Here is a 56,808-nt window from a genome sequence, read left to right as displayed (position 1 = left end):
CGTGGCACAGCCCACCCATGCCCGCAGGCAGGCCGACTGGTGGCGCTCGGCCGTCATCTACCAGGTGTACGTGCGCAGCTTCGCCGACGGCGACGGCGACGGCACCGGAGACCTCGCCGGGGTCCGCGCCCGACTGCCCTACCTCGCCGAACTCGGCGTGGACGCCCTGTGGTTCAACCCCTGGTACCTCTCCCCGATGAAGGACGGCGGCTACGACGTCGCCGACTACCGCACGGTCGATCCCCGGTTCGGCACCCTCGCCGAGGCGGAGAAGCTCATCGCCGAGGCCCGTGAGCTGGGCATCCGCACGATCGTCGACATCGTGCCCAACCACGTCTCCGACCAGCACCCGTGGTTCAGGGCCGCGCTCGCCGCCGCGCCCGGCAGCCCCGAGCGCGACCTGTTCCACTTCCGCCCCGGCCGCGGCGAGCACGGCGAACTCCCGCCCAACGACTGGCCGTCGCAGTTCGTCGGCTCCACCGAGCCGGTGTGGACCAGGCTGCCGGACGGCGACTGGTACCTGCACCTGTTCACCCCCGAGCAGCCCGACCTCAACTGGGCCCACCCGGCCGTGCACCGCGAGCACGAGGACATCCTGCGCTTCTGGTTCGAGCGCGGTGTCGCGGGCGTCCGCATCGACTCCGCGGCCCTGCTCGCCAAGGACCCCGCCCTGCCCGACCTCGCCGGGGCCCCCGACCCGCACCCCTTCGTCGACCGCGACGAACTCCACGACGTCTACCGCTCCTGGCGGGCCGTCGCCGACGAGTACGACGGCGTGTTCGTCGGTGAGGTCTGGCTCCCCGACGCCGAGCGCTTCGCCCGCTACCTCCGCCCCGACGAACTGCACACCGCGTTCAACTTCGCCTTCCTGTCCTGCCCCTGGGACGCGGACCGGCTGCGCGCGGCCGTCGACTCCACGCTTGCCGAGCACGCGCCCGTCGGCGCCCCCGCCACCTGGGTGCTGTGCAACCACGACATCACCCGCACCGTCACCCGCTACGGCCGGACCGACACCGGCTTCGACTTCGCCGCCAAGGCGTTCGGCACCCCCACCGACCTCGTGCTCGGCACCCGCCGCGCCCGCGCCGCCGCCCTGCTCTCCCTCGCCCTGCCCGGCTCGGTCTACCTCTACCAGGGGGAGGAACTGGGCCTGCCCGAGGCGGACATCCCGGTGGACCGGATCGAGGACCCGATGCACCACCGCTCCGGCGGCACCGACCCCGGCCGCGACGGATGCCGGGTGCCGCTGCCCTGGACCGCCGACGCCCCGCACGCGGGCTTCGGCTCCCGCGAGGAGCCCTGGCTGCCGCAGCCGGCGGGCTGGGCCGCCTACGCGGCCGACCACCAGGAGCGCGACCCGGGCTCCATGCTCACCCTGTACCGCGAGGCGCTCGCCGTCCGTCCGGCGTTCGGCGAGGGCCCGCTGACCTGGCTCCCCGCCCCCGACGGCGTCCTCGCCTTCGCCCGCGCGGACGGCACCCGGTGCGTGGTCAACCTCGCCGCCACGGCCGCCGAACTGCCCGCCGGGTCCGAGATCCTCCTCGCCAGCGGCCCGCTGGACGACACGGGCCGGCTGCCGCAGGACACGGCGGTCTGGCTGCGCGCCTGACCGCACCCGCACCCCCCGCGCTCCCCGCTATCCCCGGCACCCCCACCACGAAGGGATCAGCACATGCCCAGCACCGCCAGACACCCCGGCCGGTCGACCGCCATCGGGGCGCTCGTCGCCGCCCTCGCCGCGGGCACGCTCGTCGCCGTCGCCCCGGCCGCGCACGCAGCCTCCGGCGCCACCCTCCCGTTCACCTCCGTCGAGGCCGAGTCCGCCACCACCACCGGCGGCAAGATCGGCCCCGACTACACCCAGGGCACTCTCGCCTCCGAGGCGTCCGGACGGCAGGCGGTCCGCCTCAACTCCGGGCAGCGCGTGGAGTTCACCGTGCCGCGCGCGGCCAACGCCGTGAACGTCGCCTACAGCGTCCCGGACGGCCAGTCCGGCTCGCTCGCCGTCTACGTCAACGGCACCCGGATCGCCAGGTCGCTCCCGGTGACCTCCAAGTACAGCTACGTCGACACCAGCTGGATCGCCGGGGCGAAGACCCACCACTTCTTCGACAACGCCCGGCTGCTGCTCGGCCAGAACGTCCAGGCCGGCGACAAGGTCGCCTTCGAGTCCACCGGCACCCAGGTCACGGTCGACGTCGCCGACTTCGAGCAGGTGGCCGCGGCCGCCACCCAGCCCTCCGGTTCGGTGTCCGTCGTCTCCAAGGGCGCCGACCCCAGCGGCGGCGGCGACTCCACCCAGGCGTTCCGCGACGCCATCGCCGCCGCGCAGGGCGGCACGGTGTGGATACCGCCCGGCGAGTACCGGATCACCTCCTCGCTCAGCGGCGTGCAGAACGTGACCCTGCGCGGCGCCGGGCACTGGTACTCGGTCGTGCGCGGCTCCCGGTTCATCGACCAGTCCAGCTCCTCCGGCAACGTCCACCTCAAGGACTTCGCGGTCATCGGCGAGGTCACCGAGCGCGTCGACTCCAGCCCGGACAACTTCGTCAACGGCTCGCTGGGCCCCGGCTCCTCGGTCTCCGGCATGTGGCTCCAGCACCTGAAGGTCGGCCTGTGGCTGACCGGCAACAACGACAACCTGGTCGTGGAGAACAACCGCGTCCTCGACACCACCGCCGACGGCCTCAACCTCAACGGCAACGCCCGCGGCGTGCGCGTCAGCAACAACTTCCTGCGCAACCAGGGCGACGACTCCCTCGCCATGTGGTCCCTGTACGCGCCCGACACCAACTCCAGCTTCGAGAACAACACCATCTCGCAGCCCAACCTGGCCAACGGCATCGCCATTTACGGCGGCACCGACATCTCGGTGAAGAACAACCTGGTCTCCGACACCAACGCCCTCGGCAGCGGCATCGCCATCTCCAACCAGAAGTTCCTCGACCCCTTCTCCCCGCTGGCGGGCACCATCACGGTCTCGGGCAACACCCTGGTCCGCGCGGGCGCCCTGAACCCCAACTGGAACCACCCGATGGGCGCGCTGCGCGTCGACTCCTACGACAGCGCCATCAACGCCACCGTCGACATCACCGACACCACGATCACCGACAGCCCGTATTCCGCCTTCGAGTTCGTGTCCGGCGGCGGTCAGGGCCACCCGGTCCGGGGCGTCAACGTGACCGGGGCGACGGTACGGAACACCGGGACCGTCGTCGTGCAGGCCGAGTCGCAGGGCGCCGCCACCTTCAAGAACGTGAGCGCCACCCAGGTCGGCTCGGCCGGGATCTACAACTGCCCGTACCCGGCGAACTCCGGGGCCTTCACGCTCACCGACGGCGGCGGCAACTCCGGCTGGAACAGCACCTGGTCGGACTGCTCGACCTGGCCCCAGCCCGGCCAGGGCAACCCCCAGCCGGACCCCGACCGCAATCTGGTGAAGGGCCGCCCGGCCACCGCGACCGGCTCCCAGGACGTCTACACCCCGGGCAAGGCGGCCGACGGGGACGCCAACACCTACTGGGAGTCGGCCAACAACGCCTTCCCGCAGTCCTGGACGGCCGACCTCGGCTCCGCCTACGCGGTCCGCCGCCTCGTCCTGAAGCTGCCGCCCTCCTCGGCCTGGGGCGCCCGTACCCAGACCGTCGCCGTGCAGGGCAGCACCGACGGCTCCTCGTACACCACCGTCTCCCCGGCGCAGGGCTACCGCTTCGACCCGGCGACCGGCAACAGCGTCACCGTCGCCCTGCCCAGCGGCACCAGCCTGCGCCATCTGCGGCTGACCGTCAGCGGCAACACCGGCTGGCCGGCCGGGCAGTTCAGCGAGGTGGAGGCGTACCTGAAGCCCTGACGGGAGCACCGCACCGGCCCGCTGCCCCAGCCGGGGGAGCGGGTTCCGGTGTGCCCGCCCGTGTCCGGAACCATGCCGATTGTCGTCCGAACGCCTATCGTCGTGCCGTGACCTACGCAGCATCACGGGACGCGGACCACGAGTCCAACTGGCCGCGCGGCAGTTACCTCGGCAGGCTCTCCGCGGCCGCGCTCGAGGACCTCCTGGCCCTCGGCCGGCCGCGCCGCTTCGCCCCCAGGGACCTCCTGGTCCGCCAGGGCGACACCGACCGGCACAGCCTGCTGCTGCTCACCGGGTTCACCAAGGTCACCGCGACCGCCCAGAACGGGCGCGAGTCCCTGCTCGCGATCCGGCTGGGCGGCGACATCATCGGGGAGATGGCGGCGGTCGCGGACATGCCCCGCACGGCGACGGTCACCGCGTGCGGACCGGTGACCGCGCGCGCCGTGCCCCACGAGACCCTGCGCGCCTTCCTGCTCCGCCGGCCGGACGCCGCCGTGGAGCTGACCGGCATCGTCTCCGAGCGGCTGCGCTGGGCCAACAACCGGCGCCTGGAGTTCCGGGGTTACAACGTGAAGGAACGGCTGGCCCGCATCCTGGTCGATCTCGCGGCCGGCCACGGACACCCCGGTCCGGACGGGGTGGAACTCGGCTTCACCCTCACCCAGCCCGAGCTGGCCGCTCTCACCGGAGCGGCCGAACCGACCGTGCACAAGGCGCTCAAGGAGCTGCGGGACGCCGAGCTGATCGTCACCGGTTACCGCACCACGACCGTCCTCGACCCGGACCGGCTGCGCGAGGAGGCCCGGCTGCTGCCCTCCGATCTCGACTGAAGTCGGCCTGTCCGGAGGGGACTTCAGCCCGAGAAGGCCCGCAGCAGCACGCACAGCCCGGCCGTGACCGCCATCGCGGCCGTGCACCCGACGGCCACGGCGGCATAGCGGCACTTCGTCACCGTGATCGCCGCCATGAACCGGCACGCCTCCCACAACTCCGCGCCCGCCGGCCCCGGCAGCGGGCCCGGCGCGGCGGCGACGGCCGACAGGGCGCGGACGCTGAAGCGGTTGAAGGACGCCGGCCGCCACAGCCGGGGCCGCAGCACCAGCGCCAGGCAGCCCACCCCGGTCACGAAGGCCACCGCGAACAGGACCACCAGCCCGTCCAGCAGCACCCCGCTCACCGCGTGGTGCGCCCAGGCCGAGCGTGCCGTACGGACCCAGGGCCCGAAGGAGACCACCAGCGCGGCCTGCACCCCGGCGAGCACCCCCGCCTTGCCGTCGGCGAGCTGATGGGTGGTCTGCAGCGATGTCAGCATCACGGCCGCGTCCTGCGGTCCGCCCTGCGTCTGGTGCGTCATGCCGTCTCCTCGGTAACGCGCGAGCCCCGAGCCGGGGTGCGACCAGTAACGCGCGCCGGGGCGCGGGCGACCACCTAATTCGACGGGTTCCGGGAAAGCGCCGCGCATCCCGTATTTCTACGGGGTTCGGCCGCGCGCCGACTGATACCACGTATTCCCGTGCTGTCGAAACAACAGCGGACCAGGGTTGTTTCTGTCTCGTTTTCGCAACAGGGGCATCCGTCGGCGGGCGGCACTGTAATGCTGCTTGTCCCATCCAGATCGACGCGTTCCGGCGCGCGGGATTCGATCACGATTCCGAAGGAATAGAACATGAATCGAATGAAGGGATTCGCGCGGCGCTCTCTGTTCTCCGTGGACGCGGAAGGATACGGGCGGAGCCATCCCCGGCGTCAGCACTGGATGCAGGACGCCATCGACCACGTGCTCACCCAGGCCGCCACCGAGGTCGGCTTCGAGCGGGAACGGTGGCAGACGCAGTTCGCGGGCGACTCCGCGTTCAGCGTGCTGGGCGCCGACGAGTCCGAGCCGCTCCTGGTGGACGACTTCGTCCGCCATCTCGACTCCGGGCTGCGCGAGGTCAACGACGGCCGCGAGGCCGCCGCCCGGCTCCGGCTGCGGGCCGCGATCCACCACGGTGTGGCCGTCCCGGCGCGCGGCGGCTTCTCCGACCACGGCGCGGTCGAGACCGCCCGCATCCTCGACTGCGGGCCGCTGCGGGAGGCGCTGCGGCTCAGCCCGTCGGCCGTGCTGGCCGTGGCCGTCTCCCGCGAGGTCTTCCACACCGTGATCGGCGGTGCGTACACGACGCTGCGGGCGGAGGAGTTCCGCGAGGCCAGGGTGCGGACGAAGGAGTTCGACGACGCGGTGTGGATCAGGGTGCCGGGCGGCGACGTCCACGCGATCGCGTCCCTGGAGGGCGACGGGCCCCCGGTGGCTCCCGCGCTGCCCGCCGCGCCCACCGTTCCGGAGCGGCCGGACACCCCCGCGCGGACGTCCGTTCGCGACCAGAAGGCAGAACTGGTTTTCGAAGCGCCGGTGCACGGTCCCGTCATCGGCATCGTGAATGAGTACCGCGCATGAACGGCGACACCCCGCTCCCCGGGAACCCGCCGCAAGACACCGGCCGGGAGGGCGAAGTGAACCGCCCCATACCGTCCGCGTCCGGAGCGTGGGAAAAACCGGTGACGGAGAATGTCCCCGACGCCGATAAAGGCCCGGAGCTGGCGGAAAAGGAATCCGCGAGCCCGGTACGCGGCCAAGGCCCGGACGCCGGGAATTCCGTCACCACCGGGACGCGGGAGACGGGCGGGACGCCGGGCGAGCCGGGAACCCCGGAGTCCGGCGAGCGGCCCGCCCGGTCCGGCACTCCCGAGGCACCCGGCGGTGAACCCATCCGCTCCCCGGAAGGCCCGCCGCCCGCCGGCCAGGAAGGCCGGCCCGCGTCCGCCAAGGCGGACGAGCAGGTGTCCGCGCTCCACAACACCTACAACACCACCGTCAACCAGAACATGTACGGCGGCACGGGCCCCGGCGGCGTGACCGGGATCGCGGGCTTCGCCCCGGCCCCCCGGGGCCGGGCGACCGGACCCATGCGGCAGGAGGAGGTCGCCCTCCTGCTCGAACGCTTCGCCGAGCCCGACGCGTTCGCGGAGGCGCTCGCCGCCCTCCGCGCCGACCACGTGGTGACGCTCATCGGCGAGTCCGGCACCGGGCGGCGTTCGGGCGCGGTGGCCCTGCTGAAGAAGGCCATGGACGGAGGCGGCCGGGTGATCGTGCTGTCCCCCGACATCACCCTCGACCAGCTCGCGGAACGCGAGTTCCACGCCGGAAAGGGCTATGTCGTCCTCGACCGCGTCCAGGACGGCTCCCTCAACGAGACCCAGGCGGACTTCGCCTGGCGCCGCGTGCAGGAGCGCGTGCACGCCAGCCGGGCCCACCTCGTCGTCACCACCCGGCCGCGCAGGGAACGCGTACTGCCCACCTCCGTCAGCCACGTGGCCTGGAGCGCGCCCTCGGCCGAACAGGTGCTGCGGCTCCGGCTCCGGCTCGGCGGGGTACCGGAGGAGACGATCGCCGAGGCGGTCAAGCTGATCCGGCCCAACTGCCCCGTGGCCAAGGCCGCGGAGGTGGCCGACGGCATCTGCGAGGGCGGCGCTCCGGAGGAGGTGTGGAACGACTACGACACCGGCACCTACGACACCGTGCAGCGCTGGTTCCTCGCGCCCGGGCGCACCATGCGGGAGGTCCTCCAGGTCACCACGGTGGCGTTCGCCGCGGGCAACGGCATCAGGTCCTGCGAGGAGCTGTTCGCCCTGCTCGACTCCCATGTGGGCCGGCAGTTCGCCCAGGGAACGGCGGGCGGGGGCAAGGCCAACGCCTTCTCCCACTCGCTCGCCTCGGGCGCCGCGCAGAAGGGCAACGACCTCGCCGCGAAGCGGGACGGCGGGGCGGAGTCCGCGCTGTTCGGCCGCCGGCGGGCCATGCTCGACATCGAACTGCTGGCGCTGCGCCAGGTGCCCATGGGCGCGGTCGTCCGCGAGGTCGTGGAGTTCGCCACCCCCTCGCACCGCCGCTGGGTGTTCATCGTGCTGTGCGGCCTCTTCGACCGCGACTTCTGGGAGGGGGTGCGGAAGTGGCTCGGCGCCGTGCTGAACGAGCCGGACGCCCCGTGCCGTCCCGGCACGCTCGCCGGTGACGAGTTCGAGGTGTCTCTGGCCGCCGGCCTGGCGATGCTCGCCACCAAGGACTTCGAGGAGGTGGTCGGCAAGTACCTGATGCCCTGGGCGCAGGGGCACGCCGGGCAGCGCGGGCAGTCCATGGCCGTCTACGTGCTCTGGTACATGTGCCAGAGCGACCTGGGCCTCGACACCGTGGCCCTCGACATCGCCCGCGACTGGGCCCGCTCCGCCTCGCCCGAGCTGCGCGGCACCGCGGCGCTGGCCTTCAGCGGCTGGCTCGGGGTGCGCTTCCCCTCGGACGCCGTGAAGTGGCTGTGGCACCTGATCGCCAACGAGAAGGGCCAGGGCCTGGCCGCCGCCGCGCTGGCGAACCACTTCGCCCTGCTCGTCCACCACGACGAGGACACGTCGCGGGTGCTGGGTCTGCTCACCTACCGGCTGGACCGGCTCCCGGCCAGGGCCGGCCGCTCGCCGATGAGGTCGCTGACCTACCAGGTCGTGGTGACGATCCTCGCCATCAGGGACGCGTCCGGCCGCCCCGTCGCCCTGCGCCGCTTCGTGCGGCACCCCGAGGGCGGGGGCGCGCTGCTGGACCTGTGGGCCAGGGCCTTTCGCTACTGGCCGCTGCGCGCCATGGCCCTGAAGGCGTTCGCCGACCACCTCGGCGCACTGCCGTCGCTCACCGAAGAGACCGTGGACATGGGCCGCGCCCTCGGCCGTGGACTGTACGAGCGGGTGACCGACCCGAAGGAACGGTGCGCACTCTGCGCGGACCTGAGAAGGCTCACCAGGAACAAGAAGCCGCAGGACGCGATCGGCGCCCTGCTGGACGAACTCCGCTGTGATGAAGGGTGTTGACATGAGCGAGGCCCCGCGCGCGCCGTATCCGGTCGTCTCGGCCCGGACCCTCGAACCACCCGCCGCCCGTGGCTGGCGCGGCATGGGCACCGCCCGGCGCGAGCGCTCGGAGCTGCCCCTGCTGGAACCGCACCAGATCGCCGTGTACCGGGTGGGGGAGAACTGGGTCCAGAACCACGGCGACGTCGACCCGCGCTCCGAGACCGCGGTACGGGCCACCTCGGTGACCGTCGTGGACCAGCGGCGCGACGTCCCGGTGGAGTCCATGGTCACGGTGCCCTCGGGCGACGGCGCCGACTGCGCCGTGCGGGTCCGCTTCCGCTGCACGGTCGAGGACGCCGAGGAGCTGATGCGCGAGGGCGGCCCGTCCGACGCCTCCGAAGCCCTCGTCTCCTACCTCCAGGGGTGTCCGGCGCTCGCCGACGAGTACGTGCCCCAGGGGGACGCGCAGCTCGCCGAGGCCGCCAAGCGGATCGGCGTCAACGTCACCGCCTTCGCCGTCGCCCAGCCGCCCCGCCTGCCGGGCATGGCCGTCGAACTGGTCAGCGTCGACCTGCTCACTCCGGGCCAGCTCAGCGAACTGCGGCAGCGACTCATGGAGTTGAGGCTCCAGCAGGAGCGGGACGCGGTGGAGCAGGCGGTCGCCCAGGAGCGTGCCAAGCGGGAACAGGAGTACCAGCAGCAGCTCGTGGCGCTGAAGCAGCAGCACGAGGAGCAGATGCGGCAGCGTGAGCAGGAGGCCGAGCTGAACCTCGCGGAGCAGCGGGCCGCCTACGAACGCGAGCAGGAGTCGCTCGACGCCGGCCAGGAGGAGCGGCTCGGTTCCCGCTTCGCCCTGTGGCGGGCCTACCGGCGCAAGGAACTCACGGCCGAGCAGCTCGCCGACCGGCTGGGCAGCGCCGAACGCGATGTACGGGAGGCCCAGGAGCGCCGGGACGAGACCCAGCGGGCGCTGCAGGAGAAGCTGGACACGTTCCTGCGCGAGGACCTGCGCATCGAGGCCGAGCGGGCCGATCGCCGCTGGGAGCTGGAGCACCAGGAGAAGCTGCGCGAGCTGGAGGCCGGCCGGGAGGAGCGCCGGCACCGCGACGGTCAGCGCCGGGAGGACGCACTGCGCAAGGAGCGCGACGACCGGCAACGGGCCGACCGGCGCCAGGAGATGAAGTTCGAGCTGTACAAGAGGCTCGTCCAGGAGGGCCACACCGCGACGATGCCCATCGACATGCAGCGCCTGCTGGAGGAGCTGCTCGGCGGCACCCTCGACAGCGGCCACGACGACATCCGCACGGAGGTCGAGGCGGGCGAGCCGACCTCCGGCGCCACCGGGGCCGCCGGCAGCGCGGACGCACCCCGTTCCGGCTCCGCGAGCACGGGCGCGCCGGCCTCCGGCGACGGCGAGCGGTACGAGGACGACGAGCAGAACCCGTACGACGTCGGTCCCGTGGGGAGGGAGGAATATGGCGACTGATCACCGCGCCCGCGCCCCCCGCCGCCGGGGCCGTCTCCTCCGCTCCGGCATAGGCGTGTACGAGCCGGTCCTTGACACCGTGCCGTCCGAGCGTCCCGTCTACACCCGCTACGGCGGCATCGTGCTGGCCACCGCCCTGCTGGGCGGGATCTCGGCGGCCGTCGCCCTGGACGCGCTGCTGCAAGGGGCCTCGGTGTGGGCCATGGTGGCGGCCGGAGCGGTGTGGACCGCCTTCGTCTACCTCGTGGACAGCTGGCTGGTCTCCAGCACGCACGGCAAGATCGGCCGGGCCCGCAACCGGGCGCTCCTGCCACGCCTGTTGCTGTCGGTGCTGATCGGACTGGCCCTGGCCGAGCCCCTGTTGTTCCAGGTGTTCGCCCCCGAGATGGACAAGTACCTGACCGAGGGCCGCAAGCAAGCGGTCCAGGCGTACTACGGCCGTCTGCTGGCGTGCAATCCGGTCGACGGCACGACCGCCGAGGACCGCTCCGGCTGCGAGGAGTTCCAGCTCGGAGTGCGCGGAGCCCCGGTGGCGCTCAGGAAGCAGACCGACGCCGTCAAGAGCCAGTTGAGCAAGCTCACCACGCACATCGACGAGGTCGACAAGCGGCAGGCCGAGCTCGGCTCCACCTCCAACGACCTGTGCGGGAGGAAGAACTACAAGCGGGTGGCCGGAGGCTGGGACGTCACCGAGCAGTGCGTGATCGCGCGCAGGCAGGCCGCCGCGTACTCCTCCGCCAACAAGATCCAGTCAGAACGCGACAAGGCGACGGCCCTGCGGAACCGGATCGGCACCCTCGACGACCGGATGAAGCAGTCCACCGAGGACTACAAGGACAAGGTGATGGCGGCCGCGCGGGCCGAACGCGCTGCCAAGGCGGCGGACCTGCGCGACACCGGTCTGCTCGACCGTGCCGAGGCCCTCTGGGCGGTGATGACGAGCGCGTTCTACCCGTGTTATTTCGCCATCGTGCTCCATCTGCTCCTGCTGGTCTTCGACTCCCTGCCGGTCCTGGTGAAGTTCATGGCCGGGGTCAGCGCCTACGACGTGGCACTGCACGACCACCTGGAGGGCGCCCGGCGCGAGCGGGAGGCCGACCGCCGGGCGGAGGAGGAGCGGGCGCGGGAGCTGCGGCGGGCCGAACTGGCCACGCTGCGGGCGCGGACCACCGACGAGCGGGAGGCCGCCGAGCACGAACTCGCCCAGTCCCGGGTGCGCCGCGAGAAGGAGCGCCGGGCCCTCATCGAGGAGCTGACCCAGGCCCTCCTGAAGGAGGAGCCCAACCGGAATATCGGATTCCCGGAACAGAATGGTCAGGTACGGATCAAGCCACGGTAAGGTGCCCCGGTGACCACGCAATCGAACATCCCCGCGGGCTCGTACCCCGACGCGAACGGTGCGGACCCGACGCCGGGCGGCACCCTGTTCACCGAGCCGGTCCTGGTGGTGAACCAGAAGGCCAAGCTGATCGAGCTGACCAACGAGTACAAGGTCATGGACCAGAACGGCCGTGACCTCGGTTCCGTGGTCCAGGTCGGGCAGGGCCTGCTGCGCAAGATCCTGCGCTTCGTCTCCAGCCTGGACCAGTACCTCACGCACCGGCTGGAGATCCGGGACGCCCAGGGGCAGCCGCAGCTGCTGCTCACCCGGCCCGCGAAGATCTTCAAGTCGCGGGTCCTGGTGGCCCGTCCGGACGGGTCCCAGGTCGGTGAGATCGTCCAGCAGAACATGATCGGCAAGATCAACTTCGCCATGAACGTGGACGGCCGGCAGGTCGGCGCGATCAAGGCGGAGAACTGGCGGGCCTGGAACTTCGCCATCGTGGACCACGAGGGCACCGAGATCGCCCGGATCACCAAGACCTGGGAAGGACTGGCCAAGACGCTGTTCACCACGGCGGACAACTACGTCCTGCAGATCCACCGCCCGCTGCCCGAGCCGCTGCTGAGCCTCGTCGTCGCCACGGCGCTCACCGTGGACACCGCGCTGAAGCAGGACGCGCGCGGCCTGGGCTGACCGGCACCCCGGCATCAGGCGCGGAAAAGGGCGGCGGGCGCGTGGAGCGCCGGCCGCCCTTCCGGGTGCCCGAGGAGTGCCTCTAGAGCCGCGTCAGCCGACGCGGCCTCGACCGCCTCCGCGTCAGCCTCGGCTCCGCGGTCGCCGTACCGGGCTCCAGCGCCAGCACCGCCGCCACGGGATGCTCGTCGTCGTCCGGCCCCGGAGCGGGCGGGGGTACGGGGGCCGCGGCCGGGGTGGCGCGGGTCAGCAGCACCACGCCCCGGGCCGCGAGGGCCGCTCCGGCCAGTGCCGGCAGGATGCCGACGGCGCCGCCGCCCAGGTCCTGTCCCAGCAGGGTCAGGCCGATGACCGAGGCGGCCAGCGGATTGGCCAGGGTGACCACCGCGAGCGGTGCGCCGAGCCCGCCCCGGTACGCGGTCTGCGACAGCAGCAGTCCGCCGGTGGCGAAGGCGGCCACCAGCACCGCGACCACGATCACCAGCGGGCTCAGGACCGGTCCGGAGTGGTCGGTGGCGGCCACGGTCGCGGTCTGGGTCAGCGCGGAGGCGACTCCCGAGGCGAACCCGGAAGCGGTCGCGTGCCTGAGCCCCGGCCGGACGCCGGGCCGGCTCAGGGTGCCGATCACGGCGGTCGTCGTGGCGGCGACCGCCAGGGCCGACGGCAGGCTCAGCGACCGCTCGGGCGCCGGCCCGGAGGCCGCCGTCAGCAGCGCGCCGAGGCCGAGCAGCGTCAGCGCCGTGCCACGCCACTCCAGCGCGGTCACCCGGCGCCCGGCCGCCCGCGCCCCGAGAGGCACCGCCGCGACCAGGGTGAGCGCGCCCAGCGGCTGGACCACGGTGAGCGGCCCGTACCGCAGGGCCACGACATGCAGCAGCGCGCCGGCCACGTTCAGGCCGACCGCCGACCACCAGGCGCCGCTGCGCAGCAGTCGCGGCAGGCCCGCGCCCAGGTCGCGGGAAGCGAGACCGGCCTGCGCCACGGCGGCCGAGGCGTAGGCGACGGCCGATATCAGGGACAGTCCGATGGCGACCAGCATCGCGCCGTTCATCGGGCCGCTCCCGCGAGCGTGGTGTCCCCGGCCAGGAGGCGGGGACCGGGAGCGGTGAAGCCCGCGTCCCGGGGGCCCGCGTCGCGGTGCGGGGAGTGGACGACGGCGAGTGCGGTCACCAGCAGGGCGGTCGCCACGATGGAGTCCAGCCAGTAGTGGTTCGCCGTGCCCACGATCACCGCCAGGGTGATCAGCGGGTGCAGCAGCCACAGCCAGCGCAGGCGCGACCCGGTCGCCGCGATCAGTCCGACGGCCACCATCAGCGCCCAGCCGAAGTGCAGCGAGGGCATCGCCGCGAACTGGTTGGAGAGGTGGTCCCGCGCGGGCGGCCCGTACACCGAGGGCCCGTAGATCCGGGCCGTGTCCAGCAGGCCGGTGCCGCTCAGCATCCTCGGCGGGGCCAGCGGGAAGACGAAGGCCAGCACCAGCGCCGCGCTCGTCACCAGTGCCAGCACCCGGCGCGCCCACACGTAGTGGGCCGGGCGGCGCAGGTACAGCCAGATCAGGAAGGCGACGGTGGCCGGGAAGTGGACGGTCGCGTAGTAGGTGTTCGCCAGGTGGACCAGGCCGTCCCCGCGCAGCAGCGCCGACTGCACGCCGGTCTCGGCGGGCAGGTGGAAGGCCCGCTCCAGGTGCCACACCCGCCGGGCGTCGTGGAAGGCGTCCGAGGTGTGGCCGTCGGCGAGCCGCCGCCCGGTCTTGTAGACCAGGAAGAGCCCCGCGACGAGCAGGAACTCCCGCAGGAGCGGTGGCCGGGGCGGTGTGTCCGGTCGCGCTTCGGCGGGCTCGGATCGGGCGTTCATGCCCCGGCCCCCTTTGTTCATGGTGGTGCGTGCCGGGCCCGGACGGCTTCCGAACCCAGCGATACGTCTCCGTACCGATACGCCAGTGTACCGATACGGTCGAGTACCGGTACACTTCCGTATCGGTACAGTGCGACACACTGGGATCGGACGGCCCGCGCAGGCGGGTGAGCCCGATGAGTGAGGGGAAGTCAAGGATGACGTCGCAGGCCGCGGACGGACCGGAGACGGTCGCCGCCTCGCGCCGCTCCAAGCTCACGCCGGAGCGTGAGCAGGAGTTCTTCGACGCCGTGCTCGACCAGATCCGCCGGTGCGGGTACGAGTCCGTCACCATGGAGGGCGTCGCCGCCAGCACCCGGTGCAGCAAGTCCACGCTCTACCGGCAGTGGAAGACCAAACCCCAGTTCGTCGCCGCCGCGCTGCGCGCCAGCCGCCGCGTCCGGTTCGCCGGGATCGACACCGGCTCCCTCACGGATGATCTGCGGCAGGCGGCTCAGGCGGCGGGGGACTGGTCGGGCAAGGACACCCGCCTGCTGCAGTCCCTCGGGCACGCCGTCACCGACGACCGGGAACTGGCGGAGGCGCTGCGCGAGGCGCTGGTCCACCCGGAGATCGCCGCGCTCCAGGAGATGCTGGAGCGGGCCGTGGCGCGGGGCGAGATCCCGGCCGGCCACCCGGCGCTGGAGTTCGTGCCGGCGATGATGTTCGGCGTCCTGCGCGTGCGCCCCGTGCTGTGCGGACAGTACGCCGACTCCGGCTACCTGGTCCGGTTCGTGGAGGCCGTCGTGCTTCCCGCCCTCGGTCTTTCGCAGAACCCGGCCGACCAGGCCGGCTCCGACACCAGGCCGCCGTTCACGGGATGACTGAACGGTGACCTGGCAGCGCCGCACCGTGGGGACGGGGGCGGCGCGGACGCCGGCCGGGCGGGGCTCCCCTTGAGCGGAGGGGGCCCCGCCCGGCCCGTGAGCATCACGGGACCGGCGTCAGACGTCCTGCCCGGCGCCACCGCCGGCCGACACCTTGATGCCCTTGAGGATCTCGTCCATCACGGCCGTGGACTGACCCACGTCCAGGCCGAACCGCACCACCAGGATGCGGCTCGGGTCGGCGGGCGAGGGGAACGCGGCCGACTCCACATAGCCGTCCGCGCCCTTGCTGGTGACCGCCTTCCAGCGCACCAGATAGCCCTTCTGCCCGGCCACCGTCACCGCCCGCGCGGCCAGTTCCCGGTGCGAGGTGACGGCGCCGTACGACTTGCCGCCGTAGGACTCCTCGGCGTTGGCCGCGACGTCGGCCTTGGCGACCTCCTCGGCCGTCGTGCCGCGCGTGCCCAGCGCGAGGGCGGGCGCGCTGTACGCGCCGCCCGCCGTGCAGGTCTTGGACGGGTCGCCGGGGCACGCGTAGGACTTGTCCGAGGTCACCTGCGCGCCGATGGCGAACGCCTGGCCGGTCCACCCCTCGGGCACCGGCACGCTGATCCCGTTGACCGGGTCCCGCACCGTGCCGCCGCCGCGCACCTTGGGCGCCGCGGACCGCTCCGGGGAGGGCGACTCCCGCGGGCCCCGGCCGCCGGGCCCGTCCTGGCGGGGCTCCTGACCCTGCCCCTGTCCGGGCCGCGCGTCGGCGCGGTCGCCCCCGCCGGAGTCCTGGGCCAGCGCGTAGACGCCGACCCCTGTGCACGCCAGCACCGCGGCCGCCGCCGCGACGGCTATCCCGGTGCGCAGACCGCGCCGGGAGCCCGCCGGCGGCTTGGCCGGGTATCCCGGATGCCCCGGATACCCCGGGTAGGCGTGCGGCGGGTAGGCCGGCGGGCCGCCGTACGCCGGGGGAGCGGGCTGGGCCCGCGGGGCGTCCGGCGCGGCCCCGGCGGGGTCCGCCCCGGCGGGACGGACCTGGGCCGTCCAGGCGGTGCCGTCCCACCACCGCTCGGTGGGCGGGGCGTCGTGCGTCTGTCCGGGGTCGGGATACCAGCCGGGAGGAGTCACCTGCGTCATGGGCATACCGTATGAGGCATCGGTGAAAGCCGGATGAGAGCGTCCGCCTCCGGGCACCCGCGGACCCCTCCCGCGAAGTCCCGCCGATTCACAGGTTTATCTGATTCCTGGTCAATAAAGGACGTCCGGAACCGAGTTGACGAGGGGCGCAGCACAAACCGGCCGGTCGGGCGGGGTGTTCGTCAGCCCGGCCGCGAAGCCGCTCACCCCGCGGGGCACCGCGTGCCCCGAGCGGCCGCCGACGGGCCCCGGAGGCGACTACGCTCGTGTTTCGTACGTCGTTCGGACGACCTGTGGAGGTACCGGGATGACGGAGGGACGGCCGCAGGCGGCCCCCTCGGGATACCTGTGGGAGCGGGACGCGGAGATCGCCACCGTCACCGAGGCGATCGAGCTGCTGTGCGCCGACCGGACCTCCGCCGGCAGCCTCCTGCTCTTCCGGGGCGAGGCCGGCCTCGGCAAGACCGCGCTGCTCGCCGAGATACGCCGCATCGCCGAACGGCGCGGCTGCGTGGTCTGGTCGGCCCGCGCGGGCGAGACCCTGAGGTCCGTACCGTTCCACGTCCTGAGGCAGCTCCTCCAGCCCGCGCTCGCCGCCCTGACCCCGGACGAGGCCCGCGAGTACCTCGGCGCCTGGTACGACATCTCCGGCCCCGCCCTCGGCATAGTGGAGCCCGGCGAGGGCAGCCCCGACCCGAGTTACGTCTGCGACGGACTCGTCTCCGTGGTGAGCCGCCTCGTCTCCCGCGACTGGCCCCTGGTCCTCCTCGTCGACGACGCCCACTGGGCCGACCTGGAGACGCTGCGCTGGCTCGCCGCCCTCGCCCGGCGCCTGGCCGACCTGCCCGTGCTCGTCGTGGTCGCCCGCAGGCCCGGAGAGGCGGACGGCGACAGCGTCCGCCTCCTCGACGAGATCGCCGCCGCCGGACGCCCCGTCAGCAACCTCAGCGCGCTCACCCCGCAGGCCACGGCCGGGCTCACCCGCGCCACCGTCGGCCCGCAGGCCGACGACCCGTTCTGCCGCGAGGTGTGGGCCGTCACCGGCGGCAACGCCTACGACACGGTGGAACTCCTCGCCAAGGTCCGCGACCGCGAACTCCAGCCCGTCGAGGACCGCGCCGCCGAACTGCGCGACCTCAACCGCTCCGCACGCGGCGGCGGACTCGTCGACCGGCTGCGCGAACTCGGCATCGAGCCGACCCAGTTCGCCTGGGCCGCCGCCATCCTCGGCACCGGCAGCCCGGTCGGCCTCGTCGCCAGGCTCGCCAACATGGACGCCGACTCCGCCGCGCGCTGCGCCGAGCTGCTCTGCGGCGCCCGAATCCTCGCCGAGGTCGCCCCGGACCCGGCCGCGCCCCAACCGCAGGACATCGCGGTGGAGTTCGTGCACCCGCTGATCGCCTCCGCCGTCTACGACTCCATCACGGACGCCATGCGCACGGCCATGCACGGCATCGCCGCGAACATCGTCACCGAGACCGGGCGCAGCGCCGCCGAGGCCGCCCGCCACCTGCTGAAGGTGCACCCCGAGGGCGACGCGGGCCTCGTCGAGCAGCTGCGCGAGGCGGCCCGCGAACACCTCGCCGTCGGCGCCCCGGACGCCGCCTGCGGGTGCCTCGAACGCGCCCTGGAAGAACCGCCGTTGCCGCATGTACGGGCCCAGGTGCTGTACGAACTGGGCCGCGCCAGGCTGCTGTCGGCGCCCGCGCTCACCATCGAGCACCTGCGGGACGCGCTCGCCGCCCCCGGACTCGACAGCGCCCAGCGTGTCGACGCCTCCATCCGGCTCTCCCAGGCCCTGCTCCACAACGACCAGCTGGAGGAGGCCGTCCGCACCGTCGAGGCCGAGGCGGACCGGCACGCGCCCGGCCCGGTGCGGATGCGGCTCCAGGCCGTGCAGTTCACCTGGGAGGCCGTCCACGGCGAGACCGTGTCCCCGGAACGCTCCCGGCGCCTGGCCGAACTCGCCGCGACCTGCACCGGCCGCGACAACTCCGAGCGCGCCCTGCTCATCCTGCGCGGCTTCGACGCCATGACCCACGGCGAGAACGCCGAGCAGGTCGTCGAACTGTGCGACCGCGCCCTGGTCAACGGCCGCCTCGCACCCGGCCTCGGCTGGACCGACGACGAGTGGGGCGTGGAGCTGCTGATGATGCTCGGCAGCGCCTACGCCCACACCGACCGGCTCGACCGCGCCGAGAGCCTCTTCTCCGAGGCCCTGCGCGCCTACACCCGCGCCGGCTGGCACGGCGGCCACCTCTCCCTGGCCCACGCCTACCTCGGCCTCGCCTACCGCCGTCAGGGCAAGCTCCAGGACGCCGAGACCGCGCTGCGCGAGGCGCTCCGGCTGGCCGAACGCGTCGGCCGGGGCCTGCCGCTGTACTGGTCGGCGACCTGCGGGCTGGTCGACACCCTGCTCGCCCGCGGCCACTTCGCCCAGGCATGGACCGTCGCCGAGCAGTACGGCTTCGCCCCGCCCTACCCGTCCACCATCGTGCTGCCCGACATCCGCTCCGTACGCGGCCGGCTGCTGCTCGCCGTGGGCCGCACCGAGGAGGGCATCAACGAACTGGAGGCCGCCGAGAAGGCCGCGGCCTCCCGCGGCGGCCACAACCCGGTGCTCGCCCCGTGGGCCGTCGATCTGGCCCGCGCCCTCGCCCCGCAGGACCCGGAGCGGGCCCGCACGCTCCTCACCGACGCCCGCCGCCAGGCCGAGCGGTTCGGCACCGACACCGCCATAGGAGAGGCCCTGCGCTGCGCCGCCGCCCTGGAGAGCGGCACGGGCGCCGAACGCCTCGCCGCCAAGGCCGTCGCCTATCTGGAGGCGTCGCCCTGCCAGTACGAGCACGCCGCCGCCCGCGTCGAGCACGGCATCCTCGCCCGCTCCCGCGCCGAACTCACCCGCGGCCGCGACCTCGCCCAGGCGTGCGGTGCCGACGGACTCGTGGCCCGCGCGAGCGGGGCGCTGGACCACCTGGGCGGCTGAGCACGGCTCAACGCTCCGGCGCGCCGCCCAGGATCTCCGCCAGGTCGTAGCGCACCGGCTCCTCCAGCTGGGCGAACGTACAGCTGTCGGGCGTGCGGTCCGGGCGCCAGCGGCGGAAACGGGCGGTGTGCCGGAAGCGGCGGCCGTTCTCCATGTGGTCGTAGGCCACCTCCGCGACCCGCTCGGGGCGCAGCGGCACCCAGGACAGGTCCTTCTTGCCCGACCAGCGGCTCGGCGCCCCCGGCAGCCGGGCCGTCTCGTGGGCCGACTCCTCCGCCCAGCGGGCCCACGGATGCCCGCTCACGTCGTCCATCCTGAGCGGTGCCAGCTCCTGGACCAGCTCCGCGCGCCGCTTCATCGTGAACGCGGCCGCCACGCCCACGTGCTGGAGCGCGCCCTCGTCGTCGTACAGCCCGAGCAGCAGCGAGCCCACCACCGGGCCGCTCTTGTGCAGGCGGTACCCGGCGACCACCACGTCCGCCGTCCGCTCGTGCTTGACCTTGAACATGGCCCGCTCGTCCTGCAGATAGGGCACGGTCAGCGGCTTGGCGACCACACCGTCCAGACCGGCGCCCTCGTACTGCTCGAACCAGCGCCGCGCCTCGTCCGCGTCCGTCGTCGCGGGCGCCAGATGCACCGGCGCCGTCACCCCGGCCAGCGCCCGGTCCAGCAGCGCCCGCCGGTCGGTCAGGGGAACGTCCAGCAGGGCGTGGTCGTCCAGCGCCAGCAGGTCGAAGGCGACGAAGGACGCCGGGGTCCGCTCGGCCAGCGTCCGCACCCGGGAGTCCGCCGGATGGATGCGCTCGGTCAGCGCGTCGAAGTCCAGATGGCCGTCCCGCGCGATCACGATCTCCCCGTCCACCACGCACCGCTCGGGCAGCCGCTCCTTCAGCGCCGCCACCAGCTCGGGAAAGTACCTGGTCAGCGGCTTGCCCGTGCGGCTGCCCAGCTCGACCTCGTCGCCGTCGCGGAACACGATCGCCCGGAAGCCGTCCCACTTCGCCTCGTAGTGCATGCCCGGCGGGATCTTCGCCACCGCCTTGGCGAGCATCGGCTTCACGGGCGGCATCACCGGCAGGTCCATACGCCGATTCTGCGCGCCGACGGCCGCCGCCGCCCGGTGTGCGGGCCGCGCGGGGTACGCCTACGGTGGCCGCATGGGCGATGCGGTGGAACTGCAGGTGGGCGGCCGGACCGTACGGCTGACCCACCCGGAGCGCGTGTTCTTCCCCGCGCACGGCTACACCAAGCTCGACATCGCCGAGTACTACGCCGCCGTCGGCCCCGGCATCCTGCGCGCCCTGCGCGACCGCCCCACCACCCTCCAGCGCTACCCGGAGGGCCTGGAGGGGGAGTGGTTCTACCAGAAGCGGGCCCCCAAGAACATGCCCGACTGGATTCCCACCGCCCACATCACCTTCCCCAGCGGCCGCAGCGCCGACGAGATGTGCCCCACCGAGGAGGCCGCCGCCGTGTGGGCCGCCCAGTACGGCACCCTCACCTTCCACCCCTGGCCGGTGCGCCGCGACGACGTGGACCACCCCGACGAACTCCGCGTCGACCTCGACCCGCAGCCCGGCACCGACTACGCGGACGCCGTCCGCGCCGCCTTCGAACTCCGGGCGGTCCTGGAGGAGTTCGGCGGGCTGCGTGGCTGGCCCAAGACCTCTGGCGGCCGGGGCCTGCACGTGTTCGTGCCCATCGAACCGCGCTGGACCTTCACCCAGGTCCGGCGCGCGGCCATCGCCGTCGGCCGGGAACTGGCCCGCCGGATGCCCGAGCACGTGACGGTGAAGTGGTGGAAGGAGGAGCGCGGCGAGCGCATCTTCGTGGACTACAACCAGACCGCCCGCGACCGCACCATCGCCTCCGCCTACTCCGTGCGCCCGCGGCCCGACGCCACCGTCTCCGCGCCGCTGCGCTGGGACGAGGTCGCCGAGGCCCGGCCGGGCGACTTCGACATCGTCACCATGCCGCGCCGCTTCGCCGAACTCGGCGACGTCCACGCCGACATGGACGACCACGCCTACTCCCTGGACGCCCTGCTGGACCTGGCCCGCCGTGACGAGGCCGAGCACGGCCTGGGCGATCTGCCGTACCCGCCGGAGTACCCGAAGATGCCCGGCGAACCCAAGCGGGTGCAGCCCAGCCGGGCCCGCAAGGACCAGCCGTCGCCCTGACCTCACGGCCCCCGGGCGCACGGGGCCCCGCGGCTATCCTGATCACAGCCGCCGATGAGGAGCCCCAAGTGACCGAGGCAGTGTCGCGTCCCACGCTGGAGGCGGTGGCCGCGCTGGCCGGGGTGTCGCGCGCCACCGTCTCGCGGGTCGTCAACGGCGGTGACGGAGTGCGCGAATCACTCGTGACCCGGGTCCGCCGGGCCGTCGACGAACTCGGCTACGTCCCCAACCAGGCCGCCCGCAGCCTGGTCACCAAACGGCACGACGCCGTCGCCGTCGTCATCGCGGAACCCGGCACCCGCGTCTTCGCGGACCCCTTCTTCGCCGCCCAGCTGCGCGGCATCAGCAAGGAACTGACCGCCCACGACAACCAGTTGGTGCTGCTGCTCACCGAGGGCCGCGACGACCACGCCCGCGTCGCCCGCTACCTCGCCGGCGGCCACGTGGACGGCGCCCTCGTCTTCTCCCTCCACCTGGACGACCCGCTGCCCGGCCTGATCCGCGACGCCGGCGTCCGCACCGTCTTCGGCGGCCGCCCCGACTGGGACGAGGGCGACACCGGCGGCGCGGTGTACGTGGACAGCGACAACCGGGGCGGCGCCCGTGCGGCGGTACGGCATCTCGTCGGCCTCGGCCGGACCCGGATCGCGCACATCACCGGCGCCCTGGACCAGACCTCCGCCGTGGACCGGCTGGACGGCTACCGCGACGTGATGGGCGACGCCGATCCCGCCCTGGTCGCGGAGAGCGACTTCACCCCGGCGGGCGGCGAACACGCCATGCGTGAACTCCTCGCCCGCCGCCCCGACGTCGACGCCGTGTTCGCCGCCAACGACCTCACCGCCATGGGTGCCCTGCGGGTCCTGCGCGCGCACGGCAGGCGTGTCCCCGAGGACGTGGCCGTGATCGGCTTCGACGACATGGCCCCGGTCGCGGAACAGACCGACCCCCCGCTCACCACGGTCCGCCAGGACATAGAGGAGATGGGCCGCCTGATGGCCCGCCTCCTCCTCGGTGACCGCACCCCCGCGAACCGCCCCGAGGGCGTCCCCGAAGGCGTCCGCGAGGGGGCCGCCGAGGGGGTCATCCTCCCCACGACCCTCGTCCGCCGGGCCTCGGCCTAGACACCCTCACCCTCCGGCGGCGACTCCCTATGCCTCCTGCGCGGGATCGCCCTTGATCAGCGCGAACTCGTACCCGTGCGGGTCGGCGACGCGGGCCAGGCGGCCCACACCGGGCACGCTGGTCGCGGGCATGCGTACCGAGCCGCCCAGCTCCGTCGCGCGAGCCACCAGGGCGTCGGTGTCGGCGGCGCCGAAGTACGGCAGCCACTGCGGCGGGCGGCCGGTGTCCGCGGGATCGTCCAGCGTGGTGACGACGCCGCCGAACATGGCGTCCTCCCCGGCGCCCGCCGGATAGAGCGAGGTGTAGGTGCCGCCGGGGAAGGAGACACCGGAGGTCTCCACCCCGAGCACCCGGTGGTAGAAGGCGGCGCTCGCCGCCACGTCCGGGGTGTGCAGCTCGACCCAGCACAGGGCACCCGGCTCGGTCGCCGCCTCCAGCCCCTCGACCGGGTCCGGCTGCCAGACCCGGAACGCCGCCCCCGCCGGGTCCTTCAGCCCCGCCACCCGGGCGAGACCGCGCACCTCCGTCGGCTGGAACACCACCGTGCCGTGGGCCACCCCGGCCGCCTCGGCGGTGCCGAGCGCGTCCGCGCAGCGGAAGTACACCGTCCAGCCCGCCCGGCCGCGGTCCGGGTCGAGCGCCATCGCGCCGGCGGCCGTCCTGCCGTCGAGGCGGAGGAGGACGTAGCCGCCGGCCTCCGGGCCCGCGGGTTCGGGCCGCCAGCCGAAGAGAGAGCTGTAGAAGGCGAGGCTCGCGTCCAGATCGGGGGAGCCGAGGTCGATCCAGTTGGGAGCGCCGTAGGGGAAACGGGTGGTGAGCATGCGCCCTCCTCGGGGACCGTCGGCCGTGCCGTCCTTGGCACCGACGAGTCTGGCACCGGCCCGGCCGGATCGCCCCGCGCGCCGCCGTGCGCGGGCGTGTCCGGCCGGAGGATCATCGGGACGGCCCACGCGGCGCTCGTCGACCCGGCGTTGATCAAACGTTTTTCGGCGCCCGGCACGATCCTTGCCATGCAGAGCGAGACGATCACACCGGCCGATTCCGCCTGGCAGGGCCAGGCCCTGTGCGCGCAGACCGGGGCGGACTTCTTCTTCCCCGAGCCCGGCAGCTCGGTGCGCGAGGCGAAACGGATCTGCGCGATGTGCGAGATCCGTCCCGCCTGCCTCGACCACGCGCTCGCCCACGACGAACGCTTCGGCGTCTGGGGCGGCCTGTCGGAACGCGAACGGCTCGCCCTGCGCCGCACGGCCCGCTGACCGCGGGCCGCACGGCGGGCCGGCGTCAGCCGGCCGCGCGCGCCGCCATGCGCGCCTTGCGGGCCGCGAGCCGCTCGTCGAACTTGGACGCCTCCGCGTCCAGGCCGCCCATGAACACGCCCAGCTCCTCCTGCGCCCGCAGGCCGTCGGGGCCGAGGCCGTCGATCTCCATGACCTTGAGGAAGCGCAGCACCGGCTGGAGCACGTCGTCGTGGTGGATACGGAGGTTGTAGACCTCGCCTATGGCCATCTGCGCGGCGGCCCGCTCGAAGCCGGGGATGCCGTGGCCCGGCATGCGGAAGTCGACCACGACGTCGCGGACCGCCTGCATGGTCAGGTCGGGCGCGAGCTCGAACGCCGAACGCAGCAGGTTCCGGTAGAAGACCATGTGCAGGTTCTCGTCGGTGGCGATGCGGGCCAGCATGCGGTCGCAGACCGGGTCGCCCGACTGGTGGCCGGTGTTGCGGTGCGAGATCCGGGTCGCCAGCTCCTGGAAGGCGACGTAGGCGATCGAGTGCAGCATCGAGTGCCGGTTGTCGGACTCGAAGCCCTCGCTCATGTGGGACATCCGGAACCGCTCCAGCGCGTCCGGGTCGACGGCGCGCGAGGTCAGCAGGTAGTCGCGCATCACGATGCCGTGCCGGCCCTCCTCGGCGGTCCAGCGGTGCACCCAGGTGCCCCAGGCGCCGTCGCGGCCGAAGAGCGAGGCGATCTCGTGGTGGTAGCTGGGGAGGTTGTCCTCGGTCAGCAGGTTGACGACCAGCGCGACCCGGCCGATCTCGGTGACCTTGGACTGCTCCTTGCCCCACGCCTCGCCGTCCTCGAAGAGGCCGGGGAAGTTGCGGCCGTCGCTCCAGGGCACGTACTCGTGCGGCATCCAGTCCTTGGCGACCTTCAGGTGCCGGTTCAGCTCCTTCTCCACCACTTCTTCCAGCGCGAACAGCAGTCGCGCGTCGGTCCAGGCGGACGAGCTGCCGAGGTGAGGGGAGGTGATCGTCAAGGGGAACTCCAGAAAACGGCCGAGCGGTGAGAAAAAGGGATACACGGCGACGTAACACCCCGGTGGGGGGCTGCCGTGAACCTACGGCTTCGTAGCCTACGTGTCCGTAGGTTACGAAGCCGTAGGTTAAGGGCGGCGTAAGGGTCACCGAAAGGGGCGGCCGTCCCCCTCCCCGGCTAGCCGATCTCCTCCCGGGCCGCGTCCCTCAGCACCCCGTCCGCGACCAGCAGCCAGCGGGTGATGCCGATGGAGTCCAGGAACGGCAGGTCGTGCCCGGCGACGATCAGCGCGCCCTCGTACGACTCCAGCGCGGACGTGAGTTGGCGCACGCTCGCCATGTCCAGGTTGTTGGTCGGCTCGTCCAGCAGCAGCAACTGCGGGGCGGGTTCGGCCAGCAGCAGCGCCGCCAGCGCCGCCCGGAAGCGCTCGCCGCCGGAGAGGGTGCCGGCCGGCTGGTCGGCCCGCTTGCCCCGGAACAGGAAGCGGGCCAGGCGGGCCCGGACGCGGTTGGGGGTGGCGCCGGGCGCGAACCGGGCCACGTTCTCCGCGACCGTCGCCCCGTCGTCCAGCACGTCCAGCCGCTGGGGCAGGAACCGCAGCGGCACGTGCGCCTCGGCCAGTCCGCCGAGCGGGGGCAGCTCCCCGGCGATCGTCCGCAACAAGGTCGTCTTCCCGGCGCCGTTGCGGCCGACGAGCGCGATCCGCTCCGGGCCGCGCAGGTCCAACAGCCCCTCCACGCGCGGCCCGTGGACCGTCCGGAGCTTCTCCAGCGTGAGCACCCGCCTGCCCGGCGGAACGGCCGTGTACGGCAGGTCGACGTGGATCTCGTCGTCGTCCCGGACCGCCTCCACCGCCTCGTCCAGGCGCTCCCTGGCCTCGGCGAGGCGTTCCTCGTGCATGATGCGGTGCTTGCCCGCGGACTCCTGGGCGGCGCGTTTGCGGGCGCCCATCACGATCTTCGGCTCGCGCTTGGAGTCGTACATCTTCTGCCCGTACCGCTTGCGGCGGGCCAGCTTCATGTGGGCGTCGGTGAGTTCCCTGCGCTGCTTGCGGACGTCGGCCTCGGCCGCGCGCACCGTCCGCTCGGCCGCCTCCTGTTCGACGGCGAGGGCGTCCTCGTAGGCGGAGTAGTTGCCGCCGTACCAGGCGACCTCGCCGGCGCGCAGGTCGGCGATCTGGTCGACCATGTCGAGCAGTTCGCGGTCGTGGCTGACCACGACGAGGACGCCGGGCCAGCCCGCCACGGCCGCGTACAGCCTGCGCCGGGCGTACAGGTCCAGGTTGTTGGTCGGCTCGTCCAGCAGCAGGACCTCGGGGCGGCGCAGCAGCAGCGCGGCCAGCCGGAGCAGCACCGACTCGCCCCCGGAGACCTCGCCGACCGTGCGGTCCAGGCCGATGTGGCCGAGGCCCAGTTCGCCGAGGGTGACCAGGGCGCGCTCCTCCACGTCCCAGTCCTCGTCGAGGGTCTCGAAGTGCTCCTCCGCGGCGTCGCCCGCCTCGATGGCGTGCAGCGCGGCCCGCTTGGCGGCGATGCCGAGGGCCTGGTCGACGCGCAGGGCGGTGTCGAGGGTGACGTTCTGGGGGAGCAGCCCGATGTCGCCGGACACCCGGACGGTGCCGCCGGTGGGGGTGAGCTCGCCGGAGAGCAGTTTCAGGAGGGTGGACTTGCCCGAGCCGTTGGCGCCGACCAGCCCGGTGCGGCCGGGGCCGAAGGCGATGTCGAGGCCGTCCAGGACGGGCGTGCCGTCCGGCCAGGCGAAGGTCAGGGAGGTGGCGGAGAGCGATGACGCGGGTGATGACATACGGGCCTCACGGTTGCCGGGGTGCGGTCAGGTCGGGGAGCTGACGAGACACCGCGGGGCGGAAACCGGAAGCCTTGAGGCACTGGGCCCCGGAAAGAGGGGGGCCGAGAAAAAAGGGGTCTGTGCCTGAGGGACGGCTCGTACGCCGAGGTCGAACGCCACGCACACCCCAGACGGGTGTGAACGCGATGTCTCAAGACCTCAGACGAGCAACGTCCTTCTCCTATCGACGGCAACAGAACCGATGTACACGCTACGAACGGCTGTGAAGCCTGTCAACGCGATTAACGCGTGACAGGTCCGGGCTCACGCGCGGGGGCCGGATCAGCCGCCGTCCCGCATCAGCTCGGCCAGCCCCTGGTCCAGATCGAGCTGCAGGTGTTCGAGGCCCACCGGCACCAGCTCGCCGGCCGCCCGCAGGAACCGCCGGATCTCACCGGAGCGCACATGCACCACCGCCGTGCCCTCCGGCGCGTGGAACTCCAGCACCGTGCGGTCGTAGCCGTACGGCCGCACCCGCACGTCCCCGTCGCCCCGCGGCTCGTGCAGCCCGGCGGACAGCAGCTCGCGGGAGAAGGTCCAGCACACCTCGACGCCCGCCAGGGTGGCCGGCGCGGGGAAGGTCATCCGGACCGCGTACGGGTCGCGCCGGTCGTAGTGCAGTGCGGCGGGAATGCTCGGCATGCGCGGCGCGGCGGCGACGAGACGCGCCTCCACGATTGCCTCGATCACGGTGGACAAAGCCTGTGCTCCCTCGGACGGCTGGACACTTGCTCCTGGCGCGGGTCGCGGCCCGACACCGGGAGAGACGACGGAAGCATCCGTTCCGTGCACACGCCGCGGGAGTGACGTCGGTCACGGTTCCGGGGTGCGAAACGGTCCCGAATCCGGGTACTCGGGGCCGTACCGGGCGGCGCGAGAGGGCCCGCCGGGCGGCGGAGGGAGCGACCATGCCAGCCGGTTCCAGCCCCAAGCGCGAGCGGCAGTACGAGCACATCAAGGACAGCGAGCTGGAGCGCGGCGCGAGCGAGGACCGGGCCGAGGAGATCGCCGCGCGCACGGTCAACAAGGAACGCGCCCGCGCCGGGGAGGCGAAGACGGCGAGCCGCAGCTCGACCGAGGACATCTCCTCCGGGCGGCGCGGCGGGATGCGCTCGGGCAGGGGCTCGCAGGGCCCGACCTACGACCAGCTCTACAACGAGGCCCGGCAGCGCAACATCCACGGCCGCTCCGACATGAACAAGGAGCAGCTGCGGCGCGCGCTGGACAAGGAGAAGTGAGCCGCGGCGGGTTTCAGCCCGCGCTCTGCCGGTACCGGGCCAGTTCGGGCGCCGTCTTCGTGGCGGTGAACTCGGTGACGCGGTACGCGCACACCCCGGCGGTCACGAACGGGTCGCCCGCGACGACCGCCTCGATCTCCGCCCGACTGTCCGCCACGGCGAGGACGATCCCGCCGTCGCGCGGGTTCTTGCGGCCGGAGGCGATGAACAGCCCCTTGTCGTACTGCTCGTCCAGCCAGGCCACATGAGCGCTCAGCGCGGCGTCGACGGCGTCGAGCGGGGCGGTGTACGTCAGCTCCAGTACGAACATGATCCGGAGCCTACCCCGGCGCCCCGTATCGTCATGGCCACCATGATCTCCGTACGGATTCCCGAGGACTGGCCCGCCACCGAGGACGCGGCCCGCGCGGTCCAGGACGCGCTGCGCGGCCGTGTCGTCCTGGACGAGACCGGCCCGCCGCCCGGCACTGGCCACGTCACCGGCGTCGACGTGGCCTACGACGACGAACGCGACCTGGTCGCGGCGGCGGCCGTCGTCCTGGACGCGGCGACGCTTCAGACGGTCGCGGAGGCGACCGCCGTGGGCCGGGTCGCCTTCCCCTACGTCCCCGGCCTGCTCGCCTTCCGCGAGCTGCCGGCCGTACGCGCGGCCCTCGACGCCCTGCCCTGCCCGCCCGGCCTGGTCGTCTGCGACGGCTACGGCCTGGCCCACCCCCGCCGCCTCGGCCTCGCCAGCCACCTCGGCGTCCTGACCGGCCTGCCCACGCTGGGCGTCGCCAAGAACCCCTTCACCTTCACCCACGCCGACCCCGCCCCGGCCCGCGGCAGCTCCGCCCCGCTCCTCGCGGCGGACGGCGCGGAGGTGGGCGCCGCCCTGCGCACCCGGAGCGGGGTCAAGCCGGTGTACGTCTCGGTGGGGCACCGGGTCACCCTCGACACCGCCCTCGCCCACACCCTCGCCCTGACCCCGGGCTACCGCCTGCCGGAGACCACCCGCCGGGCGGACGCCCTGTGCCGCCGCGCCCTGCGGGAGGCGGCCGGGGGCTGAGCGCTCACCGCGACTCCTCGTACGCCACCCGGAACCCGATCCCCGCCGCCCGCAGCCGTTCCAGCAGCGCGTCCCCCATCGCGGTCGCCGGGGTGAGCTGGCCGGAGCGCTCGGGCAGGGGGTCCGTGGCCAGGGAGAGGGCCGCCTCGGCGAACATCTTCGCCGTCTCGCCGTACCCGGGGTCGCCGCCCGTGACCTCGGTGAAGACGCGGCGGCCGCCGCCCTCGCCGACGAAGCGGACGCGGAACCAGCTCCGGGCGCGCTTCTCGGCGCTCGGGCCCTCGCCGGGCTGGAGGCGGCCGGAGAGCCAGGAGCGGACGGGGGAGAACTGGGCCGCCACCGCGAGGGCGCCGATGCCCGCCACCCCGGCCGCCGCGACCGGGAGGTGCCGGACCGCGGCGTAGTGGCGGTAGCGGAAGTCGGGGCCGTAGCGGTCCAGCGACTTCGCGGAGCGGCGCACGATCTGCGGGTCGATGGTGGGCAGCGGCAGCGCCCAGGCGCCGATCTCCCCGGCGTAGCGGGGCGTACCCGTGGGGGCGGTGACGCGGCGGTCCATGAGGCGCGGCTCGTGCCGGGCGCGGTCGCGGGCCGCGGCCAGCATCCGGCCGCCGCGCGCGAACTGGTTCAGCGCGGAGGCGAGCGTGCCGCCGGAGAAGGCGGCGTCCACCGTGACGAACCCGTCCACCCGCAGCGGCACCCCCTCGGGCAGCCGCGCCACCGTGAAGTAGGCGCCGAGGTCGTGCGGTACGGAGTCGAAGCCGCAGGCGTGCACCAGGCGGGCGCCGGTCTCGCGGGCGCGGGCGTCGTGGCGCACGTACATCAGGTCCACGAACTCGGGCTCGCCGGTGAGGTCGAGGTAGTCCGTGCCGGCGTCGGCGCAGGCGGCGACCAGTTCCTCGCCGTGGGTGATGTACGGGCCGACCGTCGAGGCCACGACCCGGGCCTGTTCCGCCAGGGCCCGCAGGGTGGCGGGCTCGGCGGAGTCGGCCCGGATCACCCCGACGGCCGAGCCGCCGGGCAGCCGCTCGCGCAGTGCCTCCAGCCGGGCCGGGTCGCGGCCCGCGACGGCCCAGCGCAGGCCCTCGGGGGCGTGCGCGGCGAGATACTCCGCCGTCAGCGCGCCGACGAAGCCGGTGGCGCCGAACAGCACGATGTCGTAGGGACGGTCGGTCGATTTCAGCCTGCTCATGACACTCCTTGACCGTGCTGCGGCCCGTTCCGGCCCCTTCAGCCCGCGCGGCTGCCGGGGGCCGAGGCTAGCGTGACCGGTGCGGTGCCCGGCGGGCGCCCCGCGCCCGCGCCCGGGGAAACGGGGCGCACCGGGGCACTTCGCTAAGCGCTCGCTCGTTCAGGTCTTGTGCCCGGTGGACGGTGTTCCTAGCATCACCGGTGTTACATCGTTCGTGTCATACGCGCTTGGGGGCAGGACGGCATGACGACGGCAACGACGCCGGGACAGGGCCCGCTCGACGGGGTCCGGGTGGTGGAGCTGGCCGGGATCGGTCCCGGCCCCTTCGCCGCGATGCTGCTCGCCGACCTGGGCGCCGACGTGGTCCGGGTGGACCGCCCCGACGGCCCCGGCCTCGGTATCGACCCCGCCCGGGACGTCACCAACCGCAACAAGCGCTCCGTCGTCGTCGACCTCAAGGCCCCGGACGGCCCCGCGCGCGTGCTCGACCTCGCCGAACGCGCCGACGTCCTCATCGAGGGCTACCGCCCCGGCGTCGCCGAGCGCCTCGGCGTCGGCCCCGCCGACTGCCACGCCCGCAACCCCGCCCTGGTCTACGGCCGGATGACCGGCTGGGGCCAGGACGGCCCGCTCGCCGACCGCGCCGGGCACGACGCCTCGTACATCGCCGTCACCGGCACCCTCGGCATGATCGGCCGCCCCGGCGACCCCCCGGCCCTGCCCGCCAACCTCCTCGGGGACTACGCGGGCGGCTCCCTCTATCTCGTCGTGGGCGTCCTCGCCGCGCTGCACCACGCCCGCGCCACCGGCACCGGCCAGGTGGTGGACGCCGCCATCGTGGACGGCGCCGCCCACCTCTCCGCCATGATCCACGGCATGCTCGCCGCGGGCGCCTGGCAGGACCGCCGCGCCGCCAACCTCCTCGACGGCGGCTGCCCCTACTACGGCACCTACGAGACCGCCGACGGCAAGTACATGGCGGTCGGCGCCCTCGAACCCCGCTTCTACGCCGAGTTCCTCCGCCTCCTCGACCTCGACGGCCTCGAAGACGCCCACCACGACCCGGCCCGCTGGCCCGGGCTGCGCGAGCGGGTGGCCGCCCGCCTCAAGTCCGGTACGCGCGCCGAGTGGACGGCCCGCTTCGAGGGCAGCGACGCCTGCGTGGCCCCCGTACTCAGCCTGCGCGAGGCCCCGCACCACCCCCACCTGGCCGCCCGCGCCACCTTCACCGAGCACGACGGGCTGGTGCAGCCCGCCCCCGCCCCGCGCTTCTCCGCCACCCCCACCCGCGTCCGCACCGGCCCCGCCCTGCCCGGCACCGGCGCCGAGGACGTGGCCCGCGACTGGGACCTCCCGCAAGCCACCGGCTGACACCCTCCCGAAAGGCACACCAGTGACCACCGAAGCGTTTGTGTACGACGCGATCCGCACCCCGCGCGGCCGAGGCAAGGCCAACGGGGCGCTGCACGGAACCAAGCCGATCGACCTGGTCGTCGGCCTGATCCAGGAGATCCGCGCCCGCTTCCCCGGCCTGGACCCGGCCGCCATCGACGACATCGTCCTCGGCGTCGTCGGCCCCGTGGGCGACCAGGGCTCCGACATCGCCCGGATCGCCGCCGTGGCCGCCGGCCTGCCGGACACCGTGGCCGGTGTGCAGGAGAACCGCTTCTGCGCCTCGGGCCTGGAGGCCGTCAACACGGCCGCCGCCAAGGTCCGCTCGGGCTGGGAGGACCTGGTGCTCGCGGGCGGCGTCGAGTCGATGTCCCGGGTGCCGATGGCCTCGGACGGCGGCGCCTGGTTCAACGACCCGATGACCAACCTCGCCACCAACTTCGTCCCGCAGGGCATCGGCGCCGACCTCATCGCCACCATCGAGGGCTTCAGCCGCCGTGACGTGGACGAGTACGCGGCCCTGTCCCAGGAGCGCGCCGCCAACGCCGTGAAGGAGGGCCGCTTCGAGCGCTCGGTGGTCCCCGTGAAGGACCGCGCGGGCCTGACCGTCCTCGACCACGACGAGCACCCCCGCCCCGGCACCACCGCCGACTCCCTCGCCGGCCTCAAGCCGTCCTTCGCCGACATCGGCGAACTCGGCGGGTTCGACGCGGTCGCGCTGCAGAAGTACCACTGGGTGGAGAAGATCGACCACGTCCACCACGCGGGCAACTCCTCCGGCATCGTGGACGGCGCCTCCCTGGTCGCCATCGGCTCCCGCGAGGTGGGGGAGCGGTACGGCCTCACCCCGCGCGCCCGGATCGTCTCCGCCGCCGTCTCCGGCTCCGAGCCCACCATCATGCTCACCGGCCCCGCCCCCGCGACCCGCAAGGCGCTCGCCAAGGCCGGGCTGACCATCGACGACATCGACCTGGTCGAGATCAACGAGGCGTTCGCCGCCGTCGTCCTGCGCTTCGTCAAGGACATGGGCCTGTCCCTGGACAAGGTCAACGTCAACGGCGGCGCCATCGCGCTCGGCCACCCCCTCGGCGCCACCGGCGCGATGATCCTCGGCACCCTCGTGGACGAACTGGAGCGCCAGGACAAGCGGTACGGCCTGGCCACCCTGTGCGTCGGCGGCGGCATGGGCATCGCCACGATCATCGAACGCGTCTGAACTCCCAGCGGAATCAACGCAATCAGCGGAAATCAGCGGAACCAAGCGACTTCAACGGAGACGACTGTCATGACCGAGAGCACCACCATCCGCTGGGAGCAGGACGACACCGGTGTCGTCACCCTCGTCCTGGACGACCCCGGCCAGTCCGCGAACACCATGAACCAGGCGTTCCGCGAGTCCCTCGCCGCGATCACCGACCGGCTGGAGGCCGAGAAGGAGTCCGTCCGGGGCGTCATCTTCACCTCGGCCAAGAAGACCTTCTTCGCGGGCGGCGACCTGCGCGACCTGATCCGGGTCACCCCCGAGACCGCCCAGGACCTCTTCGACGGCGGCCTCGCCATCAAGCGGAACCTGCGCCGCATCGAGACCCTCGGCGTGCCCGTGGTCGCCGCCATGAACGGCGCGGCCCTCGGCGGCGGCTTCGAGATCGCCCTCGCCTGCCACCACCGCATCGCGCTGGACGCCCCCGGCTCCCGCATCGGCTGCCCCGAGGTCACCCTCGGCCTGCTGCCCGGCGGTGGCGGCGTCGCCCGTACCGTCCGGCTGCTCGGCATCACCGACGCGCTGCTGAAGGTGCTCCTCCAGGGCACCCAGTACAACCCGCGCCGCGCCCTCGACAACGGGCTCGTCCACGAGGTGGTCGACACCCCGGAGGAGCTGACCGCCCGGGCCCGCGCCTTCATCGACGCCCACCCCGAGTCCCGGCAGCCCTGGGACCAGCCCGGCTACAAGATCCCCGGCGGCACCCCGGCCAACCCGAAGTTCGCCGCCAACCTGCCCGCCTTCCCGGCCTCCCTGCGCAAGCAGACGGCGGGCGCGCCCTACCCGGCGCCGCGCAACATCCTGGCCGCCGCCGTCGAGGGCGCCCAGGTCGACTTCGAGACCGCCCAGGTCATCGAGGCCCGCTACTTCGTGGAGCTGGCCGCCGGGCAGACCGCGAAGAACATGATCCAGGCGTTCTTCTTCGACCTCCAGGCCGTCAACTCCGGCGTCAGCCGCCCGAAGGGCGTCGAGCCGCGCAAGGTCCGCAAGGTCGCCGTGCTCGGCGCGGGCATGATGGGCGCCGGGATCGCCTACTCCTGCGCCCGCGCCGGTATCGACGTCGTCCTCAAGGACGTCTCCCTGGAGGCGGCCGCCAAGGGCAAGGGCTACTCCGAGAAGCTGTGCGCCAAGGCCGTCGCCAAGGGCCGCACCTCCCAGGAGAAGGCCGACGCCCTGCTGGCCCGGATCACCCCGGCCGCCGACGCCGCCGACCTCGCCGGCTGCGACGCGGTGATCGAGGCGGTCTTCGAGGACACCTCCCTCAAGCACAAGGTGTTCCAGGAGATCCAGTCCGTCGTCGAGCCCGACGCGCTGCTCTGCTCCAACACCTCCACCCTGCCCATCACCGCACTGGCCGAGGGCGTCGAGCGCCAGGGCGACTTCATCGGGCTGCACTTCTTCTCCCCGGTCGACAAGATGCCGCTGGTCGAGATCATCAAGGGCGAGCGCACCGGGGACGAGGCGCTGGCCCGCGCCTTCGACCTGGTCCGGCAGATCAACAAGACCCCGATCGTGGTCAACGACTCGCGCGGCTTCTTCACCTCACGGGTGATCGGCCACTTCATCAACGAGGGCGTCGCGATGGTCGGTGAGGGCATCGAGCCCGCCTCGGTGGAACAGGCGGCGGCCCAGGCGGGCTACCCGGCCAAGGTCCTCTCCCTCATGGACGAGCTGACCCTGACCCTCCCGCGCAAGATCCGCGCCGAGACCCGGCGGGCCGTGGAGGAGGCGGGCGGCACCTGGACCCCGCACCCCGCCGACGCGGTCGTGGACCGCCTGGTCGACGAGTTCGACCGCCCCGGCCGCAGCGGCGGCGCCGGCTTCTACGACTACGAGGACGGCAAGCGCGCCGGCCTCTGGCCGGGCCTGCGCGAGCACTTCACCGAGCCGGGGCACGAGATCCCCTTCCGGGACATGCAGGAACGCATGCTCTTCTCGGAGGCCCTCGACACCGTCCGCCTCCTGGAGGAGGGCGTCCTGACCTCGGTCGCCGACGCCAACATCGGCTCCATCCTCGGCATCGGCTTCCCCGGCTGGACCGGCGGCGTGCTGCAGTACGTCAACGGCTACGAGGGCGGCCTGCCGGGCTTCGTCGCCCGGGCCCGCGAGCTGGCGGACCGCTACGGCGACCGCTTCCTCCCGCCCGCGCTGCTGGTGGAGAAGGCGGAACGGGGGGAGACCTTCACGGACGCCCGCTGACGTCCGTCACGAGGGGCGCTCTTCGGGGGCTCGGTCCTCCGGGGGGCGCCCCTCGCCGTCCCCGAGCCACTCCCGCACCTCCTGCCGCAGCGAGCGCTGGAACGTGGTCAGCAGGGCCTGGACGACCAGGGGCTGCATGTGGGCGGAGAGGGTGCGGACGTCCTGCGGGGTGTGCTCGGGGACCGCGTCGCGCAGGAGGGAGGAGAGTTCCCGGGCGGCGGCGCGGGAGTGGTCGAGCAGGGCGGTGCGGGCGGCGAGGATGACCTCCGGGGAGAAGGGCAGATCCAGGAGCTGTACGGCGAGGCGCAGCATGCCGCCGTCCACCCGCCAGTCGTCCCCCTCGGCGGCCAGGACATCCATCGCCGTCAGCCGCCGTACGTCCTCCTCGCTCAGCCGGCGCCCGGCACGCCGGTCCAGTTCGGCGCGGCCGACCGTCTCCACCGTCTCCGGGGCCCAGGAGGAGACCACGGCCCGGTGCACGGCGAGGTCCTGGGCGGTGAGGTCGGCCGGGAGCCGGGCGATGTACCGCTCGATCGCCGCCAGGGTCATCCCCTGCAGCCGCAGTTCCTCGATCAGCGCGAGGCGGGCCAGGTGCTCACGGCCGTACCGGCCGACCCGGCGCGGGCCGATCTCCGGCGGCGGCAGCAGGCCGCGGGTGCCGTAGAAGCGCACCGTGCGCACGGTGACGCCGGACCGCGCGGCCAGCTCGTCGATGGTGAGGGTGGGGTCCCCGGCCTCGGTCGTCATCGCAGCAGTATCGCTGTCGCAGCAGGAGTGTGAAACCCGCGAAGGTCATGTGAGAAGTCCCGCTCTGTGACGTGGACCACCGCATATCGGGTGATCTCTCTGGGAAGCTGCTGCCTTGGTCTGTACCGCGACATGATCGTGCGGCGCGGGCCGCCCTGTAAGGAACCGGTCCCTCGTGGTCCGGCGGTACCAGAGAGTGGAACGACCCGTGAGCAAGGACGCCGTGCATTCGGCCCCGGCCGCTGCCCCCACGCAGCAGGCCCAGACGCCCGCGGACGCGGGCGACGCCGGATACAGCAAGGACCTCAAGCCCCGGCACGTCAACATGATCGCCATCGGCGGCGCCATCGGCACCGGCCTGTTCCTCGGAGCGGGCGGCCGCCTGCACAACGCGGGCCCCGCGCTCGCCCTGGCCTACCTGGTCTGCGGAGTCTTCGCCTTCTTCGTGGTCCGGGCGCTGGGCGAGCTGGTCCTCTACCGCCCGTCCTCCGGGTCCTTCGTGTCGTACGCGCGCGAGTTCCTCGGTGAGAAGGGCGCCTACGTCGCCGGCTGGATGTACTTCCTGAACTGGTCGACCACCGGCATCGCCGACATCACCGCGATCGCGCTCTACACGCACTACTGGAGCATGTTCACGTCCATACCGCAGTGGGTCCTGGCACTCATCGCGCTGGCCGTGGTGCTCGCCGTGAACCTGATCTCGGTCAAGATCTTCGGCGAGATGGAGTTCTGGTTCTCCATCATCAAGGTCGCCACCCTGGTGGGCTTCATGCTCATCGGCATCTTCCTGCTGGCCACCCAGCACGACGTGGGCGGCCACCAGCCCGGCCTGAGCCTCATCACCGACCACGGCGGCATCTTCCCGCACGGCATGATGCCGGTCGTCCTCGTCATGCAGGGCGTGATCTTCGCGTACGCCGCGCTCGAACTGGTCGGCGTCGCCGCCGGTGAGACCGAGCAGCCCGAGAAGGTCGTCCCGCGCGCGGTGAACTCGATCATGTGGCGCGTGGGCCTGTTCTACGTCGGCTCCGTCGTGCTGCTCGCGCTGCTGCTGCCCGGCTCGGTGTACTCCGCCGGCCAGAGCCCGTTCGTGACCGTGCTGTCCAAGGTCGGCATCCCGGCCGCCGGCGACGTGATGAACCTCGTGGTGCTCACCGCCGCCATGTCCTCGCTGAACTCCGGCCTGTACTCCACCGGCCGCATCCTGCGCTCCATGGCCACCGCCGGTTCCGCGCCGAAGTTCACCGCCCGGATGAACCGCAGCCAGGTCCCCTACGGCGGCATCCTGCTGACCTGCGCGGTCTGCGTGCTCGGCGTCGGCCTGAACTACCTCGTGCCCAGCCAGGCCTTCGAGATCGTGCTGAACGTGGCCTCGCTCGGCATCATCAGCACCTGGGTGATCATCATGGTCTGCCACATGATCTTCGTCCGCCGCGCCCGCGAGGGCACGGTCACCCGGCCGCGCTTCCAGCTCAAGTTCAGCCCGGTCACCGAGATCGTCACGATCGCCTTCCTGCTGGTCTGCCTCGGCATGATGTGGAACGACCCCGAGGTCGGCCGCCGCACCCTGTACCTGATCCCGCTGATCGCCGTCCTGCTGGTCGCGGGCTGGTTCGGGGTGCGCCGCCGCGTCAGCGCGAACGCGGACCGGGAGCTGACCGACCTCACGAAGTAGCGGTTCGGTCCGCCACCGCCGGTGGCCGGCCCCACGGTGGCGTCACGCCGGAGACCTTCCGTCCCCGGGGTGGCGCCACCGTTCTCCGTTCCGGCGCCTTCGCGCACCCCCCCCGCGTAGGCTGCGCCCCGGACGGGGCATCCCCGTGACCGGGTACGACCACCGAGGGGGCGGGGCATGACCGACGTACTGGTGCTGGGCGGTGCCGGGGTGGACACCGTGGTCCGGGTGCCGGAGCTGCCGCTGCCGTTCGCCGACAGCTACCCGGTCGACACCGGCGTCCACACCCGCGCCGGGCAGACCGGCGACTTCGTCGCGCTCGGGCTCGCCGCCCTCGGCCTGGACGTCCACCACCTCGACCTGATCGGCGACGACCCCGAGGGCGACCTCGTCCGGGCACTGCACCGGGACCGGGGCATCGCCCTGACCGCGCTGCCGCAGCCCGCCGGCACCAAGCGCGCCGTCAACCTGGTCGGCCCCGACGGCCGCCGCCTCTCGCTGTACGACACCAGCCGGGCCCGCCCCGGCGACCGCTTCCCGGACCACGTGCTGCGCCCCCTCGCGGCGGCCGCCCGGCACGTCCACGTGACCATCACCCAGCCCTGCGCCGAGTCCCTCCCGCTGCTCGTGGAGACCGGCGTGCCTCTCTCCACCGACCTGCACGACTGGGACGGCGAGAACCCCTACCACGAGCCGTACGCCCTCGCCGCCGACGTGGTCTTCCTCTCCGCCGCCGCCCTCACCGACCCCGCGCGCACCATGCGCGGCGTCGCGGAGCGCGGCCGGGCCGCGGTCGTCGTGGCCACGGCGGGCGCCGAGGGCGCGTACCTGCTCACCGGCGGCGAGCTGACCCACGTCCCGCCGGTGACCCCGCCCGCCCCCGTGGTCGACTCCAACGGCGCGGGCGACGCCTTCGCCGCCGCCTTCCTCTACGGCCGCCTCACCGGCGCGGACCCCGGGCGCTGCGCCCGCTACGGCGCCGTGGCGGGCGCGTACGCCTGCACCGTCCCGGCGACCCGCACGGACGCGATCGGCCGTGACGGCCTCCTCGGGGAGGGTGCCGTCACGGCCGGGTGAGCCGGCGCGTCAGTGCGCGTGCACGCCGTTCGTCGCCTCGATCTTCTTCCACGACTCGGGCTGAGCCGCCTTCGCGGCCAGGGACCGGGTTGGTGAGGCCGGGCCCCGCGCCTCCGGCTTCGAGGGCTGGAACAGCCAGGTGTCGAAGAGGGCGGCCAGCGGCTTGCCGGACACCTGCTCGGCGTACCTCCTGAAGTCGGCCACCGAGGCGTTGCCGTAGGCGTGCTTCTCGGGCCAGCCCTTCAGCACGGCGAAGAAGGCGTCGTCGCCGATCTCCTCGCGCAGCGCCTGCACGGCGAGCGCGCCCCGGTCGTAGACGGCGACGTCGAACTGCGCGTCCGCGCCGGGGTCACCGGGCTCGACGGTCCAGAACGGGTCGTCGGCGGGGTGCGAGGCGTACACGTAGTCCGCCAGCTCCCGCGTGGTGCCCTCGCCCTCGTGCTCGGACCAGAGCCACTGCGCGTACCGGGCGAAGCCCTCGTTGATCCAGATGTCCTTCCAGCCCTTGAGCGACACGTGGTCGCCGTACCACTGGTGGGCCAGCTCGTGCACGACGACCGAGGTGTTGGAGCCGGACGCGAACTGCTTGGGGCTGTAGTAGACGCGGGTCTGCGTCTCCAGCGCGTAGCCGGTGGTGGTGTTCGGGACGTAGCCCCCGGCCGAGGAGAACGGATACGGCCCGAAATAGCCGCTCAGCCAGTCCACCAGCTCACCGGTGCGCTCGACACTGGCCCGCGCGGCACCCTCGTTCGCGCCGAGGTCCTCGCTGTAGGCGTTGATCACCGGCACGCCGCCGTCGGAGGTGGAGGTGGTGATGTCGAACCGGCCGAGCGCGAGCGTGGCCAGGTAGGTGGCCTGCGGCTTGTCCTGCCGCCAGTTGTAGCGGGTCCAGCCCAGCTTCGAACTGGTCGACGCCAGCGTGCCGTTGGAGATGGCCTGGGTGCCGTCCGGCACCGCCACCGACACGTCGTAGGTGGCCTTGTCGCTCGGGTGGTCGTTGCTCGGGAACCACCACCAGGCCGACTCGGGTTCGTCGGCCGCGATCGCCCCGTCCGGGGTGCGGTGCCAGGTGGAGAAGCCGTAGGCGCTCTTCGTCGACGGCACCCCGCTGTAGCGGACCACCACGGTGATCCGCGTGCCCTTGGCCAGCGGGGTCCTCGGCGTGACGACCAGCTCGTGCTCGCCGGACGTGGTGAACGCGGCCTTGGCGCCGTTGACCCGCACCTCGCTGACGTCCAGCAGGAAGTCCAGGTCGAAGCTGGACAGGTCCTGCGTGGCCGTGGCCAGGACGGTCGCGGTGCCCTGGAGCTCGTCGGTCCCCGGCTGGTACTGGAGCCTGAGGTCGTAGTGCGAGACGTCGTAGCCGCCGTTGCCGTACTTCGGGTAGTAGGGGTCGCCGATGCCCGGCGCGCCGGGGGCGAAGGACGCGGCCGACGCCGGGATCGCCAGCAGGAGGGAGGCCGCCGCCAGGGCGCCCGGCGCGATGATTCTGCGGTGCACGTCAGCTCCAAGTCTTCTGGACAGGAAGTCTGTTCGGAGCCTATTCAGTCCCGGCCGCCCTTGGCGTGTCCACGACCCCGGCTGTCACACGATCGCCATTCGGCCGTCACGCGTCCCGGTGACCGCCGAAGGGCCCTCTTCTGTACGGGCGTTGACGGCAGTACCGTCCGCCCATGCCGAATCGCTCGCTCTGGAGAATGCTCGCGGTCCTGGCCGTCGGTGCGCTGACGGCCGTCTTCCTCGCCCCGTCCACCGCCCAGGCGGCACCCCGCGAGAGCGGGCCCGTCTACTCGTACGCCGACGCCGTCCGCGAGTCCGTCTGGGTGGACACCGGCCTGGACGAGGACCGCGACGGCCGCACCGACCGTGTCGCCGCCGACATCGTCCGCCCGTCCGAACCCGCCCGGCAGGGCCGCAAGGTGCCCGTCATCATGGACGCCAGCCCCTACTACTCCTGCTGCGGCCGCGGCAACGAGAGCCAGCTCAAGACGTACGACGCGCGGGGGCACGTCGTGCAGATGCCCCTCTTCTACGACAACTACTTCGTGCCGCGCGGCTACGCGTTCGTCGGCGTCGACCTCGCCGGCACCAACCGCAGCGACGGCTGCGTGGACGTCGGCGGCCGCTCCGACATCCGCTCCGCCAAGGCCGTCGTCGACTGGCTCGGCGGCCGGGCCCGCGCCTACACCAGCCGCACCGGCGGTACGCGGGTCGAGGCGAGCTGGACCAACGGCGCCACCGGCATGATCGGCAAGAGCTGGGACGCCACCATCGCCAACGGCGTCGCCGCCACCGGCGTGCCCAACCTCAGGACCATCGTCCCGATCAGCGGCATCTCCTCCTGGTACGACTACTACTTCGCCCAGGGCGCCGAGCTCTACGACGGCGGCCCCGACGAACTCGCGGGATACGTGGAGCGCGAGGGAGTCCACTGCGCGGCCGTACAGAAGCAGCTCGCCGAAGGCAGCCCCGACTCCGGCGACTGGACCCGGCTCTGGACCGAACGGGACTACGTGAAGGACGCCGGGAAGGTCCGCGCCAGCGTGTTCCTGGTGCACGGCATGCAGGACCTCAACGTCCGCACCAAGCACGTCGGCCAGTGGTGGGACGCGCTGGCCAGGCACGGCGTCGAGCGCAAGGTCTGGCTCTCCCAGACCGGCCACGTCGACCCCTTCGACTACCGGCGCGGCGCCTGGGTCGACACCCTGCACCGCTGGTTCGACCACGAACTCCTCGGCTACGACAACGGCATCGACCGCGAGCCCATGGCCGACATCGAACGCCACCCCGACCAGTGGACCACCTCCGCCGTCTGGCCCCCGCGCGACACCCGGACCACCACCCTGTACCCGGCCCGCGGCAGCACGCCCGGCGTCGGCATCCTGGGCCCGCACCGGGCCACCGGCACCGAGACGTTCACCGACGACCCGAGCCGGAGCGAGACCGACTGGGCGGCCGACCTCACCAGGACGACGCCCGACAAGGCCGCCTTCCTCACCCCGGTGCTCACCGGCCCGCTGCGGATCTCCGGCTCCTCCCGGGTGACCGTCACCGCCACCCCGAGCACCGCCTCCGCCCACCTGTCCGCCGTCCTGGTCGACCTCGGTCCGGACACCGTCCGCGACTACGCCGACAGCGGCGAGGGCATCACCACCCTCGCCGAGCGGACCTGCTGGGGCGAGAGCACGGCCGGGGACAGCGCCTGCTTCAAGGCCACCTCGGCGAAGACGGCCGACGTCGGCGCCACCGTCGTCAGCCGGGGCTGGGCCGACCTCGGCCACCACGCCTCGCTCGGCAAGGGCGTCCCGCTCACCCCGGGCCGCGCCTACACGATGACCGTCGACCTCGCCGCCACCGACCACGTCGTCCCCGAGGGCCACCGGCTGGCGCTCGTCGTCGCGGGCACCGACAAGGACCTCATCGAACCGCCCGCCACCCGCCCCACGCTCACCCTCGACCTCTCCCGCACCACCGCCCGGCTCCCGCTGACCGGCGGCCCGGCCGCCCTGGACCGCGCGAGCGGGGCCGCCCCCGCCGAGCGCGCCCTCACCGTCGTCGGCACCCCGCGCTGCCTGGCCGGCTACGGCGACGGCTGCACCGTGACCACGTCACCGAGCCGGACCGTGCCCGGTTCGAGTACCTCCAGGTAGACCCCGACGCACGACAGGCGGCCCAGCCGGCCCACCGGGACCCGGTGTTCACGGGCCACCGTCCGCATCACGTCCGGGTCGGCCGGCAGGCCGGCCTGGGCGAGACCGGGCAGCGCGCAGCGGGGCGTGGGGACGGTGACCCGGAACAGCGCGCCGCCCACCCGCAGCCGGGCACCCACCCAGGCGTCCTCGGGAAAACCGGGGACGCCGGCGGCGTCGACGACCAGGTTCGGACGGAAGCGGAGCGGATCGAAGTCCGAGGCGGGCCGGGCGGCCCGCAGTCGCGCCAGGGACGCGGTGGTGACCAGGTGGACGGCGCCGTAGTCGAAGAAGGTCCCCGCCGCCACCCCGCCCGAGGTGACCGTGGCGCCGGTGCCGTCCGTACGGGCCGTGCTCCGCAGCACCTCCGGCAGACCGCCCTCGTAGGCGGGCACCTCCCGCTCCAGCACGCCGCCCCGCGAGGGGTCGTCCGACACGGACACCTCCCGGCCCAGCAGCTTGGACAGCCGGGCGTCCAGCTCCGGGTCACCCACGAACAGGGCGGTCCCGTCGGGCAGTCCGACCGTCACCGGCTCGCCGAGCGCCGCCCGGCAGTCGAGCAACCGGCCCCACTTGCGCGGGTGTTTGGCGGAGCCGACCGCGCCCGTCGCGTCGACGACCGCCGCCGTCCGGTCCCCGTGCAGCCCGCGCGCGGTGACCGCCACCTCCGTCAGGGCCTCGCCGAGCATGGACTTCACCGGATAGCGGCGCAGCGCCGTCACCATCGTCATGGCCCGATCATCACGGACCGCAACCGGCGAGGTCGAGACCGCGGAAGGCGGCCCGTGCGTGCCGGAGGCGGCTTTCCCGGGGCCGGGGGAGACCGGCCCGGCCCGTCCAGCGGCGTACGGCCCGCTACCCACTCGACCACGCGTACGCCCGCCGCCCGGCCGCACCCGCTCCCGGCCCCGCCACCGGGCCGGCGCCGCCGAACGCCCGGCGTCCCAGGGCGCTGCGCGGGCGGTACGCGGGAATACTCACCGCATGTCCCCCGCCTACGCCACCTTCGGTCTGGAACCGGCCACCCGCGTCGGCGCCGTCCTCGCCGACGGAGGTCACCAGGTCCACCGCGACTTCGTGGACTTCGTCGTCGACGGCCGCCCGCTGCTCCTGCGCCTGTCCGACCTGGACGCCGTGTCCCCGCTCGCCCTCGACCTGCCGCCCGGCGCCCTCGACGCCCGGGTGCGCGACCTCCTGCTGGAGTCCGAACCCCCGCTGCCCGGCGGCCGGTTCGTGCTCTACGACTGCCCCGAATGCGCGGACCTCGGCTGCGGCGCCGTCACCGCCGTCATCGAGCGGGACGGCGAGGACTTCCGCTGGCGGGACTTCGCCTGGCAGACCGGTGAGCAGGTCGACCTCGAACGCGACGGCTACCACGGCACCGGCCCCTTCCGCTTCCACGGACCCGCCTACCGCGCCGCCCTGACCGGCCTCCTCGACGGCGTCCCCGCACCCGCCCCGCCGCGCCGGGTGCTGCTCGTCGGCCCCCGCGCCGGCCTTCTCGTCAGACTCGCGGCCGTCCTGCGCGGCATCGGCATCGGCGCCGACATCACCCTGGACGCCACCGCCGTCCCCGTCGGGGAACTTGGCCACTACGGCGCCGCCCTGATCGGCCCCACGGTCCCCGAGCCCGAACGCGGCGCCCTGCGCGAGGCGTTCGGCCGCCCCGGCGTCGGCACCGCCCTGGTGACCGCGTCCGCCCCGATCCTCCCGCTCCTCGTCGCCCAGCTCCAGCAGGCCCTGGACCGCAGCCCGGAGACGAGCCGCCGCCTCACCGCGCTGACGGCGACCCCCGAGGCCGCCGAGATCGAGGTGGCCGCGCCGGGCCGCGTCCAGCTCACCGCGTACCGGCTCGACCGGCTCCGCCGCGTCCGCTCCCACACCGTCCTGGACGCCACCCTCGGCCCCGGCCGCCACCGCCTGCCGCTCGACTCGGCAGCGGTCAGGGGCGAGACGTACCTCGTCGCGCGGACCTCCCAAGGGGTGCTGACGGCGCCGGTCCGGGCCGGGGCGGCCCGCGACTAAAATCGGCGTCCTGATGACTGCCACTCTCGTCGCCAAGAACCTCGCCGCCGGCCACGGCGACCGCTCCCTCTTCTCCGGACTCGACCTCGTCGTCGCGCCCGGAGACGTGATCGGGCTGGTCGGCGCCAACGGCGCGGGCAAGTCCACGCTGCTCAGGCTGCTCGCCGGGCTCAGCACGCCCGAGGAGGGCGAGCTGCGGCTCTCCCCGCCGACCGCGACCGTCGGCCACCTCCCGCAGGAGCCGGAGCGCAGGGAGGGCGAGACCGTGCGCGCCTTCCTGGCCCGCCGCACCGGCGTGGCCGAGGCCCAGCGCACCATGGACGAGGCCACCCAGGCCCTGGTGGACGGCGCGCCCGGCGCCGACGACGCCTACGCCACCGCGCTGGAGCGCTGGCTGGACCTGGGCGGCGCCGACCTGGACGAGCGCGCCGAGGACGTCGTCGGCGGCCTCGGACTCGCGGTCGGCCTCGACCGCCCCATGACCTCTCTCTCCGGCGGCCAGGCCGCCCGCGCGGGACTCGCCTCCCTGCTGCTCTCCCGCTACGACGTCTTCCTGCTGGACGAGCCCACCAACGACCTCGACCTGGACGGCCTGGAGCGGCTGGAGCGGTTCGTCACCGGGCTGCGCGCGGGCACCGTCGTCGTCAGCCACGACCGCGAGTTCCTCACCCGCACCGTCACCAAGGTCCTCGAACTGGACCTGGCCCAGAAGCAGATCAACCTCTACGGCGGCGGCTACGCGGCCTATCTGGAGGAGCGGGACGTGGCCCGCAGGCACGCCCGCGAGGACTACGAGGAGTACGCCGACAAGCGCGCCGCCCTCCAGGACCGGGCCCAGACCCAGCGGTCCTGGATGGACAAGGGCGTCAAGAACGCCCGGCGCAAGGCCGGCACCGACAACGACAAGATCGGCCGCAAGTTCCGCAGCGAGGCCAGCGAGAAGCAGGCCGCCAAGGCCCGGCAGACCCAGCGGATGATCGAACGCCTGGAGGTGGTCGAGGAGCCGCGCAAGGAGTGGGAACTGCGCATGGAGATCGCCTCCGCCCCGCGCTCCGGCGCCGTGGTGGCCACCCTCCGGGACGCCGAGGTCCGGCGCGGTGACTTCCGCCTCGGCCCGGTCTCGCTCCAGATCGACTGGGCCGACCGGATCGCGGTCACCGGGGCCAACGGCGCGGGCAAGTCCACCCTGCTCGGCGCGCTGCTGGGCCGGGTCCCGCTGGACTCCGGGGACGCCACGCTCGGCTCCGGGGTGCTGGTCGGCGAGGTCGACCAGGCCCGCAAGCTGTTCCACGGCTCCGAGTCCCTGCTCGACGCCTTCCAGGCGGCCGTACCGGACACCGAACCGGCGGAGGTGCGCACGCTGCTCGCCAAGTTCGGCCTGAAGTCCGACCACGTGCTGCGCCCGGCCGCGTCCCTCTCACCCGGCGAGCGCACCCGCGCCGCGCTCGCCCTGCTCCAGGGCCGGGGCGTCAACCTGCTGGTGCTGGACGAGCCGACCAACCACCTCGACCTGCCCGCCATCGAGCAGCTCGAATCGGCGCTCGACTCCTACGAGGGCACGCTCCTGCTGGTCACCCACGACCGCCGCATGCTGGACGCGATCAAGGTCACCCGCCGCCTGGAGGTCGCGGACGGCAAGGTGACCGAACGCTGAAACCCCGCCCCCGGCCGGGCGCGAGGGCCGGGCCGGGGGCGGGGCAGGACTCAGCGGCGGCGGCCCTTGTCCGGGTCGACCAGACCGGCCCGGCGCAGGGCGTCGGCCATGGCGCTGTTGGCCGGCGCCGCGGCGGGCCGGCCGCCCCGGTCCCTGCCGCCGCCGTTCCCGCGGCCCTGGCCGCCCTGACCACCCTGGCCGCCCTGACGGCGACCCTGGCCGTCCTGGCCCTGCCGCTGCTGCGGCGGGCGGGAGCCGCCCCGCTGCTGCCGGGGACCGCGCTCCTGCGGGGCCGCCTCGTCGTCCAGCCGCAGCGTCAGCGCGATCCGCTTGCGCGGGATGTCCACGTCCAGGACCTTCACCTTGACGATGTCACCCGGCTTGGCGACCTCCCGCGGGTCCTTGACGAACGTCTTCGACATCGCCGACACATGGACCAGACCGTCCTGGTGGACGCCGATGTCCACGAACGCGCCGAAGGCGGCCACGTTCGTCACCACACCCTCCAGCACCATCCCGGCGGACAGGTCGGCGATCTTCTCCACGCCCTCCTTGAAGGTGGCCGTCCGGAACGCCGGACGCGGGTCGCGCCCCGGCTTCTCCAGCTCCTTCAGGATGTCGGAGACGGTCGGCAGACCGAAGGTGTCGTCCACGAAGTCGGCGGGCCGCAGCGACCGCAGCGCACCGGTGTTGCCGACCAGCGAGGCCACGTCCTGCCCCGTCGTCTTCACCATCCGCCGCACCACCGGATACGCCTCCGGGTGCACGCTGGAGGAGTCCAGCGGATCGCTGCCGCCCCGGATGCGCAGGAAGCCCGCGCACTGCTCGTACGCCTTCGGGCCGAGGCGGGAGACCTTCTTCAGCTCCGCGCGGGAGGTGAACGGGCCGTTGGTGTCGCGGTGCGTCACGATGTTCTCGGCCAGCGTGGCGGAGATGCCGGACACCCGCGAGAGCAGCGGCACGGACGCGGTGTTGACGTCCACACCGACGCCGTTCACACAGTCCTCGACCACCGCGTCCAGCGAGCGGGACAGCTTCACCTCGGACAGGTCGTGCTGGTACTGGCCGACGCCGATCGACTTCGGGTCGATCTTCACCAGTTCGGCCAGCGGGTCCTGCAGACGCCGGGCGATGGAGACCGCGCCGCGCAACGACACGTCCATGCCGGGCAGTTCACGGGAGGCGTACTCCGACGCCGAGTACACCGACGCGCCCGCCTCGGACACCATCACCTTGGTGAGGTTCAACTCCGGGTGCTTGGCGATGAGTTCGGTGGCCAGCTTGTCCGTCTCGCGGGAAGCGGTGCCGTTGCCGATGGCGACCAGGTCGACCGTGTGCTCCTTGGCCAGCCGGGCCAGCCTGGCAATCGCCTCGTCCCACTTGTTGGCGGGGACGTGCGGGTAGATCACATCGGTGGCGACGGCCTTGCCGGTCGAGTCGACCACGGCCACCTTCACCCCGGTACGGAAACCGGGGTCCAGGCCCAGCGTGGCACGGGTGCCGGCCGGGGCGGCCAGCAGCAGGTCGCGCAGGTTGGCGGCGAACACGTCGACCGCCTCGTCCTCGGCGGCCGTACGCAGCCGGAGCCTGAGGTCGATGCCGAGGTGCACCAGCACCCGGGTGCGCCAGGCCCAGCGGACCGTGTCACCGAGCCACTTGTCGCCGGGACGGCCCCGGTCCGCGATGCCGAACCGGCTCGCGATGACGCCCTCGTAGGACGACCGGCCCTCCGTCGGCTCCTCCGGCTCCAGGACCAGGTCGAGGACCTCCTCCTTCTCGCCGCGCAGCATCGCCAGGATGCGGTGCGAGGGGAGCGCGGTGAACGGCTCGGTGAAGTCGAAGTAGTCGGCGAACTTGGCGCCCGCCTCCTCCTTGCCGTCCCGCACCTTGGCGGCCAGCCGGCCCCGCGTCCACATCCGCTCGCGCAGCTCGCCGATCAGGTCGGCGTCCTCGGAGAACCGCTCCGTCAGGATCGCCCGCGCGCCCTCCAGCGCCGCCTGCGCGTCCGCGACACCCTTGTCCGCGTCCACGAACGCCGCCGCCGCGGCCGCCGGTTCCACCGACGGGTCCGTCAGCAGCCCCTCGGCCAGCGGCGCGAGACCCGCCTCCCGCGCGATCTGCGCCTTGGTACGCCGCTTGGGCTTGTACGGCAGGTAGATGTCCTCCAGGCGCGCCTTGGTCTCGGCGCCCCGGATGCTCTCCTCCAGCCCGGCGGTGAGCTTGCCCTGCTCGCGGACCGAGTCCAGGATCGCGCTCCTGCGGTCCTCCAGCTCGCGCAGATAACGCAGCCGCTCCTCGATGGTGCGCAGCTGCGCGTCGTCGAGGAGTTCGGTCGCCTCCTTGCGGTAGCGGGCGATGAAGGGCACCGTCGAGCCGCCGTCCAGCAGCTCCACCGCGGCCTTCACCTGCCGCTCCCGTACGCCGAGTTCCCCGGCGATCCTGCCTTCGATGGACCCTGATTCGATGGACCCGGGTGTCGTCACGATCCCGTACCGCCTTCTCCGCTTAAGGTTGCGCGGCAATTGTGGCAGGTGACGGCGGCGAACGGACGACAGGGCGCACCGGGCGCCGTGTCAGGCGCGGCTGCTGCGCGAGGCGCCGCCGAACAGCCGGGCGAGTGCCCGGAACGGCAGGGTGACGACGGTGGCGATGGCGCCGCCTATCTGGCGCAGCACGTCGGCGATGGCACGGAACATGAGAGAGATCCTTTCCCTACGGCAACTTTCCGGTCCGCTCCGGGTACCCCGGCGCGGACCTCGTACGCCCGGCGTGCCGCGCCGTTCTCCATTGCGGGAAAGGTGGGGTATCCGTCATTGCGGACGCCGCCGCACCGCCGAAGAATCGACCTCATGCCGCAGCTTCCGCGCACCGTGCTCCTCGTCCTCTTCGACGACGTGCAGAGCCTCGACGTCACCGGCCCGCTGGAGGTCTTCACCGGCGCCGAGCGGCTCGCTCCGGGCAGCTACCGGATACGCACCGCCTCCCTGGACGGCGGACCGGTGCGCACCTCCAGCGGCCTGACCCTCGTCCCCGACCTGGCGCTCAGCGCCGCGCCCCGCCCGCACACCCTGCTGGTCCCCGGCGGCCACGGCACCCGCGGCCCGGACCCGGCGCTGGTCGCCTGGCTGCGCGCCCACGGACCGCGGGCCCCGCGCCTGGTCTCCGTGTGCACCGGCGCCCTCCTGATCGCCGCCGCCGGACTGCTCGACGGCCGCCGCGCCACCACGCACTGGGCGCACAGCGACCGGCTGGCCCGCGAACACCCGGCCGTGACGGTGGACCCCGAGCCGATCTACGTCCGCGACGGCCACGTGGCCACCTCGGCGGGCGTCACCTCGGGCATCGACCTGGCGCTGGCCCTGGTGGAGGAGGACCTGGACCGGGAGACCGCGCTCACCATCGCCCGGCACCTCGTGGTCTTCCTGCGACGGCCCGGCAACCAGGCCCAGTTCAGCGTCCAGCTCGCCGCCCAGACCGCCACCCGCGAACCGCTGCGCGAGGTGCAGCGCTGGATCACCGACCACCCCGACGCCGACCTCTCCGTCGACGCCCTCGCCGCCCGCGCCCGGCTCTCCCCGCGGCACTTCGCCCGCGCCTTCGCCGCCGAGACCGGGACGACACCGGGCCGGTACGTCGACCGGGTCCGCCTGGAGCACGCCCGCAGGCTCCTGGAGGACACGTCCGACTCGGTCGAGCAGGTCGCCCGCGCCGGCGGCTACGGCACGCCCGAGGCCATGCGCCGCGCCTTCCTCAAGGCGCTCGGCACCGCACCGGCGGAATACCGCCGCCGCTTCCACCCCGTACTCCCGCGCTGACTTCCGGCGCCGGCGAAAGGACCGCCATGCAGATCGCCATCGTCCTCTTCGACCGCTTCACCGCCCTGGACGCGGTCGGACCCTACGACGTCCTGGCCCGCACACCGGGCGCCGAGACCGTCTTCGTCGCCGAGCAGGCGGGACCCGTGCGTACGGACACCGGCGCGCTCGCCCTGGTCGCCGACCGGACCCTGGCCGAGGTGAGCGAGCCGGACGTCCTGGTGGTGCCGGGCGGGCCGGGCCAGAGCGCGCTGATGGAGCACGCCCCGCTGCTCGACTGGCTGCGCCGGGCGGACGCCGCCACCACCTGGACCACCTCCGTGTGCACCGGCTCGCTGCTGCTGGGCGCCGCCGGGCTGCTCCGGGGCCGCCGGGCCACCTCGCACTGGCTCGCCGTCGACCAGCTGGAGCGGTTCGGCGCCGAACCGGTGTCGGAGCGTGTGGTGACGGACGGCAAGTACGTCACGGGCGCCGGGGTCTCCGCCGGGATCGACATGGGCCTCACCCTGCTCGGCCGCCTCGCGGGCGACGAGTACGCCCAGATGATCCAGCTCGGCCACGAGTACGACCCGCGGCCGCCCTATGACGCCGGTTCGCCCGACAAGGCGCCCGCCCACCTGGTCCGGGCGCTGCGCGAGCGGAGCCGGTTCATCATGTCGTAGGGACGTCCCAGGTGAAGCGGGGTTCCCGGCGCTCCAGGAAGGCCGTAACGCCCTCCTCCGTGTCGGTGGAGGCGCGCGCGAGGGCGGTCCAGTGGGCGTCGCGGCCGGTGCGGCCGTCGGCGTACTCCTTGGCGGCGGCCTGGGTGAGCAGGGAGCGGGAGGCCAGGACGGAGGTCAGGGCGGCGACCCGCTTGTCCAGCTCCCCGGCCGGCAGCACCTCGTCCACCAGACCGGTGCGCAGCGCGCGGTGGGTGTCGATCAACTCGGCCGAGAACAGGAGGTGCTTGGCGGTGGCCGGGCCCACCAGCGAGACCAGGCGGCGGGTGGAGGAGGCCGGGTAGACGATGCCCAGCCTCGCCGGGGTCACCCCGAACAGGGCGCCCTCCTCGGCCAGCCGCAGGTCGCAGGCGGCCGCGAGCTGGGCGCCGCCGCCCACGCAGTGGCCCCGGACCGCCGCGAGGGTCGGCTTGGGGAACGCGGCAAGCGCCTCCTCGGCGGCCACCGCGAGCCCCTGCGCCTCGGCGGGCGAACCCCGCAGCGTGGAGATGTCCGCCCCCGCGCAGAAGGTGCCGCCCTCCCCGGTGAGCACCAGCGCCCGCACCCCGGGATCGGCGGCCAGGCCCGCCAGCAGCGGGGGCAGCGCCCGCCACATCGCGGCCGTCATGGCGTTGCGCTTGGCCGGGTGGCGGATGACGACGGTGGCGACGCGGTCGGTGACGTCGTGCGACAGCTCTGGCTCCATGCGGCGGATGCTATCGACGCCGGCCGGGCGGATGCCGGTGCCGCCGGTGTGAGCCGGCTCGCAGCCCGGGCGGGCCCTGCGGAGCGGGTTGTCGGCACGGCCCAACCCGTACAACCCGAATAGTTGTCGAACCGGACACAGGGCGGGCAGGAGCGGTCATCCGCGCGACCGCACCGTGCGGGACCGGTCGTAAGCGTTCGATACCCGCTGACTTGTGTTCAGTCCCACGGCGCGCACCCCGTCTTTACCAACACTCGACGTGTGGTGACAATCGAGCGCGAGGGTGGCGACCGGACGATGGACAACCACGGGCGCGGAGGTGTGCCGCGCCCCGCGGAGGGCGCCGGGAACCCGGCCGGACACCTGCCGTACGAGGGCGTGTGGCGGTTCACCGCCCCCGCCGTGGACGCCTCCGTCCCGCAGGCGCGGCACGCCGTACGGGACCTGCTGACGCGTCAGGGCGTACCGGTCGCGGACGAAGTGGTGCAGGGACTGCTGCTCATCGTCTCCGAACTGGTCACGAACGCCGTCAAACACGCGGCCCTGCTCTCCCCGACGCTCGGGGTGGAGGTGGCCGTCGGCGCCGAGTGGGTCCGGGTGTCGGTGGAGGACAACCATCCCTACCGGCCGACCGCGCTGGAGGCCGACCACGCCCAGACCGGCGGCCGCGGGCTGCTGCTCGTGCGCGAGGTGGCGCGGGAGGCGGGCGGCGCGGTCGACGTGGAGCACACGGCGAGCGGCGGCAAGGTGATCTGGGCCGCCCTGCCGCTCAAACCCGCGCTGTCCAGATGAGGGTCCGCGAGGCACCCGGACGGCCCCGCGCGGGGCCTACCAGCCCGCGGACGACCCCGTCAGCTCCTTGATCGCCGGACGCGCCGCGTCCAGCACCGTCATGAACCACGCGGAGAACGGCTCCCGCTCGTGCCGCTCCGCCAGCTCGGCCGCCGTCACGAAGGCGGTCGCGCCCACCTCCTCCGGGTCCGGCGCCGGCTTCTGCTGCACCAGCCCGACGAAGAGGTGGTTGTACTCCTGCTCCACCAGCCCCGACGCCGGGTCGGGGTGGTTGTAGCGCACCGTGCCCGCCTGGGCCAGCAGCGAGGGCGAGACCCCCAGTTCCTCGTGCGTACGCCGGGCCGCCGCCGCGAAGGGCGCCTCACCGGGGTAGGGGTGGCCGCAGCAGGTGTTGGACCACACACCGGGGGAGTGGTACTTGCCGAGCGCCCGCTGCTGCAGCAGCAGCCGTCCCCGCTCGTCGAAGAGGAACACCGAGAAGGCCCGGTGGAGCTGTCCGGGCGGCTGGTGGGCGGCCAGCTTCTCCGCGGTGCCGATCGTCACGCCGTTCTCGTCCACGAGCTCCAGCAGGATCGACTCCGCGGTCCCGTTCGACGAGAGATGTGTCTCGGTGGCAGGTGTGATCGGCATACCCATCCTTCGCGTCGGTCTTCGCCCTCCAAGTCTGCCGTACGAAAGCGGCACTCCCGGCACTTCCCCGCACGTCCGCATGTCCCGCACCACCGTGCGCCCCTCAGTGACAGAGTCGCGCCTCGTGCTCCGCGTGCCCGCCCGGCTCCAGCTGGAAGGTGCAGTGCTCCACGTCGAAGTGGTCGCCGAGGCACCCCTGGAGTTCGTGCAGCATCTTCTCGTGCCCGATGGCGTTCAGCACGTCCGTGCTCACCACCACATGGGCGGAGAGCACCGGCAGCCCCGAGGTGATCGTCCAGGCGTGCAGATCGTGTACGTCCTCCACACCGTCCAGCGCCAGGATGTGTGCCCGTACCTCATTCATGTCGACGTCCTTCGGCGCCGCCTCCAGCAGCACGTCCAGCGTCTCGCGCAGCAGCCGCAGCGTCCTCGGCACGATCATCAGACCGATGACCAGCGAGGCGATCGGGTCGGCGGCCTGCCAGCCGGTCGCCAGGATCACGGCGGCCGAGATGATCACGGCCACCGAGCCCAGCGCGTCCGCCGCGACCTCCAGGAAGGCCCCGCGCACGTTCAGGCTCTCCTTCTGGCCGCGCATCAGCAGCAGGAGCGAGACGGAGTTCGCCACCAGGCCGACCGCGCCGAACACGACCATCACCCCGCCCTGCGTCTGGGCCGGCCGGAGGAACCGCTCCACCGCCTCCACCAGGACGTAGCCGCCCACGCCCAGCAGCAGCACGCAGTTGGCGAGCGCCGCCAGGATCTCGGCGCGGGCGAAGCCGAAGGTGCGGTTCGTGCTCGGCGGCCTGGCCGCGAAGTGGATCGCCAGCAGCGCCATCCCGAGGCCCACCGCGTCGGTGGCCATGTGGGCGGCGTCCGCGATCAGCGCCAGGGAGTCGGCGACCAGACCGCCGACGATCTCGACCACCATGATCGTGAGCGTGATGCCCAGCGCCGCGCGCAGCCTGCCCCGGTACGCGGCCGCGGCCGTCGCCTTGGACGGCACATGGCTGTGCGCGTGCCCGTGGTCGTGCCCTGCCCCCATGAGAAGACCGCCCTTCAGCGCCGCGCGCCGGCTCGCAGACGAACCCACCGGCTCACAGTCAACTACGGCCCGCGGCCAGGGGGCAACGCGGCACTGAACACCGTTGTCATATGCTCTGACCTGCGGAAACGTTCCGCAGGTCAGAGCAGGTCAGAGCGGTGCGGGCGTGTCCGGCCGCCTAGCGGGCGTGCAGGCGCTGCCAGCCCTCCCACGCCGAGCCGACCATCTCCGGCACCCCGAGCCGGGCCCGCCAGCCCAGTTCGGCCGCCGCGCGCTCCGCCGACGCGACCGCGCGCGGGGCGTCGCCCGGACGCCGGTCCTCCACCACCGGCGCGCGCCGGTCCCCGGTGACCTCGCCGATCACCGTGATCAGCTCCCGCACCGAGACGCCCTCGCCCCGGCCGATGTTCAGCGTCAGATCGCCGCTCAGCGAGCCGTCGGACAGCCGCCGGGCCGCCGCGAGGTGGGCCTCGGCGAGATCCGTCACATGGATGTAGTCGCGGACACAGGTGCCGTCCGGCGTCGGGTAGTCGGAGCCGAAGATCCGGGGCGCCTCGTCACGGGTCAGCCGGTCGAAGACCATCGGGACGATGTTGAACACCCCGGTGTCCGCCAGCTCCGGCGCCGCCGCGCCCGCCACGTTGAAGTAGCGCAGGCACACCGTCGAGATGCCGTGCGCCTGCCCGGCCGCGCGGACCAGCCACTCACCGGCCAGCTTGGTCTCGCCGTACGGGTTCACCGGCGCGCACGGGGTGTCCTCCGTGATGAGGTCCACGTCCGGGTTGCCGTACACCGCCGCCGAGGAGGAGAAGACCAGCCGCCGCACGCCCGCGTCCGCCATCGCGTCCAGCAGGGTCGCCAGACCGCCGATGTTCTCCCGGTAGTAGCGGACGGGTTCGGCGACCGACTCCCCGACCTGCTTGCGCGCCGCGAGATGCACCACACCGGTCACCCCGTGCTCGGCGAGGACCCGCTTCAGCAGGTCACCGTCCAGCGTCGAGCCCTGGACCAGCGGCACGCCCCCGGGCAGCCGCTCCGGCACCGCCGCCGAGAGGTCGTCCAGGACGACCACGTTCTCCCCGGCGTCGTTCATGGCCCGCGCCACGTGCGCCCCGATGTATCCGGCTCCGCCGGTGATCAGCCACGTCATGCTCGCAGACCCTACGCGCTCACCGCCCGGTGTCCCCGATGCCCGGATTTCGCGTCGCTCCTCCGGGCGCGGTTTGTGGGCCGGCCCCCGCATCCCCGATGATGATCGCGGCACAGGCGGGTACGGCCCCCGGTGGACCGGGCCTGAACGCCCGGTGAACGTGTACTCCGGCTCATCCGATAGCCTCTGCCGACATGCCGCCCCGGCGAGCCGCAGGCGAGGGGCGCCCCCCATCACGCAGCAGACCGGCGCCGACGCGCCGGACCCAAGGAGTGAATTCGGTTGCCGACCGCCATCGTCACCGGCTCGCCGGTCCCCGGATCGTCACTCGAGGGCGATCTGCGGTCCCTCGGCTTCGACGTGCGCACGGCCGCCGACTCCGCCGAGGCCCGCGACCTGGTCGCGGCCGTCCCCGCGGACGGACGCGTCGCCCTGGTCGACGCCCGCTTCGTCGGCCACGCGCACGCCCTGCGCCTCGGCCTGACCGACCCCCGCTTCCCGCTGGCCGCCGTCCCCGGCGCCGTCACCGCCCAGGGCACCGCCCGGCAGGCGCTCGACCGGGCCCTCGCCGGCCAGGACGAGACCGGCGGCGGCACGGCGGTCGCCGTCGACAGCGTGCCCGACCGCCTGGTCACCGCCCTCGACGCGGACGGCACCCCGGTGCACCGCCCCGAGCTGGGCAGCCTGGTCGCGGCCGTCCCCGCCGACCCGCAGGCCCGCAACGAGGCCCGGCAGGCCGTCCTCGCCGTCGACGAGGAGGACGTCCGCCTGAAGTCGGCCGTGAAGTCCCGCGACGGCTTCTTCACGACCTACTGCATCAGCCCGTACTCGCGCTACCTCGCCCGCTGGTGCGCCCGCCGGGGTCTCACCCCCAACCAGGTCACCACCGCCTCGCTGCTCACCGCGCTGATAGCGGCGGCCTGCGCGGCCACCGGCACCCGGCCCGGCTTCGTCGCGGCCGGCGTCCTGCTGATCGCCTCCTTCGTGCTGGACTGCACCGACGGCCAGCTCGCCCGCTACTCCCTGCAGTACTCCACGCTCGGCGCCTGGCTGGACGCCACCTTCGACCGGGCCAAGGAGTACGCCTACTACGCCGGACTCGCGCTCGGCGCGGCCCGCGGCGGCGACGACGTATGGGCCCTCGCGCTCGGCGCGATGATCCTCCAGACCTGCCGGCACGTCGTGGACTTCTCGTTCAACGAGGCCAACCACGACGCCACCGCCAACACCAGCCCCACCGCCGCCCTCTCCGACCGGCTCGACAGCGTCGGCTGGACCGTCTGGGTCCGCCGCATGATCGTCCTGCCCATCGGTGAACGCTGGGCCATGATCGCCGTCCTCACCGCGGTCACCACCCCCCGCATCACCTTCTACGTGCTGCTGGTCGGCTGCGCCCTGGCCGCGGCGTACACCACGGCCGGGCGTGTGCTGCGCTCGCTGACCCGCAAGGCCAGGCGCACGGACCGGGCCGCCGCCGCGCTCGCCGACCTCGCGGACTCCGGCCCGCTCGCCGGCGCCCCGCGCCGCGTCCTCAAGCGGGGCCTGCCCGGCCTCGCCGTCCCGGCCGTCGCGTTCCTCGGCGGAGCCGCCGTGGTCGCCTGCTCGGCGCTGAGCGGCTTCGGCGGCCGGCTGCCGGTCGTGGGCGCGCTCGTCTACGTCCTCACCTCGGCGCTCGCCGTGGCCCGCCCGCTCAAGGGCTCGCTGGACTGGCTGGTCCCGCCCTTCTTCCGCGCCGCCGAGTACGGCACGGTCCTCGCGCTGGCCGCCCGCGCCGACGTCCAGGGCGCCCTCCCGGCGGCGTTCGGCCTGGTCGCGGCGGTCGCCTACCATCACTACGACACGGTGTACCGCATCCGCGGCGACGCCGGAGCGCCGCCGGCCTGGCTGGTGCGCGCCATCGGGGGGCAGGAGGGGCGCACGCTGCTCGTCACCGTGCTCGCCGCGCTGCTCGACCCCTCCCAGTTCACCGTCGCGCTCACGGTCATCGCCGTGTGCGTCGCTCTGCTGGTGCTCGTCGAGAGCATCCGCTTCTGGGTGTCCGCAGGGGCGCCCGCCGTCCACGACGAAGGAGAAACCGCATGATCGGCCTCGTGCTGGCGGCCGGCGCCGGACGGCGTCTGCGCCCCTACACCGACACGCTGCCCAAGGCTCTGGTGCCGGTGGGCCCGGAGGGTGACGAAGAATCGCTCACCGTGCTCGACCTCACCCTCGGCAACTTCGCGGAGGTCGGTCTGACCGAGGTCGGGGTGATCGTCGGCTACCGCAAGGAGGCCGTGTACGACCGTAAGGCGGCCCTGGAGGCCAAGTA

The 56,808-nt window shown here is 73.3% G+C and carries 48 protein-coding genes; 28 read left to right on the top strand and 20 right to left on the bottom strand.

Annotated elements, in window-relative coordinates; all coding sequences use genetic code 11:
- The first annotated feature begins 1 nt into the window (after position 1).
- The 3 genes from ABZ898_RS27350 (at position 2) to ABZ898_RS27340 (ending at position 4,683) form a co-directional block, all read left to right on the top strand.
- Positions 2-1,609, top strand: coding sequence for a glycoside hydrolase family 13 protein (locus tag ABZ898_RS27350; protein ID WP_361664309.1), 1,608 nt, complete (start codon positions 2-4; stop codon positions 1,607-1,609).
- A gap of 63 nt (positions 1,610-1,672) precedes the next feature.
- The gene (locus tag ABZ898_RS27345; protein ID WP_361664307.1) at positions 1,673-3,850 is read left to right on the top strand and encodes a discoidin domain-containing protein; all 2,178 of its coding nucleotides are present in this window, start codon (positions 1,673-1,675) and stop codon (positions 3,848-3,850) included.
- A gap of 107 nt (positions 3,851-3,957) precedes the next feature.
- Positions 3,958-4,683, top strand: a complete 726-nt coding sequence (locus ABZ898_RS27340; RefSeq protein ID WP_361664304.1) for a Crp/Fnr family transcriptional regulator — start codon at positions 3,958-3,960, stop codon at positions 4,681-4,683.
- A 23-nt stretch (positions 4,684-4,706) separates the two neighbouring features.
- On the opposite strand, the gene ABZ898_RS27335 is transcribed toward ABZ898_RS27340, so the two are convergent.
- The gene (locus tag ABZ898_RS27335; protein WP_361664302.1) at positions 4,707-5,207 is read right to left on the bottom strand and encodes a hypothetical protein; all 501 of its coding nucleotides are present in this window, start codon (positions 5,205-5,207) and stop codon (positions 4,707-4,709) included.
- Positions 5,208-5,519: 312 nt separating this feature from the next.
- Here ABZ898_RS27335 and ABZ898_RS27330 point away from each other — a divergent pair, with 312 nt between their 5' ends.
- The 5 genes from ABZ898_RS27330 to ABZ898_RS27310 all read left to right on the top strand — a co-directional run bounded on the left by ABZ898_RS27330 (position 5,520) and on the right by ABZ898_RS27310 (position 12,231).
- A complete protein-coding gene (locus ABZ898_RS27330) occupies positions 5,520-6,290 on the top strand; it encodes a hypothetical protein (RefSeq protein ID WP_361664299.1) in 771 nt (256 codons plus the stop codon).
- Between the two features lie 101 nt (positions 6,291-6,391).
- Positions 6,392-8,746 (top strand): hypothetical protein, encoded by a 2,355-nt coding sequence (locus ABZ898_RS27325; protein ID WP_361664296.1) that lies wholly within the window; start codon positions 6,392-6,394, stop codon positions 8,744-8,746.
- A gap of 1 nt (position 8,747) precedes the next feature.
- The gene (locus ABZ898_RS27320; protein WP_361664293.1) at positions 8,748-10,214 is read left to right on the top strand and encodes a hypothetical protein; all 1,467 of its coding nucleotides are present in this window, start codon (positions 8,748-8,750) and stop codon (positions 10,212-10,214) included.
- Positions 10,204-11,553, top strand: coding sequence for a DUF4407 domain-containing protein (locus ABZ898_RS27315; RefSeq protein ID WP_361664290.1), 1,350 nt, complete (start codon positions 10,204-10,206; stop codon positions 11,551-11,553). Before ABZ898_RS27320 ends, ABZ898_RS27315 begins: the two co-directional genes overlap by 11 nt.
- Before the next feature lie 9 nt (positions 11,554-11,562).
- Positions 11,563-12,231, top strand: a complete 669-nt coding sequence (locus ABZ898_RS27310) for a phospholipid scramblase-related protein (protein WP_361664287.1) — start codon at positions 11,563-11,565, stop codon at positions 12,229-12,231.
- Positions 12,232-12,313: 82 nt separating this feature from the next.
- On the opposite strand, the gene ABZ898_RS27305 is transcribed toward ABZ898_RS27310, so the two are convergent.
- Positions 12,314-13,282 carry a hypothetical protein gene (locus tag ABZ898_RS27305; protein WP_361664284.1) on the bottom strand — a complete coding sequence of 323 codons (969 nt, stop codon included), beginning with the start codon at positions 13,280-13,282 and terminating at the stop codon, positions 12,314-12,316.
- On the bottom strand, positions 13,279-14,085 hold the full coding sequence (locus tag ABZ898_RS27300) for a phosphatase PAP2 family protein (RefSeq protein WP_361664282.1): 807 nt from the start codon (positions 14,083-14,085) through the stop codon (positions 13,279-13,281). Before ABZ898_RS27300 ends, ABZ898_RS27305 begins: the two co-directional genes overlap by 4 nt.
- Positions 14,086-14,282: 197 nt before the next feature.
- On the opposite strand from ABZ898_RS27300, the gene ABZ898_RS27295 reads away from it, so the two are divergent.
- Positions 14,283-14,948, top strand: a complete 666-nt coding sequence (locus ABZ898_RS27295) for a TetR/AcrR family transcriptional regulator C-terminal ligand-binding domain-containing protein (RefSeq protein WP_361664279.1) — start codon at positions 14,283-14,285, stop codon at positions 14,946-14,948.
- Positions 14,949-15,068: 120 nt separating this feature from the next.
- Here ABZ898_RS27295 and ABZ898_RS27290 read toward each other — a convergent pair whose 3' ends face one another.
- On the bottom strand, positions 15,069-16,079 hold the full coding sequence (locus ABZ898_RS27290; protein ID WP_361664276.1) for a DUF2510 domain-containing protein: 1,011 nt from the start codon (positions 16,077-16,079) through the stop codon (positions 15,069-15,071).
- Positions 16,080-16,386: 307 nt separating this feature from the next.
- Here ABZ898_RS27290 and ABZ898_RS27285 point away from each other — a divergent pair, with 307 nt between their 5' ends.
- Positions 16,387-19,065 (top strand): AAA family ATPase, encoded by a 2,679-nt coding sequence (locus ABZ898_RS27285; protein WP_361664273.1) that lies wholly within the window; start codon positions 16,387-16,389, stop codon positions 19,063-19,065.
- A gap of 7 nt (positions 19,066-19,072) precedes the next feature.
- Here the strand turns inward: ABZ898_RS27285 and ABZ898_RS27280 are convergent, their stop codons facing one another.
- Positions 19,073-20,149, bottom strand: a complete 1,077-nt coding sequence (locus ABZ898_RS27280; RefSeq protein ID WP_361664270.1) for an ATP-dependent DNA ligase — start codon at positions 20,147-20,149, stop codon at positions 19,073-19,075.
- Positions 20,150-20,222: 73 nt separating this feature from the next.
- Here ABZ898_RS27280 and ligD point away from each other — a divergent pair, with 73 nt between their 5' ends.
- Positions 20,223-21,245, top strand: coding sequence for a non-homologous end-joining DNA ligase (gene ligD, locus ABZ898_RS27275; protein ID WP_361664267.1), 1,023 nt, complete (start codon positions 20,223-20,225; stop codon positions 21,243-21,245).
- Between the two features lie 68 nt (positions 21,246-21,313).
- Entirely contained in the window at positions 21,314-22,369 is a 1,056-nt protein-coding gene (locus ABZ898_RS27270; RefSeq protein ID WP_361664264.1) for a LacI family DNA-binding transcriptional regulator, read from the top strand.
- 27 nt (positions 22,370-22,396) lie between these two features.
- On the opposite strand, the gene ABZ898_RS27265 is transcribed toward ABZ898_RS27270, so the two are convergent.
- The gene (locus tag ABZ898_RS27265) at positions 22,397-23,191 is read right to left on the bottom strand and encodes a VOC family protein (protein ID WP_361664261.1); all 795 of its coding nucleotides are present in this window, start codon (positions 23,189-23,191) and stop codon (positions 22,397-22,399) included.
- Positions 23,192-23,380: 189 nt separating this feature from the next.
- Between ABZ898_RS27265 and ABZ898_RS27260 the strand changes: the two genes are divergently transcribed.
- Positions 23,381-23,626 carry a WhiB family transcriptional regulator gene (locus tag ABZ898_RS27260; RefSeq protein WP_361664258.1) on the top strand — a complete coding sequence of 82 codons (246 nt, stop codon included), beginning with the start codon at positions 23,381-23,383 and terminating at the stop codon, positions 23,624-23,626.
- Positions 23,627-23,651: 25 nt separating this feature from the next.
- On the opposite strand, the gene ABZ898_RS27255 is transcribed toward ABZ898_RS27260, so the two are convergent.
- The 3 genes from ABZ898_RS27255 to ABZ898_RS27245 all read right to left on the bottom strand — a co-directional run bounded on the left by ABZ898_RS27255 (position 23,652) and on the right by ABZ898_RS27245 (position 27,169).
- Positions 23,652-24,626, bottom strand: coding sequence for an acyl-ACP desaturase (locus ABZ898_RS27255; RefSeq protein WP_361664256.1), 975 nt, complete (start codon positions 24,624-24,626; stop codon positions 23,652-23,654).
- Between the two features lie 176 nt (positions 24,627-24,802).
- Positions 24,803-26,428: an ABC-F family ATP-binding cassette domain-containing protein gene (locus ABZ898_RS27250; RefSeq protein ID WP_361664253.1), complete on the bottom strand. Its 1,626-nt coding sequence runs from the start codon at positions 26,426-26,428 to the stop codon at positions 24,803-24,805.
- A 324-nt stretch (positions 26,429-26,752) separates the two neighbouring features.
- Complete coding sequence (locus tag ABZ898_RS27245) at positions 26,753-27,169, bottom strand: SsgA family sporulation/cell division regulator (protein ID WP_361664250.1); 417 nt, start codon at positions 27,167-27,169, stop codon at positions 26,753-26,755.
- A 209-nt stretch (positions 27,170-27,378) separates the two neighbouring features.
- Between ABZ898_RS27245 and ABZ898_RS27240 the strand changes: the two genes are divergently transcribed.
- On the top strand, positions 27,379-27,708 hold the full coding sequence (locus ABZ898_RS27240; protein WP_361664247.1) for a plasmid stabilization protein: 330 nt from the start codon (positions 27,379-27,381) through the stop codon (positions 27,706-27,708).
- A gap of 13 nt (positions 27,709-27,721) precedes the next feature.
- On the opposite strand, the gene ABZ898_RS27235 is transcribed toward ABZ898_RS27240, so the two are convergent.
- On the bottom strand, positions 27,722-28,018 hold the full coding sequence (locus ABZ898_RS27235) for a YciI family protein (RefSeq protein ID WP_361664244.1): 297 nt from the start codon (positions 28,016-28,018) through the stop codon (positions 27,722-27,724).
- A gap of 42 nt (positions 28,019-28,060) precedes the next feature.
- Between ABZ898_RS27235 and ABZ898_RS27230 the strand changes: the two genes are divergently transcribed.
- Positions 28,061-28,756: an endonuclease V gene (locus tag ABZ898_RS27230; protein WP_361664365.1), complete on the top strand. Its 696-nt coding sequence runs from the start codon at positions 28,061-28,063 to the stop codon at positions 28,754-28,756.
- Positions 28,757-28,760: 4 nt separating this feature from the next.
- Here ABZ898_RS27230 and ABZ898_RS27225 read toward each other — a convergent pair whose 3' ends face one another.
- Positions 28,761-29,945 carry a saccharopine dehydrogenase NADP-binding domain-containing protein gene (locus ABZ898_RS27225; protein ID WP_361664242.1) on the bottom strand — a complete coding sequence of 395 codons (1,185 nt, stop codon included), beginning with the start codon at positions 29,943-29,945 and terminating at the stop codon, positions 28,761-28,763.
- Between the two features lie 243 nt (positions 29,946-30,188).
- Between ABZ898_RS27225 and ABZ898_RS27220 the strand changes: the two genes are divergently transcribed.
- From ABZ898_RS27220 to ABZ898_RS27210, 3 genes are all read left to right on the top strand, one after another.
- On the top strand, positions 30,189-31,316 hold the full coding sequence (locus ABZ898_RS27220; RefSeq protein ID WP_361664239.1) for a CaiB/BaiF CoA-transferase family protein: 1,128 nt from the start codon (positions 30,189-30,191) through the stop codon (positions 31,314-31,316).
- Positions 31,317-31,338: 22 nt separating this feature from the next.
- Positions 31,339-32,553 carry an acetyl-CoA C-acetyltransferase gene (locus ABZ898_RS27215; protein WP_361664236.1) on the top strand — a complete coding sequence of 405 codons (1,215 nt, stop codon included), beginning with the start codon at positions 31,339-31,341 and terminating at the stop codon, positions 32,551-32,553.
- Between the two features lie 69 nt (positions 32,554-32,622).
- Positions 32,623-34,797, top strand: coding sequence for a 3-hydroxyacyl-CoA dehydrogenase NAD-binding domain-containing protein (locus tag ABZ898_RS27210; protein ID WP_361664233.1), 2,175 nt, complete (start codon positions 32,623-32,625; stop codon positions 34,795-34,797).
- A gap of 6 nt (positions 34,798-34,803) precedes the next feature.
- Here ABZ898_RS27210 and ABZ898_RS27205 read toward each other — a convergent pair whose 3' ends face one another.
- Positions 34,804-35,544, bottom strand: coding sequence for a MerR family transcriptional regulator (locus ABZ898_RS27205; protein ID WP_361664230.1), 741 nt, complete (start codon positions 35,542-35,544; stop codon positions 34,804-34,806).
- 208 nt (positions 35,545-35,752) lie between these two features.
- On the opposite strand from ABZ898_RS27205, the gene ABZ898_RS27200 reads away from it, so the two are divergent.
- The gene (locus ABZ898_RS27200; RefSeq protein WP_361664227.1) at positions 35,753-37,219 is read left to right on the top strand and encodes an amino acid permease; all 1,467 of its coding nucleotides are present in this window, start codon (positions 35,753-35,755) and stop codon (positions 37,217-37,219) included.
- Positions 37,220-37,396: 177 nt separating this feature from the next.
- Positions 37,397-38,296, top strand: a complete 900-nt coding sequence (locus ABZ898_RS27195; protein ID WP_361664224.1) for a PfkB family carbohydrate kinase — start codon at positions 37,397-37,399, stop codon at positions 38,294-38,296.
- A 9-nt stretch (positions 38,297-38,305) separates the two neighbouring features.
- On the opposite strand, the gene ABZ898_RS27190 is transcribed toward ABZ898_RS27195, so the two are convergent.
- The gene (locus ABZ898_RS27190) at positions 38,306-39,796 is read right to left on the bottom strand and encodes a M1 family metallopeptidase (RefSeq protein ID WP_361664222.1); all 1,491 of its coding nucleotides are present in this window, start codon (positions 39,794-39,796) and stop codon (positions 38,306-38,308) included.
- Positions 39,797-39,969: 173 nt separating this feature from the next.
- Between ABZ898_RS27190 and ABZ898_RS27185 the strand changes: the two genes are divergently transcribed.
- Positions 39,970-41,946, top strand: coding sequence for a Xaa-Pro dipeptidyl-peptidase (locus ABZ898_RS27185; RefSeq protein ID WP_361664219.1), 1,977 nt, complete (start codon positions 39,970-39,972; stop codon positions 41,944-41,946).
- Here ABZ898_RS27185 and ABZ898_RS27180 read toward each other — a convergent pair.
- Positions 41,877-42,716, bottom strand: coding sequence for an MOSC domain-containing protein (locus ABZ898_RS27180; RefSeq protein WP_361664216.1), 840 nt, complete (start codon positions 42,714-42,716; stop codon positions 41,877-41,879). The two genes, ABZ898_RS27185 and ABZ898_RS27180, sit on opposite strands and share 70 nt — an antisense overlap.
- Before the next feature lie 253 nt (positions 42,717-42,969).
- Here ABZ898_RS27180 and ABZ898_RS27175 point away from each other — a divergent pair, with 253 nt between their 5' ends.
- Both ABZ898_RS27175 and ABZ898_RS27170 read left to right on the top strand, forming a co-directional pair.
- A complete protein-coding gene (locus ABZ898_RS27175; RefSeq protein WP_361664213.1) occupies positions 42,970-44,010 on the top strand; it encodes an oxidoreductase in 1,041 nt (346 codons plus the stop codon).
- 13 nt (positions 44,011-44,023) lie between these two features.
- The gene (locus ABZ898_RS27170; protein WP_361664210.1) at positions 44,024-45,664 is read left to right on the top strand and encodes an ABC-F family ATP-binding cassette domain-containing protein; all 1,641 of its coding nucleotides are present in this window, start codon (positions 44,024-44,026) and stop codon (positions 45,662-45,664) included.
- A 50-nt stretch (positions 45,665-45,714) separates the two neighbouring features.
- Here the strand turns inward: ABZ898_RS27170 and ABZ898_RS27165 are convergent, their stop codons facing one another.
- Together ABZ898_RS27165 and ABZ898_RS27160 are read right to left on the bottom strand one after the other, a co-directional pair.
- The gene (locus ABZ898_RS27165; protein ID WP_361664207.1) at positions 45,715-48,147 is read right to left on the bottom strand and encodes a Tex family protein; all 2,433 of its coding nucleotides are present in this window, start codon (positions 48,145-48,147) and stop codon (positions 45,715-45,717) included.
- Positions 48,148-48,237: 90 nt separating this feature from the next.
- The gene (locus tag ABZ898_RS27160; RefSeq protein ID WP_361664204.1) at positions 48,238-48,360 is read right to left on the bottom strand and encodes an LPFR motif small protein; all 123 of its coding nucleotides are present in this window, start codon (positions 48,358-48,360) and stop codon (positions 48,238-48,240) included.
- Positions 48,361-48,513: 153 nt separating this feature from the next.
- Here ABZ898_RS27160 and ABZ898_RS27155 point away from each other — a divergent pair, with 153 nt between their 5' ends.
- Complete coding sequence (locus ABZ898_RS27155) at positions 48,514-49,479, top strand: GlxA family transcriptional regulator (protein WP_361664201.1); 966 nt, start codon at positions 48,514-48,516, stop codon at positions 49,477-49,479.
- A gap of 26 nt (positions 49,480-49,505) precedes the next feature.
- Entirely contained in the window at positions 49,506-50,141 is a 636-nt protein-coding gene (locus ABZ898_RS27150) for a DJ-1/PfpI family protein (protein ID WP_361664198.1), read from the top strand.
- Here ABZ898_RS27150 and ABZ898_RS27145 read toward each other — a convergent pair.
- Positions 50,131-50,883, bottom strand: a complete 753-nt coding sequence (locus ABZ898_RS27145) for an enoyl-CoA hydratase-related protein (RefSeq protein WP_361664195.1) — start codon at positions 50,881-50,883, stop codon at positions 50,131-50,133. The genes ABZ898_RS27150 and ABZ898_RS27145 overlap by 11 nt on opposite strands.
- Before the next feature lie 297 nt (positions 50,884-51,180).
- On the opposite strand from ABZ898_RS27145, the gene ABZ898_RS27140 reads away from it, so the two are divergent.
- Positions 51,181-51,675, top strand: a complete 495-nt coding sequence (locus ABZ898_RS27140; protein WP_361664362.1) for an ATP-binding protein — start codon at positions 51,181-51,183, stop codon at positions 51,673-51,675.
- 36 nt (positions 51,676-51,711) lie between these two features.
- On the opposite strand, the gene idi is transcribed toward ABZ898_RS27140, so the two are convergent.
- From idi to galE, 3 genes are all read right to left on the bottom strand, one after another.
- Entirely contained in the window at positions 51,712-52,305 is a 594-nt protein-coding gene (idi, locus tag ABZ898_RS27135; RefSeq protein WP_361664193.1) for an isopentenyl-diphosphate Delta-isomerase, read from the bottom strand.
- A 103-nt stretch (positions 52,306-52,408) separates the two neighbouring features.
- The gene (locus ABZ898_RS27130; RefSeq protein WP_361664189.1) at positions 52,409-53,350 is read right to left on the bottom strand and encodes a cation diffusion facilitator family transporter; all 942 of its coding nucleotides are present in this window, start codon (positions 53,348-53,350) and stop codon (positions 52,409-52,411) included.
- A 178-nt stretch (positions 53,351-53,528) separates the two neighbouring features.
- Positions 53,529-54,500: a UDP-glucose 4-epimerase GalE gene (galE, locus tag ABZ898_RS27125; protein WP_361664186.1), complete on the bottom strand. Its 972-nt coding sequence runs from the start codon at positions 54,498-54,500 to the stop codon at positions 53,529-53,531.
- A gap of 282 nt (positions 54,501-54,782) precedes the next feature.
- On the opposite strand from galE, the gene ABZ898_RS27120 reads away from it, so the two are divergent.
- Positions 54,783-56,582: a DUF5941 domain-containing protein gene (locus ABZ898_RS27120; RefSeq protein ID WP_361664183.1), complete on the top strand. Its 1,800-nt coding sequence runs from the start codon at positions 54,783-54,785 to the stop codon at positions 56,580-56,582.
- The coding region (locus tag ABZ898_RS27115; RefSeq protein ID WP_361654680.1) for a sugar phosphate nucleotidyltransferase at positions 56,579-56,808 on the top strand (230 nt) is incomplete at its 3' end. The genes ABZ898_RS27120 and ABZ898_RS27115, both read left to right, overlap by 4 nt.

Source organism: Streptomyces sp. NPDC046860, assembly GCF_040645115.1.
Taxonomy (GTDB): domain Bacteria; phylum Actinomycetota; class Actinomycetes; order Streptomycetales; family Streptomycetaceae; genus Streptomyces.
The sequence above is the reverse complement of the archived record's forward strand: the minus strand, read 5'-3'. Positions and strand labels throughout refer to the sequence as shown.

What these genes read in the sequence shown, in the direction of transcription:
- ABZ898_RS27345 (WP_361664307.1), top strand. Translation starts at nt 1,673, where the DNA reads ATGCCCAGCACCGCCAGACACCCCGGCCGGTCGACCGCCATCGGGGCG.
- ABZ898_RS27335 (WP_361664302.1), bottom strand. Translation starts at nt 5,207, where the DNA reads ATGACGCACCAGACGCAGGGCGGACCGCAGGACGCGGCCGTGATGCTG.
- ABZ898_RS27330 (WP_361664299.1), top strand. Translation starts at nt 5,520, where the DNA reads ATGAATCGAATGAAGGGATTCGCGCGGCGCTCTCTGTTCTCCGTGGAC.
- ABZ898_RS27320 (WP_361664293.1), top strand. Translation starts at nt 8,748, where the DNA reads ATGAGCGAGGCCCCGCGCGCGCCGTATCCGGTCGTCTCGGCCCGGACC.
- ABZ898_RS27315 (WP_361664290.1), top strand. Translation starts at nt 10,204, where the DNA reads ATGGCGACTGATCACCGCGCCCGCGCCCCCCGCCGCCGGGGCCGTCTC.
- ABZ898_RS27305 (WP_361664284.1), bottom strand. Translation starts at nt 13,282, where the DNA reads ATGAACGGCGCGATGCTGGTCGCCATCGGACTGTCCCTGATATCGGCC.
- ABZ898_RS27300 (WP_361664282.1), bottom strand. Translation starts at nt 14,085, where the DNA reads ATGAACGCCCGATCCGAGCCCGCCGAAGCGCGACCGGACACACCGCCC.
- ABZ898_RS27295 (WP_361664279.1), top strand. Translation starts at nt 14,283, where the DNA reads ATGACGTCGCAGGCCGCGGACGGACCGGAGACGGTCGCCGCCTCGCGC.
- ABZ898_RS27290 (WP_361664276.1), bottom strand. Translation starts at nt 16,079, where the DNA reads ATGACGCAGGTGACTCCTCCCGGCTGGTATCCCGACCCCGGACAGACG.
- ABZ898_RS27285 (WP_361664273.1), top strand. Translation starts at nt 16,387, where the DNA reads ATGACGGAGGGACGGCCGCAGGCGGCCCCCTCGGGATACCTGTGGGAG.
- ABZ898_RS27280 (WP_361664270.1), bottom strand. Translation starts at nt 20,149, where the DNA reads ATGGACCTGCCGGTGATGCCGCCCGTGAAGCCGATGCTCGCCAAGGCG.
- ligD (WP_361664267.1), top strand. Translation starts at nt 20,223, where the DNA reads ATGGGCGATGCGGTGGAACTGCAGGTGGGCGGCCGGACCGTACGGCTG.
- ABZ898_RS27265 (WP_361664261.1), bottom strand. Translation starts at nt 23,191, where the DNA reads ATGCTCACCACCCGTTTCCCCTACGGCGCTCCCAACTGGATCGACCTC.
- ABZ898_RS27260 (WP_361664258.1), top strand. Translation starts at nt 23,381, where the DNA reads ATGCAGAGCGAGACGATCACACCGGCCGATTCCGCCTGGCAGGGCCAG.
- ABZ898_RS27250 (WP_361664253.1), bottom strand. Translation starts at nt 26,428, where the DNA reads ATGTCATCACCCGCGTCATCGCTCTCCGCCACCTCCCTGACCTTCGCC.
- ABZ898_RS27240 (WP_361664247.1), top strand. Translation starts at nt 27,379, where the DNA reads ATGCCAGCCGGTTCCAGCCCCAAGCGCGAGCGGCAGTACGAGCACATC.
- ABZ898_RS27235 (WP_361664244.1), bottom strand. Translation starts at nt 28,018, where the DNA reads ATGTTCGTACTGGAGCTGACGTACACCGCCCCGCTCGACGCCGTCGAC.
- ABZ898_RS27230 (WP_361664365.1), top strand. Translation starts at nt 28,061, where the DNA reads ATGATCTCCGTACGGATTCCCGAGGACTGGCCCGCCACCGAGGACGCG.
- ABZ898_RS27225 (WP_361664242.1), bottom strand. Translation starts at nt 29,945, where the DNA reads ATGAGCAGGCTGAAATCGACCGACCGTCCCTACGACATCGTGCTGTTC.
- ABZ898_RS27220 (WP_361664239.1), top strand. Translation starts at nt 30,189, where the DNA reads ATGACGACGGCAACGACGCCGGGACAGGGCCCGCTCGACGGGGTCCGG.
- ABZ898_RS27210 (WP_361664233.1), top strand. Translation starts at nt 32,623, where the DNA reads ATGACCGAGAGCACCACCATCCGCTGGGAGCAGGACGACACCGGTGTC.
- ABZ898_RS27205 (WP_361664230.1), bottom strand. Translation starts at nt 35,544, where the DNA reads ATGACGACCGAGGCCGGGGACCCCACCCTCACCATCGACGAGCTGGCC.
- ABZ898_RS27195 (WP_361664224.1), top strand. Translation starts at nt 37,397, where the DNA reads ATGACCGACGTACTGGTGCTGGGCGGTGCCGGGGTGGACACCGTGGTC.
- ABZ898_RS27185 (WP_361664219.1), top strand. Translation starts at nt 39,970, where the DNA reads ATGCCGAATCGCTCGCTCTGGAGAATGCTCGCGGTCCTGGCCGTCGGT.
- ABZ898_RS27180 (WP_361664216.1), bottom strand. Translation starts at nt 42,716, where the DNA reads ATGACGATGGTGACGGCGCTGCGCCGCTATCCGGTGAAGTCCATGCTC.
- ABZ898_RS27175 (WP_361664213.1), top strand. Translation starts at nt 42,970, where the DNA reads ATGTCCCCCGCCTACGCCACCTTCGGTCTGGAACCGGCCACCCGCGTC.
- ABZ898_RS27170 (WP_361664210.1), top strand. Translation starts at nt 44,024, where the DNA reads ATGACTGCCACTCTCGTCGCCAAGAACCTCGCCGCCGGCCACGGCGAC.
- ABZ898_RS27160 (WP_361664204.1), bottom strand. Translation starts at nt 48,360, where the DNA reads ATGTTCCGTGCCATCGCCGACGTGCTGCGCCAGATAGGCGGCGCCATC.
- ABZ898_RS27155 (WP_361664201.1), top strand. Translation starts at nt 48,514, where the DNA reads ATGCCGCAGCTTCCGCGCACCGTGCTCCTCGTCCTCTTCGACGACGTG.
- ABZ898_RS27150 (WP_361664198.1), top strand. Translation starts at nt 49,506, where the DNA reads ATGCAGATCGCCATCGTCCTCTTCGACCGCTTCACCGCCCTGGACGCG.
- ABZ898_RS27145 (WP_361664195.1), bottom strand. Translation starts at nt 50,883, where the DNA reads ATGGAGCCAGAGCTGTCGCACGACGTCACCGACCGCGTCGCCACCGTC.
- ABZ898_RS27140 (WP_361664362.1), top strand. Translation starts at nt 51,181, where the DNA reads ATGGACAACCACGGGCGCGGAGGTGTGCCGCGCCCCGCGGAGGGCGCC.
- idi (WP_361664193.1), bottom strand. Translation starts at nt 52,305, where the DNA reads ATGCCGATCACACCTGCCACCGAGACACATCTCTCGTCGAACGGGACC.
- ABZ898_RS27130 (WP_361664189.1), bottom strand. Translation starts at nt 53,350, where the DNA reads ATGGGGGCAGGGCACGACCACGGGCACGCGCACAGCCATGTGCCGTCC.
- galE (WP_361664186.1), bottom strand. Translation starts at nt 54,500, where the DNA reads ATGACGTGGCTGATCACCGGCGGAGCCGGATACATCGGGGCGCACGTG.